At 29.7% G+C, this 57,671-nt stretch carries 59 protein-coding genes and 1 other annotated feature (2 of these 60 only partly in view); of the genes, 49 read left to right on the plus strand and 10 right to left on the minus strand.

The genetic code is table 11. The annotated features are described in order from the left end of the window. Nucleotides 1–199, plus strand: a binding site (T-box leader); it begins 37 nt to the left of the window's first position. A 132-nt stretch (nt 200–331) separates the two neighbouring features. The 15 genes from trpE (at nt 332) to ACSYT2_RS04045 (ending at nt 13,858) form a co-directional block, all read left to right on the plus strand. Further along, the gene (trpE, locus tag ACSYT2_RS03975) at nt 332–1,723 is read left to right on the plus strand and encodes an anthranilate synthase component I (RefSeq protein WP_430855883.1); all 1,392 of its coding nucleotides are present in this window, start codon (nt 332–334) and stop codon (nt 1,721–1,723) included. Continuing rightward, nucleotides 1,720–2,298 (plus strand): anthranilate synthase component II, encoded by a 579-nt coding sequence (locus ACSYT2_RS03980; protein WP_430855884.1) that lies wholly within the window; start codon nt 1,720–1,722, stop codon nt 2,296–2,298. The genes trpE and ACSYT2_RS03980 overlap by 4 nt, the downstream gene beginning before the upstream one ends. Continuing rightward, nucleotides 2,288–3,298 (plus strand): anthranilate phosphoribosyltransferase, encoded by a 1,011-nt coding sequence (trpD, locus tag ACSYT2_RS03985; RefSeq protein ID WP_438383625.1) that lies wholly within the window; start codon nt 2,288–2,290, stop codon nt 3,296–3,298. Before ACSYT2_RS03980 ends, trpD begins: the two co-directional genes overlap by 11 nt. 10 nt (nt 3,299–3,308) lie before the next feature. After that, a complete protein-coding gene (gene trpC, locus ACSYT2_RS03990) occupies nt 3,309–4,109 on the plus strand; it encodes an indole-3-glycerol phosphate synthase TrpC (protein ID WP_438383627.1) in 801 nt (266 codons plus the stop codon). Then, on the plus strand, nt 4,099–4,725 hold the full coding sequence (locus tag ACSYT2_RS03995; RefSeq protein ID WP_438383629.1) for a phosphoribosylanthranilate isomerase: 627 nt from the start codon (nt 4,099–4,101) through the stop codon (nt 4,723–4,725). Before trpC ends, ACSYT2_RS03995 begins: the two co-directional genes overlap by 11 nt. Beyond that, nucleotides 4,715–5,893: a tryptophan synthase subunit beta gene (gene trpB, locus ACSYT2_RS04000; RefSeq protein ID WP_438383631.1), complete on the plus strand. Its 1,179-nt coding sequence runs from the start codon at nt 4,715–4,717 to the stop codon at nt 5,891–5,893. Before ACSYT2_RS03995 ends, trpB begins: the two co-directional genes overlap by 11 nt. Next, nucleotides 5,886–6,671, plus strand: a complete 786-nt coding sequence (gene trpA / locus ACSYT2_RS04005; protein ID WP_430855889.1) for a tryptophan synthase subunit alpha — start codon at nt 5,886–5,888, stop codon at nt 6,669–6,671. The genes trpB and trpA overlap by 8 nt, the downstream gene beginning before the upstream one ends. Before the next feature lie 139 nt (nt 6,672–6,810). After that, on the plus strand, nt 6,811–7,275 hold the full coding sequence (locus ACSYT2_RS04010; protein ID WP_430855890.1) for a methylated-DNA--[protein]-cysteine S-methyltransferase: 465 nt from the start codon (nt 6,811–6,813) through the stop codon (nt 7,273–7,275). Between the two features lie 105 nt (nt 7,276–7,380). Next, complete coding sequence (locus ACSYT2_RS04015; RefSeq protein ID WP_430855891.1) at nt 7,381–8,019, plus strand: DedA family protein; 639 nt, start codon at nt 7,381–7,383, stop codon at nt 8,017–8,019. A gap of 74 nt (nt 8,020–8,093) precedes the next feature. Further along, nucleotides 8,094–8,474 (plus strand): VOC family protein, encoded by a 381-nt coding sequence (locus ACSYT2_RS04020; RefSeq protein WP_430855892.1) that lies wholly within the window; start codon nt 8,094–8,096, stop codon nt 8,472–8,474. A gap of 92 nt (nt 8,475–8,566) precedes the next feature. Continuing rightward, nucleotides 8,567–8,947 carry a VOC family protein gene (locus ACSYT2_RS04025; RefSeq protein WP_430855893.1) on the plus strand — a complete coding sequence of 127 codons (381 nt, stop codon included), beginning with the start codon at nt 8,567–8,569 and terminating at the stop codon, nt 8,945–8,947. A gap of 166 nt (nt 8,948–9,113) precedes the next feature. Then, a complete protein-coding gene (locus tag ACSYT2_RS04030; protein ID WP_438383634.1) occupies nt 9,114–9,416 on the plus strand; it encodes a hypothetical protein in 303 nt (100 codons plus the stop codon). 144 nt (nt 9,417–9,560) lie between these two features. Continuing rightward, the gene (locus ACSYT2_RS04035) at nt 9,561–10,502 is read left to right on the plus strand and encodes an AAA family ATPase (RefSeq protein ID WP_430855896.1); all 942 of its coding nucleotides are present in this window, start codon (nt 9,561–9,563) and stop codon (nt 10,500–10,502) included. Then, on the plus strand, nt 10,495–11,640 hold the full coding sequence (locus tag ACSYT2_RS04040; protein WP_438383637.1) for a DUF58 domain-containing protein: 1,146 nt from the start codon (nt 10,495–10,497) through the stop codon (nt 11,638–11,640). Before ACSYT2_RS04035 ends, ACSYT2_RS04040 begins: the two co-directional genes overlap by 8 nt. A 4-nt stretch (nt 11,641–11,644) precedes the next feature. After that, nucleotides 11,645–13,858, plus strand: coding sequence for a transglutaminase-like domain-containing protein (locus tag ACSYT2_RS04045; protein WP_438383639.1), 2,214 nt, complete (start codon nt 11,645–11,647; stop codon nt 13,856–13,858). A gap of 59 nt (nt 13,859–13,917) precedes the next feature. Here the strand turns inward: ACSYT2_RS04045 and ACSYT2_RS04050 are convergent, their stop codons facing one another. After that, nucleotides 13,918–14,526, minus strand: coding sequence for an RNA-binding protein (locus tag ACSYT2_RS04050; RefSeq protein WP_430855899.1), 609 nt, complete (start codon nt 14,524–14,526; stop codon nt 13,918–13,920). A 336-nt stretch (nt 14,527–14,862) separates the two neighbouring features. Here ACSYT2_RS04050 and ACSYT2_RS04055 point away from each other — a divergent pair, with 336 nt between their 5' ends. The 4 genes from ACSYT2_RS04055 to ACSYT2_RS04070 all read left to right on the plus strand — a co-directional run bounded on the left by ACSYT2_RS04055 (nt 14,863) and on the right by ACSYT2_RS04070 (nt 20,037). Further along, nucleotides 14,863–16,728 (plus strand): hypothetical protein, encoded by a 1,866-nt coding sequence (locus ACSYT2_RS04055; RefSeq protein WP_438383641.1) that lies wholly within the window; start codon nt 14,863–14,865, stop codon nt 16,726–16,728. Nucleotides 16,729–17,039: 311 nt separating this feature from the next. Further along, the gene (locus ACSYT2_RS04060) at nt 17,040–17,264 is read left to right on the plus strand and encodes a hypothetical protein (protein ID WP_438383643.1); all 225 of its coding nucleotides are present in this window, start codon (nt 17,040–17,042) and stop codon (nt 17,262–17,264) included. 138 nt (nt 17,265–17,402) lie between these two features. Next, nucleotides 17,403–18,569 (plus strand): iron-containing alcohol dehydrogenase, encoded by a 1,167-nt coding sequence (locus tag ACSYT2_RS04065; protein ID WP_438383645.1) that lies wholly within the window; start codon nt 17,403–17,405, stop codon nt 18,567–18,569. A gap of 706 nt (nt 18,570–19,275) precedes the next feature. After that, on the plus strand, nt 19,276–20,037 hold the full coding sequence (locus ACSYT2_RS04070) for an MBL fold metallo-hydrolase (RefSeq protein WP_438383646.1): 762 nt from the start codon (nt 19,276–19,278) through the stop codon (nt 20,035–20,037). 106 nt (nt 20,038–20,143) lie between these two features. Here the strand turns inward: ACSYT2_RS04070 and ACSYT2_RS04075 are convergent, their stop codons facing one another. Then, nucleotides 20,144–20,596, minus strand: a complete 453-nt coding sequence (locus ACSYT2_RS04075; protein ID WP_438383648.1) for a GNAT family N-acetyltransferase — start codon at nt 20,594–20,596, stop codon at nt 20,144–20,146. A gap of 176 nt (nt 20,597–20,772) precedes the next feature. Between ACSYT2_RS04075 and ACSYT2_RS04080 the strand changes: the two genes are divergently transcribed. The 13 genes from ACSYT2_RS04080 to ACSYT2_RS04140 all read left to right on the plus strand — a co-directional run bounded on the left by ACSYT2_RS04080 (nt 20,773) and on the right by ACSYT2_RS04140 (nt 31,311). Next, nucleotides 20,773–21,321, plus strand: coding sequence for a biotin transporter BioY (locus ACSYT2_RS04080; protein ID WP_430855911.1), 549 nt, complete (start codon nt 20,773–20,775; stop codon nt 21,319–21,321). Further along, entirely contained in the window at nt 21,308–21,718 is a 411-nt protein-coding gene (locus ACSYT2_RS04085; RefSeq protein ID WP_438383649.1) for a DUF1284 domain-containing protein, read from the plus strand. The genes ACSYT2_RS04080 and ACSYT2_RS04085 overlap by 14 nt, the downstream gene beginning before the upstream one ends. A 315-nt stretch (nt 21,719–22,033) precedes the next feature. Further along, complete coding sequence (locus ACSYT2_RS04090) at nt 22,034–22,768, plus strand: polysaccharide deacetylase family protein (RefSeq protein WP_438383650.1); 735 nt, start codon at nt 22,034–22,036, stop codon at nt 22,766–22,768. A 110-nt stretch (nt 22,769–22,878) separates the two neighbouring features. Beyond that, nucleotides 22,879–23,772 (plus strand): D-alanine--D-alanine ligase, encoded by an 894-nt coding sequence (locus ACSYT2_RS04095; protein WP_438383652.1) that lies wholly within the window; start codon nt 22,879–22,881, stop codon nt 23,770–23,772. Nucleotides 23,773–23,786: 14 nt separating this feature from the next. Then, nucleotides 23,787–25,232, plus strand: a complete 1,446-nt coding sequence (locus ACSYT2_RS04100; protein WP_438383654.1) for an aminotransferase-like domain-containing protein — start codon at nt 23,787–23,789, stop codon at nt 25,230–25,232. Nucleotides 25,233–25,518: 286 nt separating this feature from the next. Beyond that, nucleotides 25,519–26,223: an alpha/beta hydrolase gene (locus tag ACSYT2_RS04105; RefSeq protein ID WP_430855916.1), complete on the plus strand. Its 705-nt coding sequence runs from the start codon at nt 25,519–25,521 to the stop codon at nt 26,221–26,223. 277 nt (nt 26,224–26,500) lie between these two features. Next, the gene (locus tag ACSYT2_RS04110; protein WP_438384995.1) at nt 26,501–26,710 is read left to right on the plus strand and encodes a DUF5412 family protein; all 210 of its coding nucleotides are present in this window, start codon (nt 26,501–26,503) and stop codon (nt 26,708–26,710) included. 3 nt (nt 26,711–26,713) lie between these two features. Continuing rightward, nucleotides 26,714–27,475, plus strand: coding sequence for an epoxyqueuosine reductase (locus tag ACSYT2_RS04115; RefSeq protein WP_430855917.1), 762 nt, complete (start codon nt 26,714–26,716; stop codon nt 27,473–27,475). A 98-nt stretch (nt 27,476–27,573) separates the two neighbouring features. Beyond that, nucleotides 27,574–28,776 carry an alanyl-tRNA editing protein gene (locus ACSYT2_RS04120; RefSeq protein ID WP_430855918.1) on the plus strand — a complete coding sequence of 401 codons (1,203 nt, stop codon included), beginning with the start codon at nt 27,574–27,576 and terminating at the stop codon, nt 28,774–28,776. A 23-nt stretch (nt 28,777–28,799) separates the two neighbouring features. Continuing rightward, a complete protein-coding gene (locus ACSYT2_RS04125) occupies nt 28,800–29,102 on the plus strand; it encodes a hypothetical protein (RefSeq protein WP_430855919.1) in 303 nt (100 codons plus the stop codon). A 145-nt stretch (nt 29,103–29,247) separates the two neighbouring features. Then, entirely contained in the window at nt 29,248–30,216 is a 969-nt protein-coding gene (locus ACSYT2_RS04130; protein WP_430855920.1) for a polysaccharide deacetylase family protein, read from the plus strand. 270 nt (nt 30,217–30,486) lie between these two features. Further along, nucleotides 30,487–30,636 (plus strand): hypothetical protein, encoded by a 150-nt coding sequence (locus ACSYT2_RS04135; protein WP_438383657.1) that lies wholly within the window; start codon nt 30,487–30,489, stop codon nt 30,634–30,636. A gap of 474 nt (nt 30,637–31,110) precedes the next feature. Beyond that, a complete protein-coding gene (locus tag ACSYT2_RS04140) occupies nt 31,111–31,311 on the plus strand; it encodes a hypothetical protein (RefSeq protein WP_430855922.1) in 201 nt (66 codons plus the stop codon). Nucleotides 31,312–31,390: 79 nt separating this feature from the next. Here ACSYT2_RS04140 and ACSYT2_RS04145 read toward each other — a convergent pair whose 3' ends face one another. Next, nucleotides 31,391–31,726, minus strand: a complete 336-nt coding sequence (locus ACSYT2_RS04145; protein ID WP_438383659.1) for a PadR family transcriptional regulator — start codon at nt 31,724–31,726, stop codon at nt 31,391–31,393. A gap of 299 nt (nt 31,727–32,025) precedes the next feature. Between ACSYT2_RS04145 and ACSYT2_RS04150 the strand changes: the two genes are divergently transcribed. The 5 genes from ACSYT2_RS04150 to ACSYT2_RS04170 all read left to right on the plus strand — a co-directional run bounded on the left by ACSYT2_RS04150 (nt 32,026) and on the right by ACSYT2_RS04170 (nt 38,581). Further along, nucleotides 32,026–32,643, plus strand: a complete 618-nt coding sequence (locus tag ACSYT2_RS04150) for a hypothetical protein (protein WP_438383660.1) — start codon at nt 32,026–32,028, stop codon at nt 32,641–32,643. A gap of 54 nt (nt 32,644–32,697) precedes the next feature. Further along, entirely contained in the window at nt 32,698–34,572 is a 1,875-nt protein-coding gene (gene htpG, locus ACSYT2_RS04155; protein WP_430855925.1) for a molecular chaperone HtpG, read from the plus strand. Nucleotides 34,573–34,691: 119 nt separating this feature from the next. Next, nucleotides 34,692–35,732, plus strand: a complete 1,041-nt coding sequence (locus tag ACSYT2_RS04160; RefSeq protein ID WP_438383662.1) for a M42 family metallopeptidase — start codon at nt 34,692–34,694, stop codon at nt 35,730–35,732. 148 nt (nt 35,733–35,880) lie between these two features. Continuing rightward, nucleotides 35,881–37,797 carry an FUSC family protein gene (locus tag ACSYT2_RS04165; protein ID WP_438383663.1) on the plus strand — a complete coding sequence of 639 codons (1,917 nt, stop codon included), beginning with the start codon at nt 35,881–35,883 and terminating at the stop codon, nt 37,795–37,797. 106 nt (nt 37,798–37,903) lie between these two features. Next, nucleotides 37,904–38,581: a MerR family transcriptional regulator gene (locus tag ACSYT2_RS04170; protein ID WP_430855928.1), complete on the plus strand. Its 678-nt coding sequence runs from the start codon at nt 37,904–37,906 to the stop codon at nt 38,579–38,581. 86 nt (nt 38,582–38,667) lie between these two features. Here ACSYT2_RS04170 and ACSYT2_RS04175 read toward each other — a convergent pair whose 3' ends face one another. Beyond that, nucleotides 38,668–40,053 carry an NCS2 family permease gene (locus ACSYT2_RS04175; protein ID WP_430855929.1) on the minus strand — a complete coding sequence of 462 codons (1,386 nt, stop codon included), beginning with the start codon at nt 40,051–40,053 and terminating at the stop codon, nt 38,668–38,670. Nucleotides 40,054–40,609: 556 nt separating this feature from the next. Between ACSYT2_RS04175 and ACSYT2_RS04180 the strand changes: the two genes are divergently transcribed. From ACSYT2_RS04180 to truA, 3 genes are all read left to right on the plus strand, one after another. Next, nucleotides 40,610–42,511 carry an endonuclease MutS2 gene (locus ACSYT2_RS04180; RefSeq protein WP_438383665.1) on the plus strand — a complete coding sequence of 634 codons (1,902 nt, stop codon included), beginning with the start codon at nt 40,610–40,612 and terminating at the stop codon, nt 42,509–42,511. Further along, nucleotides 42,511–42,948, plus strand: a complete 438-nt coding sequence (locus ACSYT2_RS04185; protein WP_438383667.1) for a GNAT family N-acetyltransferase — start codon at nt 42,511–42,513, stop codon at nt 42,946–42,948. The genes ACSYT2_RS04180 and ACSYT2_RS04185 overlap by 1 nt, the downstream gene beginning before the upstream one ends. A 78-nt stretch (nt 42,949–43,026) precedes the next feature. Next, nucleotides 43,027–43,779 (plus strand): tRNA pseudouridine(38-40) synthase TruA, encoded by a 753-nt coding sequence (truA, locus tag ACSYT2_RS04190; RefSeq protein ID WP_430855932.1) that lies wholly within the window; start codon nt 43,027–43,029, stop codon nt 43,777–43,779. Nucleotides 43,780–43,841: 62 nt separating this feature from the next. On the opposite strand, the gene msrA is transcribed toward truA, so the two are convergent. Next, nucleotides 43,842–44,315: a peptide-methionine (S)-S-oxide reductase MsrA gene (msrA, locus tag ACSYT2_RS04195; protein ID WP_438383670.1), complete on the minus strand. Its 474-nt coding sequence runs from the start codon at nt 44,313–44,315 to the stop codon at nt 43,842–43,844. A gap of 104 nt (nt 44,316–44,419) precedes the next feature. Between msrA and ACSYT2_RS04200 the strand changes: the two genes are divergently transcribed. Continuing rightward, a complete protein-coding gene (locus tag ACSYT2_RS04200; protein ID WP_438383672.1) occupies nt 44,420–44,950 on the plus strand; it encodes a GNAT family N-acetyltransferase in 531 nt (176 codons plus the stop codon). Nucleotides 44,951–45,158: 208 nt separating this feature from the next. Beyond that, the gene (locus tag ACSYT2_RS04205) at nt 45,159–45,488 is read left to right on the plus strand and encodes a hypothetical protein (protein WP_430856679.1); all 330 of its coding nucleotides are present in this window, start codon (nt 45,159–45,161) and stop codon (nt 45,486–45,488) included. A 111-nt stretch (nt 45,489–45,599) separates the two neighbouring features. Here the strand turns inward: ACSYT2_RS04205 and ACSYT2_RS04210 are convergent, their stop codons facing one another. The 5 genes from ACSYT2_RS04210 to ACSYT2_RS04230 all read right to left on the minus strand — a co-directional run bounded on the left by ACSYT2_RS04210 (nt 45,600) and on the right by ACSYT2_RS04230 (nt 51,925). Then, on the minus strand, nt 45,600–46,319 hold the full coding sequence (locus ACSYT2_RS04210; RefSeq protein ID WP_438383673.1) for a flagellar motor protein MotB: 720 nt from the start codon (nt 46,317–46,319) through the stop codon (nt 45,600–45,602). A 21-nt stretch (nt 46,320–46,340) separates the two neighbouring features. Then, nucleotides 46,341–47,117 (minus strand): flagellar motor stator protein MotA, encoded by a 777-nt coding sequence (gene motA / locus ACSYT2_RS04215; protein ID WP_438383674.1) that lies wholly within the window; start codon nt 47,115–47,117, stop codon nt 46,341–46,343. Between the two features lie 487 nt (nt 47,118–47,604). Further along, nucleotides 47,605–50,223, minus strand: a complete 2,619-nt coding sequence (locus ACSYT2_RS04220) for a calcium-translocating P-type ATPase, PMCA-type (protein WP_438383676.1) — start codon at nt 50,221–50,223, stop codon at nt 47,605–47,607. A gap of 243 nt (nt 50,224–50,466) precedes the next feature. Next, nucleotides 50,467–50,673: a hypothetical protein gene (locus tag ACSYT2_RS04225; RefSeq protein ID WP_430855938.1), complete on the minus strand. Its 207-nt coding sequence runs from the start codon at nt 50,671–50,673 to the stop codon at nt 50,467–50,469. Nucleotides 50,674–50,791: 118 nt separating this feature from the next. Continuing rightward, nucleotides 50,792–51,925, minus strand: coding sequence for a DEAD/DEAH box helicase (locus ACSYT2_RS04230; RefSeq protein WP_438383677.1), 1,134 nt, complete (start codon nt 51,923–51,925; stop codon nt 50,792–50,794). A gap of 167 nt (nt 51,926–52,092) precedes the next feature. On the opposite strand from ACSYT2_RS04230, the gene ACSYT2_RS04235 reads away from it, so the two are divergent. The 7 genes from ACSYT2_RS04235 to ACSYT2_RS04265 all read left to right on the plus strand — a co-directional run. Beyond that, nucleotides 52,093–52,515, plus strand: a complete 423-nt coding sequence (locus ACSYT2_RS04235; protein WP_430855940.1) for a YaaR family protein — start codon at nt 52,093–52,095, stop codon at nt 52,513–52,515. A 78-nt stretch (nt 52,516–52,593) separates the two neighbouring features. After that, nucleotides 52,594–52,851, plus strand: coding sequence for a hypothetical protein (locus tag ACSYT2_RS04240; RefSeq protein ID WP_438383679.1), 258 nt, complete (start codon nt 52,594–52,596; stop codon nt 52,849–52,851). 150 nt (nt 52,852–53,001) lie between these two features. Next, a complete protein-coding gene (locus tag ACSYT2_RS04245; RefSeq protein WP_438383681.1) occupies nt 53,002–53,979 on the plus strand; it encodes an ABC transporter substrate-binding protein in 978 nt (325 codons plus the stop codon). After that, entirely contained in the window at nt 53,954–54,715 is a 762-nt protein-coding gene (locus ACSYT2_RS04250; RefSeq protein ID WP_438383683.1) for an ABC transporter permease, read from the plus strand. Before ACSYT2_RS04245 ends, ACSYT2_RS04250 begins: the two co-directional genes overlap by 26 nt. Next, nucleotides 54,711–55,379 (plus strand): ATP-binding cassette domain-containing protein, encoded by a 669-nt coding sequence (locus ACSYT2_RS04255; protein WP_438384996.1) that lies wholly within the window; start codon nt 54,711–54,713, stop codon nt 55,377–55,379. Before ACSYT2_RS04250 ends, ACSYT2_RS04255 begins: the two co-directional genes overlap by 5 nt. Before the next feature lie 35 nt (nt 55,380–55,414). Further along, entirely contained in the window at nt 55,415–57,121 is a 1,707-nt protein-coding gene (locus ACSYT2_RS04260; RefSeq protein ID WP_430855944.1) for an ABC transporter ATP-binding protein, read from the plus strand. Between the two features lie 147 nt (nt 57,122–57,268). Continuing rightward, a protein-coding gene (locus ACSYT2_RS04265) for a phosphohydrolase (protein WP_438383685.1) crosses the window boundary here: on the plus strand, nt 57,269–57,671 show its 5' portion. 137 nt of this gene lie beyond the right edge of the window; only the first 403 of its 540 coding nucleotides appear in the window; the start codon lies at nt 57,269–57,271; its stop codon lies off the right edge, out of view.

Consider the following 57,671-nt stretch of genomic DNA (forward strand, 5'->3'; position numbering starts at 1 on the left):
TAGTTCCAGAGAGCTTGGGGTGGTGAGATCCGAGTACTGTAGATATTATTGAATGGGTCTTTGAGACGACACTTGGAATTATAGTACAGGTGTACGGAGAGTCTACCGTTAAAAGGACAGGATATCGATTAATTTCTGTATCTGATAAATAGTATGTAACATAGGTGGCATAGCGAAATATAGGTATTTCGTCCTTAATGGATGGAATACCTTTTTTAATTTTACTTTGGCATAGTCTAGTTGGCGTACAGCAAAATGGGTGGCATGGAGCTACTTCGTCCCATTATAGGACGAGGTGGCTCCTTTTTTATTTAGAAAGGGGGCAAAATAAATGATTAATATTACAAAGCAAGAGTTTATAGAAAGAAAAGAGTCAAATAAGGTTTTTTCTTTGATTAGTGAATTCAGGGGGGATGAGATAACTCCAATTACTTTATTTAATGGTTTTAAAGGAAGTAGGAGATTTATCCTTGAAGGAGGTAGTAAGGATAATCATTTTGGTAGATATTCATATTTAAGTGAAAATCCTTATAAAGAAATTGTTGGAGAGACCATTAAGGAAATTGATGAAATAAAGAAGGAAGTACAGATAGATTTTAATCCTGGAAATAATAGTTTCACTTTTAAAGGGGGGGCTATTGGATACATGGGATATGACACAATAGCTTTATATGAAAAAAAACTAAAATTTAATAATGAAGATGAATTAAATGTTCCTACAATACGATTTAATTTTTATAAAAGATATCTTTGTTATGATCATTTTACTCATAAAGCCTATGTTATAGATAATATCTTTAAGGAAGATAAGAGGAGTTATGAGGAGGTTGCTAAAGACCAAAAGAATTACTTTAAAGAGCTTGTTACAGGATATATTCCTCCAATTGAAGTGGAAGAAAAGAAGGAAGTTAATATAAGATTTGGTACTAGCAAAGAAGAGTATATGAAAAAGGTTGAAAAAGCGCAGGAATATATTAAAGCAGGAGATATATTCCAAGTTGTTCCATCTCAAAGAATGTACTGCGAAACTACTAAAAGTCCTTTAGAAATATATAGAAGACTTAGGGAGAGCAACCCCTCACCCTATATGTTTTTTCTAGATTATGATGATTATCAAGTAATAGGATCTTCCCCAGAAAGTTTAGTAGCAGTTAGAGGAAAGGAGATAATAACAAATCCAATAGCAGGTACTAGAAAAAGAGGTAAGACAGAGGAGGAAGATAAAGCTTTAGAAGAGGAGTTAATAAATGATGAAAAGGAGAGAGCAGAACATGTAATGCTTGTGGATCTTGGACGTAATGATGTTGGGAGAGTTAGTAAAATTGGAACTGTAGAAGTAAGAGACTTTATGAAAGTAGAAAGATTCTCTCATGTAATGCACATTACAAGTAGGGTTGTAGGTGAACTTGCAGATGATAAAGATGCCTTTGATGCCTTAGCCTCATACTTACCTGCTGGGACATTGTCTGGAGCTCCTAAAATAAGAGCTATGGAAATTATAGAAGAACTTGAAGATACTAAACGTGGTATATATGCAGGAGCAGTGGGATATTTTGCTTATGATGGTGATATGGATGTATGTATAGCTATAAGGACTATGGTTTTAAAGAATGGAATTGCTTATCTTCAATCTGGTGCAGGAATAGTATATGATTCAAAACCAGAAGAAGAATTTTATGAAACACAAAATAAATTAATGGCATTAAAGGAGGCGTTGAGATGATTGCTTTAATTGATAATTATGATTCATTTACATTTAATCTATATCAATATCTAGGTGAGTTTTCCGAAATAAAGGTATTTAGAAATGATGAAATAACACCAGAGGAATTAAGAGATTTAAAGGTTCAAGGAATAGTAATTTCACCAGGGCCAGGAAGGCCAGAGGATGCTGGAATATCAATAGATGTAATTAAAGAATTAGGTGGAGATATACCAATCCTTGGAATATGTTTAGGACATCAAGCAATAGCTTCAGCCTTTGGTGGGAAGGTAGTAAGAGCAAAGGAAATATTCCATGGGAAAAGTTCGAAGATTCAAGTTAAAGGAAATGATATTTTTGAAGGAGTAAGTAGAAAGCTTGAAGTTATGAGATATCACTCACTTGTTGTAGATAATGCTACTTTGCCAGAAGAATTAGAGGTAATAGCTGAAACTATAGATAGTAATGTAATTATGGGAATTAGACATAAAAGTAAGAAGATTTATGGGTTGCAATTTCATCCGGAATCAGTATTTACACCTAAGGGTAAGAGAATGTTAAAGAATTTTGTGGAGGGGATTTGTTATGAAAATTAATGATGCAATGAAGAAATTAATAACAAGACAAAACTTAACAGAAGAGGAGTGTACTGAGGTAATTAAGGAAATTATGAGGGGAGAAACAACCTCTGCACAAAAAGGTGGTTTCTTAGTTGGACTAAAAGTTAAGGGTGAAACATCTGAAGAGTTATTAGGTGCAGTTAAGGCATTAAGAACTGAAATGATAACAGTAGATATTGAAAATAGAGAACATTTAGTTGATTGCTGTGGTACTGGTGGAGATGGTGGGAACACATTTAATATATCTACTGCTGTTGCAATAGTAATTGCAAGTGGTGGTGCAAAGGTAGCTAAACATGGTAATAGAGCAGTATCAAGTAAAAGTGGAAGCTTAGATGTTTTAAGGGAACTAGGAATAAGAGTTGATTATGATAGAGAAGAAAGTAAGAAAATTATAGAAGAAAAGGGGATGGCTTTTTTACTTGCACCAAACTATAACAAGGGAATGAAGAATGTTGCTAAGGAAAGATTAGAAATTGGAACAAGGACATTATTTAATATGGTGGGGCCACTATTAAATCCAGCACCTCTTACAGGACAACTTATGGGAATATATGATGGAAGTTTACTTGAAACAGTAGCAGATGTTTTATTAAATCTTGGTTTAGATAGAGCTATGGTAGTTCATGGGGATGATGGTTTAGATGAAATAACAATAACTACTACAACTACAGTATGTGAAATAAAAGATGGAAAGGTTACTAAGTATACTTTAGATCCATCAAAGTATGGAATAAAGAGATCTGAGCTTAAGGAAATAGCAGGAGGAACTCCTGAAGAAAATGCAAAAGTTATTATAGAAGTATTAAAGGGTGAAAAGAGTGCAAGAAGGGACATAGTTATTTTAAATAGCGGAGCAGCACTTTATGTAGCAAAGATTGTTGATTCACTAGAAGAGGGAATTAACATGGCAAAGGAATTAATTGATTCAGGAAAGGCATTTAGAAAATATCAAGAGTTAGCTGAATGTGTTTAGGAGGATAGAAGTGATATTAGATGATATAGTAGCTCAAAAGAAAATAAGAGTAAAAGAAAGAAAAGAAATAATTTCTCCAGAAGAAGTTTATCAAGGAGCAATAAGAGCAACAGGTGATGTGGACAATAATAGGTTTAAAGAAGTATTAGAGGGGGAGAGGTTATCTATTATTGGGGAGTATAAAAAAGCCTCCCCTTCTAAGGGAATTATAGCACCATATTTTAATATGGAGGAGATATTAAAGTTATACAAGGAACTAGAAATAGATGCATATTCAGTTTTAACAGAAGAGGATTTCTTTCATGGTAGTGATGATAATTTGAGATTTGTAAAAAGTAGAAGTAATACACCAATTTTAAGAAAAGATTTTATTATAGATTTCTATCAAATACATCAGGCAAGAATTCTAGGAGCATCAGGAATCTTACTAATTGCTTCAGTACTTGGAAAGAATTTAAAAAGTTTTTATGAGGAATGTATTACCTTTAAGCTTCAACCTTTAGTAGAGGTTCATAATAGAGAAGAGTTAGAACTAGCATTAGAATGTAATAGTGAAATTATCGGCATAAATAATAGGAATTTAAAGACTTTCCATACATCCTTGGAAGTAACTGAAAAACTCATTGAGTATATTCCAAAAAATAAAATTATAGTTTCAGAAAGTGGTATTCATAATATTGAAGATTTAAGAAGAGTGAAGGAGGCAGGTGCTAGTGCAGCTCTTATTGGAGAAATGTTTATGAGAAATATAAATAATGTAGACTTTAAAAGAGAATTTAAGTTATTTAAAGGTGAAGAAAATGCTTATTAAAGTCTGTGGAATAACAAGAGAACAGGAGATAAAGGCTTTAAATATTTTAAAGCCTGATTACATAGGCTTTGTATTTGCAGAAAGTAAAAGAAAGGTCACTAAAGAAGAAGTTAGACATTTATGTGAGGCATTAAATAAGGAGATTAAGGTGGTTGGTGTATTTAGAAATAATAGTATTGAGTATATAGAGGAAGTTTTAGAATACCTACCACTAAATGTTATTCAACTTCATGGAGATGAAGATAATAATTTTATAGAGAGATTGGTTGAAAAACATTCATGTGAGGTATGGAAAGCAGTAACAATTAAATCCAAAATGGATATATGCTTAGCAATTAATTATCATGTAGATACCTTAATTTTAGATGGAAGTAATCCTGGAAGTGGAGAAGTATTCCCCTGGGAATTTATTAGTGGGATAAAGAGTGATAAGAGAATTTTTCTAGCAGGAGGTATTAATGAAGGTAATGTATTAGAAGGGATAGGTTTAGTTAATCCAGATGGAATTGATGTTTCATCTGGAGTTGAAGTAATAGATGATGGAGGGAATAGGGTAAAAGACAAAAGTAAAATAGAAAGATTAATAAGAAAGGTGAGGAAGAAAAATGAAGGGTAGATTTAATGAATTTGGTGGTCAATATGTACCAGAAACACTTATGAATGCCTTAAAGGAATTAGAGGATGTATTTGAGGAAGCAATAAATGATAAGGAATTTATGGATGAATATAGATACTATCTTAAGGAGTATACAGGTAGACCAAGCTCTCTATATTATGCAGAAAATATGACTAAGGATTTAGGAGGAGCTAAGGTTTATCTAAAAAGGGAGGATTTAAATCACACAGGAGCACATAAAATAAATAACACTATAGGTCAAATACTTTTAGCTAAAAAAATGGGAAAGAAAAAGGTTATAGCTGAAACAGGAGCAGGTCAACATGGAGTTGCAACAGCTACTGTAGCTGCTAAGTTTAAGATGGAATGTAAGATATTTATGGGTGAAGAGGATATAAGAAGACAAGGTCTAAATGTTAAAAAGATGGAGCTACTAGGTGCAGAGGTTGTATCAGTTACAAGTGGTAATGGAACATTAAAGGACTCTGTAAATGAAGCTATAAGATACTGGGTTTCAAATGTTGAAGATACCTTTTATATTATGGGAACAGTAGCAGGACCACATCCATATCCAATTATGGTTAGAGATTTTCAAAGAGTTATAGGAGAGGAAGCAAGAGAACAGATTCTAGAACATGAAGGAAAATTACCTAACTATATTATTGCACCAGTTGGCGGTGGAAGTAATGCCATGGGAATCTTTTATCCATTTTTAGAGGATAAGGAAGTAAAGCTTATAGGAGTTGAAGGTGCAGGTCATGGAATAGAGTCAGGAGAACATGCAGCAGCACTTCAAGAAAAGAATACAGGAGTTTTACATGGAATGATGACTTATGTTTTAAAGGATAATGATGGACAAATAAAAGAAGCATATTCAATATCAGCAGGTCTAGATTATCCAGCAGTTGGGCCAGAACATGCCTATCTCTCTTCAATAAATAGAGCAGAATATGTAAGTGTAGTAGATAAGGAAGCAATAGATGCCTTCCTATATTTAACCAAAATCGAAGGGATAGTACCAGCGCTAGAATCATCTCATGGAGTAGCTTATGCTAGAAAGATTATAGGACAATTATCAAAGGATGATATTGTAATAATAAATATTTCTGGTAGAGGAGATAAGGATATGGATACAATTATTAAATACTTGGAGGATCACAATGAATAGAATAGAGTCAGTCTTTAATAAATTAAATGAAGAAAATAAGAAAGCATTAATACCTTTTATAACTTGTGGAGATCCGTCAGTAAAAGAAACTATTGATAATGTATTAAGATTAGAAAAAGCTGGAGCAACAGTAGTTGAACTAGGAGTTCCTTTTAGTGACCCTTTAGCAGATGGAGATGTTATACAAAATTCTTACTGCAGAGCTTTAAAAAATGGAGCTAAGGTGAAGGATGTATTTACTTGTGGAAGAAAGATTAGGGAAAAAAGTGAGATTCCTTTAGTTATAATGATTTATTATAATTTAATATATACTCGTGGAGTAGAGAGATTCTTAGATGAAGCAAGTGAAGCAGGCTTTGATGGATTAATTATTCCAGATATACCACTTGAGGAAAGAGGAGAACTTAAAGAAAAGTGTGAGAATAAAGGTATATATCTTATACCATTAGTAGCTCCAACTTCCCAAGAAAGAATAGCTAAAATAACTCAAGGAACTAAAGGTTTTGTTTATTGTGTATCATCTAATGGAACTACTGGTGAGAGAAGTACTTTAAATGAGGGGATAATCGATTATTTAAATACAGTTAGAAAAAATACATCAGCACCTATATGCTTAGGTTTTGGAATATCTTCAAGGGAAGTTGTGAATAAGGTAAAGAATTTCTGTGATGGAGTTATTATTGGAAGTGCTGTTGTGAGAAGACTAGGTCATAAGAAAGAAGAGGCTTTTGATTTTGTAAGTGATATTAGAGAAGAGTTAGATTTGAAATTATCATAATCTTAAGGGCCTTAAGATAAATTTTAATATTTATATTTTCTATGGTGACTATAAATATTGAAGAAATGATATACTTAATTTTAAGTAATATGCTAGTCAATAAAATTTAAAATATTAAGATAAAGAGCGAGGTACTTAAATGATAAATATAGGATATTATAAATCTCCAATTGGAATAATAAAAATTAAAGAAGAAGATGGATATATAGTAGCTGTAGATTTTGTGGAAAAGGCTGAAAAAGAGAATTTAAGTGAAACAATCCTTGAATGCAAAGGGCAGCTTGAAGAGTATTTTAAGGGTGAAAGAAATAGTTTTGATGTAAAAATAAAGTTTACTGTTGGCACAGAGTTTCAAAAAAGAGTGTGGAATGAACTTATTAATATTGATTATGGGAAAATTGCATCCTATAAAGATATTGCAGAAAAAGTAGGAAGCCCAAAAGGCTTTAGGGCAGTTGGTGGAGCAAACAATAAGAATCCTATATCAATTATAGTACCTTGTCATAGAGTTGTTGGAGCTAACGGAAAGATGGTTGGCTATGCTGGTGGAGTTGATAAGAAAGTCTATTTATTAGAGTTAGAAAAGAGTGGGAAGTTTAAATAGAATATGAATAAATAATTAAATATGGTTAAAGATAGGTTAAGTAGCTATTAGTTTTATCCAGAAGGTATATAATAATATATTATGTTAACTTAAAGGAGTAGAGGGATGGAGCTAATAAGTAATTTAATTGATATATTCTTACACTTAGATAAGTATTTAGGAAGTGTTATAAATGATTATGGTGCACTGACATATGTTATTTTATTTTTAATAGTTTTCTGTGAAACAGGATTAGTTATAACACCATTTTTACCAGGAGATTCATTGATTTTTGCGGCAGCAGCATTTGCAGCATTAGGATCTTTAAATATATTTATATTAATATTAGTACTTATAGTAGCAGCTATATTAGGGGATACATCTAATTATATGATAGGACGATATATTGGGCCTAAACTTATAAAAAAAGGTAAGTTTATTAAACAATCCCATTTAGATAAGACTAATAGTTTTTATGAAAAGTACGGTGGAAAAACTATTATAATAGCAAGGTTTGTACCTATAGTCCGTACCCTTGCACCTTTTGTTGCTGGTCTTGGAAATATGAGTTACGGGAAGTTTGAGTCTTTTAATGCTATAGGAGGCTTTCTATGGGTAACGATAGTTGCATCAGCAGGATATTTCTTTTCTAATATACCATTTGTACAAGAAAATTTTAGTACTGTAGTGTTGGCAATCATATTTATTTCATTATTACCAGCTGTAATTGAATTTTATAGAAGTAAGAAGAAGATAACAGAATAGTAATATAAGACATTAATAATATAAAAATTAATGTCTTTAATTTTTATATTATTAATATGTAAGGAGAAGTAAAAATGATTGAGAGGATAGAAAACATAACACTATACGTAAAGGATCAAGAAGAAGCAAAAAGATTTTGGATAGAAAAGATAGGCTTTGAGGTGAAGTTAGAACATTCATTGGGTCCAAACATGAAATACATTGAAGTTGGGCCTATTGGAACTGATACTACTTCCTTTGCCCTTTATGATAAAAAGCAAATGTCAAATAAGAATCCAATTTTAAATGTATCTCACCCAACATTATTATTTAAAGCAAAAGATATTGAAAAGACCTACAATGATTTTAAAGATAATGGTGTAAAAGTTGGTGCATTTATGGAAATGGAACTTGGCAAGATGTTTTCTTTTAAGGATATTGATGGTAATAGCTATATAGTAAGAGAAGAAAATTAATTAGGCGTAAAATTTTCTTTGATTTTTTATATCTGTGTAATATAATAAGTAAACAATAAAAAATAAATAATAAACAAATGAGGTGGAATAAATTGATAAATAAAATTGGTAAGATAACAATTTATGTTAAAGATCAAGAAGAAGCTAAAAAATTCTGGACTGAAAAGATAGGTTTTGTAATTAAGCTTGAACAAGAAATGGGACCAGGGATGAAATGGTTAGAAGTAGGTCCAAGTGAAGATGAATTTACTACTTTTATTCTATATAATAAGAGTATGATGGAAGCACAAAACCCATCTGCTAATGTTGGTCATCCATCAGTATTATTAAGTACTACTGATATAGATAAAGCTTATGGAGAAATGAGGGATAATGGGGTTGAGCTCGGAAAGCTAATGGAAATGCCATATGGCAAGATGTTCTCATTTAAAGACCAAGATGGAAATGATTATATATTAAGAGAAGATAAATAATATAATAGAAAAGATTTAGAGGGTAACTTAGCTAAGTTATCCTCTTTTTAGTTAAATAAAGAAATAAGTTAATATTTTTTTTATTAATATAAAGAAAGTTAATTGTATTTATACTAACTTAGATATATTATGTAGATATACAATACAAAAGATAGGAGAAATATAAATGGCAAAGAAAAATAGTAGTAATAATGATTTTTTATATAAAGCTAAGGACAGTACTTCACATAAAATATATCCATTACTTGTTGAATTAGTAAATGAAGATAGAGAAGAGCTTGCAGAGCAAGTTACTAAAATAGATTACTTATTAGAATATACAAGCACTTGCATAAAGCAAAAGGATTTTAGAGAAGCAAGAGATACTATAAAAAGAGTAGAGGATAGATTAAACATATTAAAGAAAGAAAAGGTAGATATGGGCTACCTTGAATATTTATATGAGGGAATAAAAAATAAAATAAAATAAAATAAATTAAAAAAATAAGAGGTAGATTTTACTTGAGTAAAATTCACCTCTTATTTTTTATTAATATTAAAAGATAAGTTGATAAAATTACAAAATATAATAAAATTTGGTATAATTAATAAAAAGAAAACTAAGGGGGACATTATGAGTAAAGTAACAGATATTATTGATAACATGGAAAAGATAATGGTAGGAAAGAGAAGAGTAGTAGAGAGAATTGTCATGGCATTATTAGTTAATGGACATGTTCTTATAGAGGATGTACCAGGGGTAGGTAAGACACAATGTGTAGGAGCATTAGCAAAGTCAGTTGATGGTAGCTATAAGAGAGTTCAGTTTACTCCAGATGTTATGGCTTCTGATATAACAGGATTTACTATGTATAATCCTTCAGTTGGAAAGTTTATGTATAGAGAAGGGGCAGCACACTGTAATTTTCTTTTAGGAGATGAAATAAACAGAGCAGCAGCAAAAACCCAATCAAGTTTACTAGAGGTTATGGAAGAAAGACAAGTTACTATAGATGGAATAACTAGAAAGGTACCAGAACCATTTATGGTACTAGCTACTCAAAATCCTATTGAAAGTAGAGGAACTAACAAATTACCAGAAGCACAAATGGATAGATTTTTATTTAAGCTTAGTATAGGTTACCCATCAAAACAAGGTGAAAAGGAAATTTTAAATAGATTTGGTATGGACAATCCTTTAAATTCATTACCAGCAGTAGCTAGCACAGATGATGTGAAAAAATTACAAAAAGAAGTTGATGAAGTAAGAGTAAGTGAAGAAATAAAAGATCTAATAATAAATATGGTGTCATTTACTAGAGGTAATCCAAAAATATCTTTGGGTGTTAGTCCTAGAGGAAGTCTTTATTTATTAAAAGCATCTAAGGCATTAGCATACTTAAAGGAGAGAGATTATGTACTTCCTGAGGATGTGGCTGAAATAGCAGCTGATGTATTAGCTCATAGAATAATTTTATCTTCAGCTGCAAAGGTAAAAGGGTTAACAGCATATGAGGTTATTACAGAATGCGCTAATAGAGCTATTAAAGAAACTAGTAAGGTATTAAATGTTTAATGCAATAACCTATATATCAATTGTAATTATTACTTTTATATTTACTTACATATTTGATATAAGGGAGAATTTCACATTACTTTATATGCTTTTAGTTGCACCTATTTTTGATTATTTAATTCTTATTTATTTGAAAAAACAAATAAATATACATCTAGATGATGTTAGCGAAAGTATAGAAAAAAGAAAGGATTTAATTTGTACTTTGTATATTGTAAATAAAGCTGTAATACCAGTCCCTTTTTTGGAATATGAGTTTAACTTTAGCAGTAAGTTTAATTGCTATGATGAAGAATTCTTTAGAGAGAGGATATCTTTAGGTGGAAAGAGTACTATCTGTGAAGAATATAGTCTTTTTGCAGCTCATAGAGGCCTTGGAAATGTTAATTTAAGTAGTGTACAAATGAGAAGTTTACTTGGATTATTTAAGGAATCAATAATTTTTGATGGAGCAGCGAAAGAGGTAATGGTTATTCCAGCCTTGGTTGAGGTAGAGGGAGTAGAGGACCTACTTGAGGGAGCTTTAGATGATGATGAGTATGATGACAATACAAACAATATGTTTATAGGTGATCCAAGTTATGAATTTAAGGAGTATGCTCCAGGGGATCCGTTAAATAGGGTTAATTGGAAGATATCATCAAAGCGAAATATATTAATGATTCGTAAAAGTGCCATGGAGGTAAAGCTTAATAAAACTATTATATTAGATCCAGCTATACTGGAAAGAGGAGATTTTGAGGATAGGGGAGATTTGTTAATAGAAGCAGTAATAGGGATGGCAAGAGAGTTTTTTGCACTTGATTATAGTGTAGATATTTTCTACTACAGAGATAGATATTGGGAAAAGTTTGGCTTTGATAATATGGATAGCATACCTAATATGCAAAAGTTCTTTAGCACTTATAATTTTATAAATATATCAAATTTCAACAAGAGATTTAATAAACTTGTTGATAAAATTGAAAAGACTAGTGATTATGTGCTATTTACAAACAATAAAGATATTGATGTGAGAGATTTTGCTATTATATTACAGGAATATGGTAATTCAGTTAATATAGTAAGTGATAATAGAAATAAGATTATAGATAATGAGTACTATTTACATGCTGATTATACTTTAGAGAGGATATAGTGATATGAAGAGTGTAGTTTCAAAGTTAATGGAAAATATAATATCCTTATTATTTACTATAATTGGTGCGGAAGTTTTATTTTATTCAATGTATAGAAGATTTAGTTTTATCTGTGCTATAGCTATTTTTATATTTGTAATATTATTATATACAGTTTTTGATATTGTGGTTGAGCAGGGGAAAAAGGGAATACTGATTTATTTAATAGTAGGTATTATAATGCTTGGTACATGTTATATATTCACTAATCAATCATCTAAAATTGCAAGTGTAGGATTTTATAGTTGGGTACTAGGTGGAGGCAAAGATATAGGAGATTACTTTGGATATGTAGTAGGAGCAGTATTATTTGTATCATTTATATACACATCATTAACCTACTATTTTTCTATAAACAATATGAGAATGCCTATGATGTTCTTATTGGGTTTCATAGTATTAGTCTTATATACAAAGAGTGTATATAAGACTAATAATGTATTTATAAGTATTTTCATTTTCTTACTATTTGCATTATTTTTATTAAGTTCAAAGAAAAAGGATTTGAAGTGGAAAACGAAGGTTAACATTCAAAGTAAGCACATACTAACTTCGGGGATTGGATTTGTTCTTATAGTGTTTTTAATAGGATCATTAATACCGAAGGTTAAGGAATTCCCAAAGATAAGTCCTTTGGAAGGAATAAAAGAACTAACTCAAGGATTTATGAAAAATAATTTATCTGGAATAAGGAAACCATTCAAAATGGATGGATCAAAGGAAAGAGACACCAATGTTTCGACTGTTCAAAATTCCAATAATATATTATATTCCTTTACAGGCGATAATCCAGGTTATTTAGTTGATCATAATATGGATGTTTATAAAGATAATAGATGGAGCCAAGATTATAATTATGCTTTTTATGATGGGTATAAAGGAAAAAACAAAGATAGTATTATAAGCGATTTTGAGGGAAGTACCCTAGTTGATGATACAAAGAGTATATTAAAAAATGGAAAAAAACTTAATGAAGAATTATCTAAAATAAAAGAGATACAAGAAGATAGCAATCTAAAGAAGAGTCTAGAAATCACAGTTGAAAATAGAGAGGGAATAGAAATAGCACATCCAATAAATACAGTTTTATTTAATAAGGAAGGGGATAGAAATTTAACTCTTTATACTGATAATTTTGATGTTATATATAAAGATAGGGATATTTTCACTAATCAAGAGGTATTAAGTGCTAAGTATATTAATGATAATCCATTAAGTAATTCCATTGAAGATAAATTAATGAGATATATGACTTCTGATAATTATAGAGATTTCCTAAGAAGTAATCAAGATTTAAATGATTATACTGATAAAAGAAATAAACTATTTATGTTAGAAGATAGATACACAGCTTTGGATTCAAGTACAACTGATAGAATCTTTGAATTATCTAAAGATTTAACAAAGGATGAGGATTCTATATATAATAAAGCTCAAAATATAGAAAGTTATTTTAGGAGTGGAGAATATATATATAATTTAACCCTACCAGAACAAAAGTCAGGAGATAATTATATTGATTTCTTTATATTTGAAGGAAAGGAAGGCTATTGTGTCCAATATGCAACTGCAATGACTCTTTTATGTAGAGCAAGTGGTATACCCTCAAGATATGTTGAAGGTTATTCAATAACAGAAGAGGATTTTGATGGTAGGAAGTATAATGTAAAAGAATCCAATGCTCATGCCTTTGTTCAAGTTTATATACCAGGATATGGTTGGAAGGTATTTGATCCAACCCCAGGTTTAAGTACACCAAAAGATGAAATTATAAATAAGGAATCTGGAGTTAAGAATAAGATTAATATTAATTTTAATGTAATTATAGTAGGGACATTAGCTATAATATTAATTGGAGCCGCTATAGTAATATATTTACACTTTACAAAAAGAAATAGATTTTTAAAGAAGATTCAAAAATATTCAAAGGAGGAAAGGTTAGAAGCTCTAATAAAAGATAGTATTAGATTATTAGAAGATGAAGGAATGACACCTTATGATGGAGAAACATTATTAAACTTTGCAAAGAGGGTAGATTATAGTATACAGATAGGTTTTAATGAGGTTATTGAAGAGTACTATGATTTCAAATATGCATTTAAAATATTAGAGGCAAGTACTTTAGAGAAGGCAAGTGAAGTTAATAATAATATTTATGAATACGGGAAGAAAAAATAAGGAATATTTATATGGCAATAGGAGTCTTAATTAATAAGACTCCTATTGCTATATACTCATTATCTTTTTCTTCTTGAATGTGAATGACCACTACGGTTACCATTGTTCATATTCATCATATTGGGATTCATTCCATTCATGTTATTCATACCCATACTGTTTGGACCTCCCATAAGCATGCTTAAAAGTGGATTCATACCGCCACCGTTCATACCACCCATATTATTCATGCCATTTTGAGGATTCATACTGTTTAGCATATCCATTAAAGGGTTTCCATTCATGTTATTTCCATTATTCATATTTCCACCTGAATTCATATTAAAATCTTGGTCCATGCCACCACCTTGGTTCATGTTTCCACCTGAATTCATATTTTGCATCATGCTGAATAGTTGATTCATACCGTTATTACCATTATTGGAATTCATGTTACTTGGGCCATTACCCATCATAGGATTCATTCCTCCGCCATTCATACCACCCATAAGCATATTAAGTAATGGATTTCCACCCATCATAGGATTTCCACCACCATTCATACCACCCATAAGCATACTTATAAGTGGATTCATACCACCCATACCGCCCATACCGCCAGAACCAGGATTCATACCGCCCATTCCACCCATCATATTACCAAATAACATGTTTAGTAAAGGATTCATTATATCACCTCAATACAGTTATTACTGTTGTTATATTCTATTTTAGAGAGTATTAAATTGATACAAATATAAATTTGTGTTTAATGATAGGCTATGAGCTGATGTTGAATAAATTATTGTGTTTTATAGTTAGTATTAAATAAATTTAAAATTACTAACTATAAATCCCAAGATAACTTTAAGAATAATTATACATATATGTATTTTAATGAGAAATATATATAAATTAATATAATATTGTAATATATTAGTATATAATGTATAATTATCAATTGTGGCAACTAATATATGTAAGTATTGGTTATTAAAGGTATATATTAAAAGGCGGAGGGGTAAATGATGAAAAAAATAAAAAAAGCTTTAGCTATTTTACTAGCATATGCATTATTAATTTCAGTTGCACCAATTGAATTAGTAGGAAAGATTGCTAGTGCAAAAGAAGGGGTACCACAATTTTTAGAGTACAGTGAGATAAATTTAAGTTCTTTATCTCAATACAAAGATAAGACTTTAGCTATTGTTGAGGATTCAGTTGATTCTAGTATTGGGACAATATGGGAGTTTAGGTTATCTTTATTTGAAAATGGTAAAGAAAAGGTTATTGCAAACTATGGTAATAATTATTGTGAAGTTATTGATTCTGATGATGGGAAAGCTATTATTATTGAAATGATAGATATGGAGTATAATAGTCAGAATAATTATTATGAATATGATTTTATTACAGGTGAATTAAAAAGTATAGAAAAACCTGAATTTAATAATAACACAAGTGATGAAGTTAAAAATAAGATTGCAGCTATCATTAATAAAAAGTATGATACAAACTACAAAAAAGATGATCTTAGGATGGTAGAGTATTTAAATAATTCAGTTGACATATTAGGTAACAAATACAAGTCTGGATATGTTGGCGTTAGCTTTGAAGGAAAGACATTCAACTATTTTATTGTATTAGGTGATAAGGTAGGGTATGCAACAGAAAATTTAAGTAGTGATATAAATACACGTTACATTCCTTATGGAAATAGTCTATACATTATAAAACAACAAGTAGATGGATTAGTTATAAGTAAGTATGAAAATGATCAAGAAGTTAGTTCAGGAAAATATATTGGTGCAATTGGTTCTATGGATAGGCCGATAGTATATCAAGGAGATATCTATATAAATATTAATAATGAGTTTGCTAAATTAAATTTAAAAGATGGCGAATACAAACCAGAAGAAATATTTAAAGTTAAGCAAAACTCGAATTCTATAGATGTAGATAGGAAACTGTGGATTATAGAGGAAGACAAAGAAAAATCATATGTAAGTATGGTTGATGGTGGAAAGTTAATAAGAAAGTATGAAATAAATCCAGAAATGACAACACTAAATGTATATGATGAGAATAATATAGTAGTTACGGATGGAGCTTGGAGAAATCAAAAGGTTACATTTATAAATAATGGTAAATCAGAAGGTAACAATGGTAGTAATCCAGGAGACAATAATGGTGGTAATACAGAAGGATCAGATACTGATAATAAGGTAGAAGTTGAAGTTCCAACTGTTAAGCCAGATGAAGATAACTTAGTTAAAGTTGAAGCTGATAAGAATAGTTCAAATACTAATGTAGTTATAAATGATATTGAATCTGTTAAGGGTGGAAAGGGTTCAATTACATTAGCATTGAAGGATGATTCAAAGATAAAGATACCTTTCTCAGCAATAGATATTAAACTTTTAGAAAATGCTAAGAATGTTGAGGTTAAGATGTCAGCTAAAGAAAATTCTGAAATTACTAAGGGCTTAAAGGCTGTTAATAAGGTATTCTCATTTGATTTAGTTGTAAATAAAAATGATGGATCAGAAGTTAAAATACATAACTTCGCAAATGGAGTTGCAGAAATTTCTTTAAATTTAACAGATGATGAATTAGCTGGTTTAAATAGAGACAAGCTTCTGGTATTTTACTATAATGAAGAAACAAAGAAATATGAAGCTATGGAAACAAAGGTTGATGGAAATGTAGTAACATTTAAGACACCTCATTTCTCAAGCTTTATAATTGCAGAAGCAGAAGGAAATGTACCTGTTAATAATAATCCTATATCAAAGACTAATGATAACAATAACTTAGTGATGTTATCAATAGTAGCTTTATTAAGTGGCATAGCAGTAATTTCTTTAAAAAAGACAAGAAAAACAATATAGGATAAAATGGTGAGTGGATGAGGGAAACCTCATCCACTTATTTGGTTATAATGGAATATTAGGAGTAATATTTTTTATTATAACTTAGGGACTGTATTACAATGCAAGAATCTATGGGGATATTGGATATGCTGAAAGGAATAATGATAAATATCTTTTTTAAAAGGATGAAGTAGATAGAAATTATTATGAAAGTTGAAAGAATTGAAACCAAGAGCTAAATATATGAAAAATCAGATAGAGAGATAAATTTATTATATAACATAAATGTAGTATAATTATGGTAAATTAACTACTGTAAGGATGTGATTGTGATAAAGAAATATAAGGGGATAATTTCTTCTATTATATTAGTAATAGCTATTTTAATAGTATCTCAAGTCACCTATACTATAGATAAAAGGTTAATTGAAGAGAATAAAGAGCCAAAGTTTGTAATTAAAACAGATATGGTTAAAGATGGAGGCACTACAATATACAAGGGATTAGGTTATCAAGTGGTAAGATGGAATAGATTCTTAGAAGATGGAATATAAAAAGGTTATGAAATAAGTAGATTCCAAAGTATTAGAGATATTAACGATGGGCCATCAAAAGAATTGACATTTGAGAAGAGATGAAGTTGTAGTAGTATCAAGATTCTATTAGATTAAATATGAATGGAGGATTCAGTTATGGAAAATTTTCATTATTCAATTAAAACAGAGGTTTACTTTGGTAAGGGGCAAATAATTAACTTAGCAAAGGCTATAAAAGATTATGGCAATAAGGTACTTTTAGTTTATGGTGGAGGAAGTATTAAAAGAATAGGTATCTATGATAATATACTAGAAATATTTAAGGAAAATGAAATCTCACATGTTGAGCTTTCAGGTGTAGAGCCTAATCCAAGAATTACAACAGTTAAAGAAGGTATTAAACTTTGTAGAGAAAATAATATAGAAGTAGTTTTAGCAGTAGGTGGAGGTAGTACAATAGACTGTGCTAAAGTTATTGCAGCTGGTGTAGATTATGAGGGAGACTCTTGGGATATAGTTGTAGATCCAAGTAAAATAAAAAGTGTATTACCTATAATTAGTATACTTACATTGTCAGCTACAGGATCTGAAATGGATTCATTTGCTGTAATTTCAGATATGGATTCAAATAATAAGATTGGTACAGGACATCCTGACATGAAACCAAAGGTATCAATTTTAGATCCTGAATATACATATTCAGTACCTAAAAATCAAACAGCAGCAGGTACAGCAGATATTATGAGTCATATTTTTGAAGAATATTTTAACGGCACAAAAGGTGTATTTATGCAGGATAGGATAGCAGAAGGCCTATTAAAGACTTGCATAAAGTATGGAAAGATTGCTATAGAAGAGCCAAATAACTATGAAGCAAGAGCAAATTTAATGTGGGCATCAAGCTGGGCAATTAATGGATTATTAGGATATGGTAGAGAAGGGGCATGGAGTGTTCACCCAATGGAGCATGAACTAAGTGCTTTCTATGATATTACTCATGGGGTAGGATTAGCTATACTAACACCACATTGGATGAAGTATGTATTAAATGATGAAACATTAGATAAGTTTGTTGAGTACGGTATTAATGTATGGGACATAGACAAGAATCTAGATAAATATGAAATTGCAAATAAAGCAATAGAAAAGACTAGAGAGTATTTTAATGAACTTGGAATTCCTTCAACTTTAAGAGAGGTAGGAATAGGAGAAGATAAGCTTGAAATTATGGCTAAACAAGCAACTAGATTTGGATTAAATGAGGGCTACAAAGCTTTAAGTTTTGAGGATGTTTTAAATATTTATAAGGCAGCACTAGAATAAATCAATTGCTTCGGAAAAGATTATATTTAAGATGAAAATTCAGGGAAATTTCATGTCACTCTCAATTTGACAGGGGCAGTTAAAATAATTAATAGACTATATTTTTAGGGGACTGTAGGTAGATTTGTGTAAATATAAATCTATCTACAGTCTTTTTTATGATTAGGTGGTAGATTTAAAATAATATACTTATAAACTTAAGGAGAATTCTAAATGAGTGTAATTGAAATACTAGATATTGATTACATAGGTCATGAAATATCAATTAATACAATTAATAAAAATGATAGAAAGGGTCATTCTAGAAAATATATTTAAATTAGCTACCTTAATTATTTTGCTACTATATTTCAATATATCACTATAAAAAGTAAAATAAATTTTAAATTTTATGAGTATAGAAATATTATTCTGTCGACTATAAATTAATTGAAAAAATATGTAAATTAACAAAAGTAGAAATATTTGACAAAAATAATACCGAAATATAATATTATTATGTCAAATTTAATTAATATATAAAAAGTGAACAGTAAATTTTCATGTAAGGAGTTGATACTAATTTATACATTACATGATGAGCATAAAAATATAATGGAAAGTACAAGCAAGATATTGAAACTTAACCATAAAAAAATATATATAAGGAGAGTAAGATAAAAAATATTTTCAATAGAACAATAGCTAGGCGTAGAGGAGTAATTAAATGCAGATAAGTTTTTTCTGGGTAGGAGCATCAACATTTATAGTAGAAATAGATAAGACTATAAGATTTGCTTGTGATCCAGTGTTAATGAAAGAAAATTCCATAGTTGAGTTTAGTTCATTTAGCAGTACAAGAGAAATCGGACCAATGTATAATAAAGAAGTATTTAATAATATTGATATGTGGTTATTGACTCACAATCATTTAGATCATATCGATAGTAAAGGTATGAAGGTTATTGATGAATCTTCATATATTTTTCTAGAGAGTAGTGTTAATGAAATAGTTGATGATAGTAATTATAAGAAAAAGATACAACTAAAATGGAGGGAAAGTCATTCAATTAATATAAATGATTATATTATTGAGGTGACAGCTATTCCTGCTTATCACGGAAATAATATTTTTATGAGAAATATTATAGGTAAAGTTAATGGATATCTTGTAAATGTAAGAAAAGGAAATAACTATAAGACGTTTTATATAACATCGGATACGATATATCATAAGGATATTATTAAGGCTTTAAAAAATACTAAAGTAGACTATTTGATTGCAAATTTAGGACAAGTAATGTCACAAAAATTTGGTGGTCCAATTACTATGTCAGTAGATATGTTAGGAAACTATTGTGAAATGATACGGCCTATGAAGGTAATACCAATTCACTATAATGATTTTAGTCATTATGAGACTAGTGAAATAGATATAATTAACAATGGATATGAAGTAATAGAACGTGGAAAATGGATGGAGATATAGTTAATAAGGAGTTATTATATAGTAGTTATTGGAATAGTAGGTAGCTTCATGTGAAAGCAAAATTATCTACTGTCCCAATAACGATAATTTATGATATTTAAATTGTTTATTTTGCCATGTACTCATACATATTGTATTTACATTCATACATTCCTAAAGATTCATATGTAGACTTAGCAGTTAAGTTTTCCTTTTCTACATATAATCTTAACCCAACAGTATTTTCATTACTCTCACAAATATCTTTTAAATGATTATATAAGGATTTAAATATTCCTGAACGTCTATGTTCTTTATCAACATATACACTTTGAATCCAAAGAACCATTCCATTTCTCCAGTCACTCCACTCATAGGTATGCATAATTTGTCCTACAACTTTATAATCTATAGTGTAAACATAATACTGCCCTTTTGATGAGTCTAATAACAATCCTTCTACACCCTTAGTAAGTATATCTAAATTAAGTTCTACATCTTCAGTTTCCTTTGCTAGATTATAGTTGAATTTAACTATTGTTTCTAAGTCCTCAATTTTAGCTTTTCTAATATTATTCATCTATATCCTCCTAGTAGTTTGTTGTTTATATTTTATCATATGAAGGAAATATATCGCAATTTATATAAAAACATCTAAGTACAAAAGAATTGTCAACCAAATATAAATAATAGGTTGACAATTAAGTTTACCATGTTTATACTATAGAGGAAGTGAAAGACTAGGGGGTTAGGAAGATGAAATTAAATTTATCAATAAAAGAAACGGTATTAGTTGGAATGTGTGCAGCTCTTATGGGAATATTTTCTCAGTTATCTATTCCATTACCTACAGTACCATTAACACTACAAGTATTTGGGGTAGTAGTAATAGCAGTAGTTGTAGAAGGGAAAATAGGGGGATTATCTATGATTATCTTTGCATTGTTAGGGGCAATAGGAATTCCTGTCTTTGCAAACTTTACAGCTGGTATTGGAGTTATAGCAGGTGGAACAGGTGGATTTATAACAGGATTTATTATTATGGCATTTATTATAGGATGGGCATCATCAAAGAATGATAAGAGGATTCTATTCCTTGGAGCATATATTGGACTAGCTATTGATTATATAATAGGAGTTCTACAACTTAAGGTAGTTATGGGATTATCTATGCAAGGCGCTTTAGCAGCAGGGTGTTATCCATTTATAGTGAAGGATATTATTATGGTCTCCCTTGGGGTAATTGTAGCATTAGCTATAAAAAATACTATACGAGGAGTTATTAGAATAGATGCTAGAGCTTAGACCACATCATATAAACTGTTTATTCTTTTATAGGGGCATGGGATATAGTGAGGATTTTGTAATGGCTATGAGTAGTATAGAGAATTTACTTATAGAAAATACTGATACTGAAATAGGCTTTATTCTTAATTGTGATATTCTTTGTACTAATTGCCCTAATAGATTAAAAGGAAATAGTTGTATAACAGAAGAAAGGATAAAAATACTTGATTTAAGAGCCATTAATGAATATGGATTAGACTTAAATAGAAAATATAAGTTTACAGAACTAAAGAATAGTATATATACAACTTTTGATAAGGAAAAATTCAAGAATATATGTAGTGATTGTGAGTGGTTTAAGAAGGGTATATGTAGTATTGAATTTATTAAAGAACAGGAATTAAAATGGATATAAATAAATCCCTACTAAGATTATAGTAGGGATTTTTCTTTGAAATTAGAAAATTAATAAAGGCATACACTATCAAGTGCATGCCCCATGAGTAGCAAGCATTAGTTAATTATTTTATCATCTTTTGTAATGATTTTATTTTAACTAGGCTATTTAATGAAAGAATGATCATGATGAAATCCATCCAATCAAGTTGAATAGTAATCATAATTTAACTCCTTTAATTACTCACATTAATATTTTCTCCAAAAGGATAGAATATATACTAGTCTTTTTAAATAAAATTTCTAGTGGAGCATAATTATTCGAGGGGATTAAATGAAAAAGATAATATTAGCAGCTGTAATGATTATATCAATTTTATTAATGTTAGCAGCTTACGGAAATGATTTAGAAATCGCAACAAAAAGAGAACCTAGAGCTCAAGATGATAACAAAGTAGAAAAATATAAAGTTATTAGTAAAAAGTATGAAAAAAAGATGATAAGAATAAGTTATCCAATGATTAGTGGTTTAGGTGATAAAGATAAAGAGTATAGGATAAATAAACTAATAGAAGATAATGCTTTAAAGATAATTGATTTTTATGGTAAGGAAAAGTCTATTGATATAAAAATTGCATATGAAGTAAAGTTACAGAATTCAGAGACTTTAAGTATTGTATATTCAGGTGTTGGAAATGTACCTAATACAGCTTATCCAACAAATCATTTTTATACAACAAATATAGATATAGTAAATGGAAGGGTTTTAAAACTTTCAGATTTAGTACAGGTTGATGAAAGTTTGGTGTCAATGCTTAAAAGTGATGCTTTTATACTCATAAGTGATGGTGGGATAACAAAGGAAGTAATTAATAATATGTATAATAACATTTTATTAGATTCATTAAAAAATGCAGATGAAATAGATAAAATAGGAACAATAGAACAGCCAGATACCTTTAGTTATTTAACAGAGGACTCATTAGGGATAAGTATAGGAGTGTCACATGCTGCTGGTGACCATCTTGAATTTGAGGTAGATTACAATAAGATAAAACTTCTTAGATAAGAGAAAATAATTACACCACAATAAGCTAAATTTCATAAAGCCGTGGTTCTTACAATTTTCAAGCTACAGTAATAAGATTATATAGAAGATAATTTTAAGGAGATGTAGTTATGAAAGTTGGAGTGCTAATGGGTGGAATTTCTTCAGAGAGAGAAGTATCAATCCTATCAGGGAAATCAATAGTTAATCATCTGGATAAAGAGAAATATGAGGTGAAACCAATTATTATAAATTCGAAGGAAGAGGTCATGGAAAAGGTTAAGGGAATTGATTTTGCTTTCTTAGCCTTTCATGGTGAGTTTGGAGAGGACGGTAGTATACAAGCTATTTTAGATGCTATAGGAATACCATACTCAGGAAGTAATCAACTAACTAGTGGAATCTGCATGAATAAGAAGCAAACTAAAAGAATACTTAGAGCTGAGTCTATAAGAGTAGCTAATGGTATTAGCTTATATAAAGATGAAGAGGTATCTTTTGCTAAAGTTGAGGATTTAGGCTATCCAATGGTAGTAAAACCAAATAGTGGAGGATCAAGTATAGGGGTATCTATAGTTAAAAATAGAGAAGATTTAGAAGAATCTATAAAAGAGGCCTATAAGTATGATAATGAAATTATAGTAGAAGAATATTTAAAGGGTGGAGAGTATACAGTTCCTATTTTAAATAAAGAGCCATTACCTGTATTATCTATAGTTTCAAAAGAAGACTTTTACAATTATCATTGTAAATATGCAGAAGGTGGTTCAGAAAAGTCATTGGCAAATCTTCCAAAGGAAATTGAAGAAGAAATTAAAGAAATAGGAAAGAAGTGCTATAGAATATTCGATTGTAAAGCTTACCTAAGAGTTGATATAATAGTAAGTAATGGAAAGCCTTATGTGTTAGAGTTAAACACTTTACCAGGAATGACTGAACACTCATTAGTTCCTAAAAGTGCAGAGGCTGCAGGTATAAATTATAGAGAACTTTTGGATAGGATTATTCAGTATTGTCTTCAATAAGAGGTGATTTTTAAGTGATTTTCTCAACTCTCAAAATTAGTAAGGATGAGACTATATATGTACAACTTGAAAGACATATCCTAGATGGAATTAAAAAAGGAGAGCTGAAAAAGGATAGTAAGCTACCGTCAACTAGGGAAGTAAGCAAATATCTAAATATAAGTAGAAATTCAGTTATTGCAGCATATGAAGAATTAGAAAGTAAAGGTGTTATCCTTACCAAAAGAGGTAAGGGAACCTTTATTGCAATAGACGGTGAAAGAGAAAGCTACGAATATAATATAAATTGGATATCTAGAACAAATAATTATGGGAAGTTCTTAAGAGAACAGGATGTTATGAAAACAGAGTTACCTTATAAAGGGGGAATGATTTCATTTAAATCTATTGCACCAGAAGATAGTCTATTTAACCTTGATGATTTCAAAAGAGCATTATTGGATGCATGGACATATGAGGAAGCAAATCTTTTGAATTATGGTTATGCCAAAGGATATAAGCCATTAATAGACTACTTTTTTGATTATATGAATGAAAAGGGAGTAAGTACAGAAAATAAAGATATTTTAATTACTAATGGATTTACAGAAGCCTTTGATATAATACTAGGATCATTAACAGAACCAGGGGATGTTATCCTTTGTGAAGAGCCAACTCATAATACAGCTTTAAAGATTATGAGAGCTCATGGATTAGAAGTTATACAGGTGCCAATGGATAGGAATGGGATTATATTAGAAGACCTTGAAAAAGCTTTAAGGGAATATTCCCCTAAGTTTGGATATTTGATACCATCCTATAATAATCCAACAGGAATTGTAACTAGGGGTGAAAGAAGGAAGGGTATAATAAAGTTATTTAGAGATTATTTAGTTCCTATTATTGAAGATGGCTTTAATGAAGAGCTACTATATTCAAGTTCACCAATAGAACCTCTAGCAGCATTGGCAGGAAAAAGTAATGGTGTAATTTATGTAGGAAGTTTATCCAAAATCTTATTTCCAGGTCTTAGAATAGGATGGATACTTGGAGATAAAGAACTAATAGATACATTGGAAAGTGTTAAAAGGGGTAGAACCATTAATTCATCTTTCTTAGATCAAAGCAGTTTCTATTATTACTTAAAAAGTGGAGCTTTTAGTAGATATGTAAAAAGCGTAAGGAAGTATTATAGGGATAAATATAACTTAGTAATGGAAATGATTGAAAAGTACATTCCCTATGAGCAGGTTACAGGAGAAGGTGGTTTACATGTCTTTATAAAGCTTAAAAATGGATTAGATGCAAGGGAACTTTTAAATTTATCTTATAAAGAAGGGGTTATTTTTATGCCAGGAGATATCTTTTATAGTGACTTTAAAGGTAAAGACACCTTAAGAATTGGATTTGGAAGAGTTAAGGATGAGGATATAAAAAAAGGTTTAAAAATAATAGGAGAGCAAATAAAATTATTATCATAGTATCTTTTAAGAACGTACTAAACTATAAATGTAATGTAATCTAGCACAATGGCTCTAATATTTATTTTCAGGTCTACTAGCTCTGCGAGAGGTAGACTTCAAAGTAATATTAGAGCCATCGTGCTTATTTTTAGTTACATCACATCCATAGTTAGTTCATCATTAGTATAAAGACAATGCAAATGTTTCTTTGTTAATAAAAAAATAGTAATTGGAATAATATGTTACAATAGATTCGTAATAGTAGTACTAATAATTTGAAATAGAAAACTTTTATGGAGGGAATATGTTTAAAAATAAATTTAAGATTAGCAATATTCCTACAGTTTTGTGGGGAGAAAAGAGTGAAAAACTTTTTATTGCAGTACATGGAAATATGTCAAATAAGGAAGATACAGTAATTCAAATTTTAGCAGAGGAAGCAGTTAAAAAAGGTTATCAAGTATTAAGCTTTGATTTACCAGAACATGGAGAGCGGAAAAGTGATAGTACACCTTGCAAACCTGAGTTTTGTGTTAATGAATTGTCTATAATTATGAATTATGCAAAAGAACATTGGATAGAAGTGAGCCTATTTGCATGTAGTATGGGGGCTTATTTTAGCCTTTTAGCATATCAAAGGGATATTATAAAAAAAGCATTACTACTATCACCAGTGGTTAATATGGAAAGAATAATAGATAATATGATGACCTGGTTTAATGTAACAACAGAGTCTTTACAAAAAGAAGAAATTATTGAAACCAATATTGGTGAAAAGTTATATTGGGATTATTACTGTTATGTAAAAGAACATCCTATTGATACATGGAGTATAGATACAAATATTTTGTATGGAGCAAAGGATACATTATGCGAATTTGAGACTATCAGCTATTTTGTTGAGAAATATTCTTGTAGATTAGAGGTTATGGATACAGGAGGGCATTATTTTAATAGGGAAGAAGAATTGAATGTATTTAGGAGTTGGTTAGGAAAACAGATTGATTAAGTTTACAGATTGATATGATTAATAAAGAGATACAAAAATCTAGTTAGAAGTATTACCAATTATTAAAATATGTTTATCATATTGCAATTCTTTCATATACCAGTTAGACCTCTTTATAGTTGATAGTACTATAATTTTAAATATCATACTCCAAGTTTATTTACATAACATCCATAGTAAGTTCGTACTTTGTAGAGATTATGATGTTGAATATATAGTAAAAATAGGGATTTATGGTATAATATTTATGTCGAAAATTGCTTTGTGAAATTATAAAATTCAAGTTTATACTATCAACAGTGCAGCTACAACAGAAGTAGGAATGAAGTGTTATCTTAAAGGAGATAGCAGTGAGGAAGATAAATTAATATATGATGATAATAAAGTTTCAAAAATGGATATTAAATGGGTTGATAAGGATACTGTTAACATAAATGGACATGAATTAGGTTTACCTGATGGTAAGTATGATTGGAAAGAAGAGTAGGATATGAAAGATAAAATAAGAGATATAATAGAGAACTTTGTAAAGGATTATCAAGATAGATATAATGCAGAAACTAGGTGGGGAGAGCCTTTAGTAGAATATGCAGACTCAAATGATACAATGTTTGGGGAGTTAAAGAGCATAGTAAGCCCTTCTCATGGGCTACCTAAAGATTTTTTAGGAGATGCTAAAACTGTAGTGGCTTATTTTATCCCTTTTCATGAAAGTGTGGTAAAAAGTAATATAAAAGATAGAGAAAGCTCAAGAATATGGGCTAAGGCATATGTAGAAACAAATAAACTGATATTAGATTTAAATACCTTTATTAAAGAGGAACTAGAAAAACTAGGGTATAAATCTAATATTATTCCAGCGACACATAACTTTGATGAGGAAAAATTAATTAGCCATTGGTCTCATAGACATGTAGCATATATAGCAGGACTAGGAAAGTTTGGATTAAATAATATGTTAATAACTGAAAAGGGATGCTGTGGAAGGGTTGGTACTTTTGTAACTAATTTAGAGATAGAGCCTACTAAACGAAAAGATAGTGAAAATTGTTTATATAAGAAGAGTAATATATGCAAAAGATGTGTAGATAGATGTGTAAATGATGCATTAAAAGTAGATTCATTCAATAGATATAAATGTTATGAGATGTGTTTACACAATGCGGAGGTTCATTCAGATATTTATTTATCAGATGTTTGTGGGAAGTGCCTTGTTGGATTACCTTGTTCAATGGTGAATCCAGTTAAATAGAATATTATACATATCAAAATACCATATTATTAAAAAACAATTTGGTATTTTTTTTATGTTATAATAACAAGTATTAATAAGTTTGTGAGGTGAATAGTATGACTGAAAAGTTATTTTATACAGATCAATATATAAAAGAATTTGAAGCGAATATAGTTAAGATTACAGAAAAAGATAATAAATACCTAATAGAACTAGATAGAACAGCATTCTTCCCAGGGGGAGGTGGGCAATGCTGTGATCTTGGATTCATAGATGGTAATAAGGTCATAGATATGATAGAGGAAAAGAATAGAATTTATCATATATTAGAGATAAAGCCTAAGTATTTAAATAATGTAAAGTGCTCAATAGATTGGAATAGAAGATTAGATGGGATGCAACAACATTTAGGTCAACATCTTTTATCAGGTTGTTTCTATGATTTATTTAATATAAATACTTGTGGTATCCATATTGGAGATGAGATAAGTACAGTAGATATAGTTGGCTATATTGAAGAAGAAAAAATAAGAGAAGTAGAGAAAATGGCTAATAAAGTAATTTCAGATAATCATAAAGTTACTTTTAGCTTTGCTAATAGAAAAGAAGCGAGATCTATGGGCCTAAGAAGAGATTTGGCAACGAATGATAGTGAAATTAGAATAGTAAAAATAGAAGATATAGATATAAATGCTTGCTGTGGAATACATCCAAGTAGTACTTTAGAATTGCAACTTATAAAGATAAAAAAGTGGGAAAAGCATAAGGGAAATACAAGAATTGAATATATAGTTGGAAGAAGAGCTATAGAGGATTATCTAAATAGAGATAAAATTTTAGATGATATTTGTAATGAATTAAGTACTGGTGCAGAAGAAGCAGTTAAAAGTTTAAAGAATTTAAAAGATAACTATAATTTAGTAAGATCAGAAAATAGTAAGATTAAGGTTAGCCTTTCTGAATTTGAAACAAAGGAACTAATATCAGAGGGAGAGAAGATAAAGGAAGTTGTTATTATAAAGAAGATTTATGATGATGAGGATATGAAATACCTTAATAAGTTAGCTAATAAGCTTGTGGAGGAAGACAATAGAATAGCTTTATTTGCAACTAAGGATAAGGAAAAAGCTAATTTACTATTTGCCTGTTCAAAAAATTTGAAATCTTTAAGTATGGGTAATTTACTAAAGGATGCAATAACATTAATTGATGGTAGAGGTGGCGGAAGTAACCTACTAGCCCAAGGTGGAGGAAAAAATATTTCTAATCTTGATAATGCAATAGATTATGCTATTAGAAGATTAAGAGATTCTATATAAAAAGAAAGGATTAATATTTAAGAATGAATATATTTCAATTATTACATAATGATACAGAGGGAATGAGTGAAGAAGAGTTAAAATATGCTACAGAATTCACTGAAAAGCTTAAAGAAAAAATAATAGATGAATTAGTTCAATATGAGGCAGAAAACTTAATAAAGAAATTAGATAGAGATAAAGATGACTTTATAGAAAGTCTAGGACAAATACTAACTAATGGAACTAAGGGATTTAATAAGATGCCTATGCAACTACTTGTTAACATTTATTTAGAGAAAAAGAATGAGGAGGAATTCACTAGATTAATAGACAGTATTTCCTAGTATACTACACTTAGTTTCAAAATCTCTAGTTAAATATTACTGGAGGTTAATTAATTGTAATAAAAATTAATAATTCTGTAACCAACATTTTGATGAAAAAGATTATAATTTGAATGAAGACAATAGAAAGTAGCGAGGGTGTAAAATGGGAACAGAAATTAACAGAGCCAAGAAAAGAAGAGAAAGAGAAAGAATAAGAAGAAAAAAGCTATTTATATTATGTACAAGTATTATTGTAGTCAGTATTGGAGTTACATTTGCAGTAGCTTCAAAGTTTGGTGACAAAAAGGACAAGCTTACAGTAAATGCTGGAACAAATGACATAAAAGAAAATCAATTTGAAGAAAAGAAAGAGCCAGAAAAGCCTAAAATAGATAATAGTGGATATTTATCTCTTGAAGAGGATCCAAATGCAGAAGATGCAACATTAGTATCTGAAAATACTAATGGATTACTTACTGGAACTAAAAAATATCCAGTAAGAACAGATGGAAAAAAAGTTGTATATTTAACCTTTGATGATGGACCATCAACAACAAATACTCCAGAAGTATTAAAGATTTTAGATAAATATAATGTTAAAGGAACTTTTTTTGTTATGGGAACATCAATTGATAAAAATGATGAAGCAAAGAAAATATTAAAAGACATTGCAAAAAATGGACATGCAATAGCTAATCATACCTATGGTCATGATTACAACTATCTATATCCAAATAGAGTAATAAATACAGAAAATTTTATGAGCGATATAGAAAAGAATAATAAATCAATGAAAAATGTTTTAGGAAAAGATTTTTCAACTAGAGTTATAAGATTTCCAGGAGGATACTGGAGTTGGAATGGTAGAACAGCGATGAAAGAGAAGATGGTTGCAAGTGGATATTTAAATATCGACTGGGATGCATTAAACAGAGATGCAGAAGGACCACATAAAAATGCAGATCAATTATTACAAGAAACTAAAAAAACTGTAGAGGCATTGGGACCTAATGCTGACAATATAGTATTATTAATGCATGATACCTATGGGAAAGAAGAAACAGTGAAGGCATTACCACAGATTATAGAGTATTTCCAAGGTAAGGGATTTGAATTTAAAACTATAAAATAATAAATAAAAACTTCTAAGAGAGTATTCTTAGAAGTTTTTATTTTAACTTAATATTATAAACTGAAGACATTTATAGTATACAGGTTAATACAGGTGGAGTATTAGCTTACTTTTTCTAGCTTGAAATTTTTTGTGGAATTAATTCTAATTATAAAGGTTACGGCGATAATAAATATAATTGAGACAAGGTTAGTATTTAATTCCGTTTTTGCTAAATTAATATGAAATGTATTCTGGATTATATAAATACCATCATAATTCATATACGCTGTGAATAGTACAATAAATAAAGATGAAAAAATGATTGTAGAAGGATTAAGTGCAATTTTAAATAGTATATTTGAGATTTTTTCAGAGGCTAGTAGTAGTATGCTTATAGAAGCAAGAAGCAGTCCAATTAATATAATTATAATATTATAATTAGTTAATCCTAAAAAATTGAAGGATGAACTAAGGATAATAGAGGATGAATCAATGACTGTTAATATAAAAGTGAAAATAAAGAATCCCGCTGAAAGATTTAGTATACCTATAGATTCACTTTGATTCGATGATGAAATCATTTTATAAAAAATTATTGTTAGCATTAGTAAGATTATTGGAAAGCTAATTAAAAGTGAGTCGTCATGTAGAATGTAGTTGTATCTTTTTGATAGGAAAACTGTTAGTAATGTGAATACAACCGAATAAATAAATGCGAAAATTGAAATAAGCCTAAATTTATTAGTATTATACTTCCTTAGTATCCTTAGTAACAGGTTAGATTTGAATAGGCAAAATAATATTACTATAGATATAACAGGTTTAATATATAGGTGGGAAGAAAAAAGTGAATATAAATTTTCAATCTTTAGTTTATAAATAAGTATTGTTACACAAGTACTAATCAAAGAAATGAGTTGTTGTATAAATGAAAATATTAAAAATCCAAATAGAAGAGCGGATATTTTATCTAGCCAAATGGATTTCCAGTTAACCTTTGCAAATTCAGAACTTATAATACTGTTAGAGCCAATTGATTCACAGGATAAGGAAAAGGATTCTTCATCACTATATCCTTTGTTTTTCAAATCAAGAATACTGTCTAAAAGATGAGATTCTAACTCATTAAGATCATCACTAGTTAGAGTATTATTTTCATTAAGATGAGACTTCCAATCTATAATAGCTTCTTTTAAATTAAACATAAAGCATACCCCCAAATATTTTTTAAAGTAGAGTTAACTATTTCCCATTGAGCTTTTTCTTCTTTTAGAGCCTTTAATCCAGCATCTGTGATTCTGTAATATTTTCTTTTACGTCCTTCAATAGTTTTCCATTCTGATTCTATTAAGTTATTTTCAGTAAGTTTCTTAAGTACTGGATATAAGGTCCCTTCTTTCCAAACTATCTCATTGTTAGAAATTGATTTTATGTTTTTAATAATTTCATATCCATAGCTTTCCTTTTTTGCTAAGAAAGATAGGATTAATGATTTTGATGAAGCAGCGATTAAATCTTTTGATATCATTTTTATTCCTCCTACATAGAACTTCTATGTAATAAGTATACTTAGATATTCTATGCATGTAAACCATAAATTATAATAAATGTTATAAAATGTAATAAAGTGATGTTAGAATAGAGTTAGATAATGAATAAATATATAGAGGTATAAAATGATCTGTAAAGGTTTAAATGGAATTCGTAGCAACATAGATAGATTAGATTAGATTGTAAATCTAATATGTAAAAGTATTTTGGAATATATTATGTAACCTTTAAATATATATAAATAAAAAGAATGATATTATTTGTGGGGGTATTTTTATGTATAATTTTAGTGAAAGTATTGCATTAGAAAACTATGAGGATTTTATAAAAATTATGGATGGAAAGAGACCTAACTATGGTGGGAATCAAAAGTGGTTTAGTAACGAAAAGTATAGAAAAGCAGGATGTGGAGCAGTAGCTGTTTCAAATATTACAGCATATTTTGGAAGACAATTATATAATTATGAAAACTTAGATAAAGGAAATTTCATAAAGCATATGGAGGAAGTTGTAGATTATGTATCTCCAATTGAGAAGATAGGAATAATAAATCCAAGAGATCTTATTAAAGGAACAATTGGATTTGCTGAAAGTAAAGGGGTAATTCTTAAAGAGCACTGGACAGGACTCCAAGTTAGTTATGATAAAATATGTAATTTCATAAAAGAAGGATTAAGAGGGAATACTCCTATTGCACTATTAATGCATAGAAATAGCAAGTTAAAAGAATTTGATTGGCATTGGATGACTATAACAAAATATTATGAAAATGACTTTGATGTGTATTTAAATATATCTACTTGGGGAGAGAGAAGGTTAATAAAGTTAAAGGATTTTTATAAGGACAGCAGTTATGGAGCCCTTATATATTTTACAGAAAAACAAAATGGATAAGGTTGACAATTAAATTTAAAGTGACTAGAATAATATTTTAGGGAGGGATAAAAAATGAGTAACGAAAAAGGTAATATTTCAATTCACACAGAGAATATATTCCCAATTATAAAAAAGTGGTTATATTCTGACAAAGATATCTTTATTAGGGAGCTTATTAGCAACGGTTGTGACGCTGTTAGTAAGTATAAGAGACTTGTATCCCTAGGGGAAGTAGAATCTGAAGGGGAAGAAAAATTTAAAGTAGTAGTTTCAGTAAACAAAGAAAAAGGAACCTTAACTTTCAGTGATAATGGTATAGGTATGACTGATGAAGAAGTTAAGAAGTATATAACACAAGTAGCCTTTTCAGGAGCAGAAGATTTTATTGAAAAATATAAGGATAAAATGGGAGAAGGAAATGATATAATAGGCCATTTCGGACTTGGATTTTATTCAGCATTTATGGTAGCTAAAACGGTTCAAATAGACACACTTTCATACAAAAAAGATGCAACAGCTGTTAGATGGACTTGTGAAGGTGGTACTGAGTATGAAATGAGTACTTCTGATTCTAGAAACACTAGAGGTACAACAATCACATTATTTATAGATGAGGATAGTAAGGACTTCCTTGAATACTATAAGGTTAGAGGAATTATTGAAAAATATTGTTCATTCCTACCTACTGAAATTTTCTGTGTAGATGAGAATGCAGAGAAGAAGGAAGGTGAAGAAGAAAAGGAAGAAGTAGCTTTAAATGATACAACTCCTTTATGGACTAAGAAACCAAGTGAATGTACAGATGATGAATATAAGGACTTCTATAAGAAAGTATTTAATGATTACCAAGATCCTTTATTCTGGATACATTTAAATGTAGATTATCCATTTAACTTAAAGGGTATTCTTTATTTCCCTAAGCTTAAAAATGAATTTGAGCTTGTAGAAGGTCAAGTTAAATTATTTAACAACCAAGTATTTGTTGCAGATAACATAAAGGAAGTTATTCCTGAGTTCTTGTTATTATTAAAGGGAGCAATAGATTGTCCAGATTTACCTCTTAATGTTTCAAGAAGCTTCTTACAAAACGATAGAGATGTTAGTAGAATATCTAAGCATATTGTTAAGAAGGTTGCAGATAAGCTTAATTCAATATTTAATACAGATAGAGATAAATTTAATGAGTTCTGGGATGATATTCAATTATTCATTAAGTTTGGTTGCTTAAAGGATGAAAGTTTCTATGATAAAATTAAGGATTCAATAGTATTTAAAAATATTGAAGGTAAACATATTACATTAAAGGACTACTTAGAAAATGCTAAAGATAAGCATGAAAATAAGGTATTCTATGTAAGTAATGAAGAGGAACAATCACAATATATTAAGTTATTTAAAGAGTATGGATTAGATGCAGTAATATTAAGTACTCCAATAGATAATAACTTCATATCATTCTTAGAATATAAAGATGGAAATGCTAAGTTTACAAGAGTAGACTCAGATATTTCTGATGTTCTTAAGGATAAGGATGAAAATACAGAAAATAAGGAAGACAAAGATAAGCTTATTGAAATATTCAAGAGTATAATTGGAGATAAGATGAAGGGATATTCAGTTGAAAGCTTGAAAAATGAATCTACTCCAGCAATGGTTTTAGTTTCAGAGTATTCAAGAAGAATGGCTGAAATGCAATCTCAATTTGGTGGTATGGGAATGCCTATGAACTTCCCGGAAGAAAAGACTCTTGTTATAAATGATAAGAATCCTATAATTAAGAAGTTAGTAGCTTTAAATGGTGATGATAGCAAGAAGGAAAAAGTTGATTTAATATGTAAGCAAGTTGTTGACTTAGCTTTAATAGGTAATAAATCACTTAATCCAGAGGAACTTGATTCATTTATTAAGAGAACTAATGAATTAATGATGATGGTAATAGAATTATAGTACTATTAGTCTATTTGTAGATTAAGGATATTTGGTTATATAAACCAAATATCCTTTGTTTTATATTACCAAATTTTGAGGTATAATAACTCTATAAGATTACAGGAGGGTGAAGGCTTATGAATATTAAAGTTAATAAAAAATATGTATTAGATACTGCAAAGACTATACTAAAATGTAACAGTCCTAGTGGATTTTGTCATGAAGTAATGGAGATAGTTAAGGACATAGCAGAGGGATTTGGAAATAAGTTTGAATACACAAATAAAGGTTGTGGAATCATTACAATAGAGGGGGAGTCAGATGAAAAGACTGTAGCATTGTCTGCTCATGTAGATACATTAGGAGCTATGGTTAGATCTATTACATCTGATGGGACTTTAAAGATTACTTTAGTAGGTGGCCCAAGTGTTCCAACCTTGGATAGTGAGTATTGTATTATAAGGACAAGAGAGGGTATAGAATACACAGGTACTATACTAAGTACTAGCCCATCAGTTCATGTATATAAAGATGCAAGCACAAAGGAAAGAAATGTAGATAATGTTGAAGTAAGAATTGATGAAGTTGTAAAGAACAAAGAAGATGTACAAAATCTTGGGATATGCCCTGGAGACTATATTTTCATTGATCCAAAAACTACAATAACTGAAAGTGGATTTATAAAATCTAGATTTATAGATGATAAGGGTAGCGTTGCAGCCTTAATGGGAGTATTAGAATTATTCCATAGAGAAAATATAAAGCCTAAGTTTAAGACTAAAATTATGTTTACAGTATATGAAGAGGTAGGACATGGAGCTTCTTACATACCAGAGGATATTACAGAAATGCTTGCCGTAGATATGGGATGTATAGGTGAAGATTTATCATGTACAGAGTATGATGTATCTATATGTGCTAAAGATTCAGGTGGACCTTATGATTATAACATGGTAACGAATTTAGTTAATTTAGCAAAAGCAGAAAATTTAGATTATGTTGTTGATATATATCCAATGTATGGCTCAGATGTAGGGGCAGCCCTTAGAGGTGGCAATAATATACGTGGGGCTTTAATTGGACCAGGGGTACATGCATCTCATGGTATGGAAAGAACACATTATAATGCAATGGAAAATACAATAAAGTTAATATATTTATATTTAACAAGGGTATAGCATAAGTAAAGATCCAATTATATTTGGGTCTTTATTTTTTTTATAAAGCTTATATTTACAAGTAAGAAAAATAACGTTATTGAAACAAGATTAAATTTATGATAAAATTCCCCTTATGCGAAAAAATAATAGAAGAGGAAGGGATAGTATGGACAGAAAAATTATTTTATCTAAAACTACATTATATATAAAAACTGTTGTTTTTATAATTGCATTCAAAATGATATTCGGGACAGAAAATACCCTTATCGGAGTTACTACAATAACAGCTATGATGATGTTTTTAGAGAAGGATTTTACTTTAAATCCTGTTAAATATACTATAAAATTAACTGTGTTCAATGTGGCTTTAGGGTGTATCGCATTTATAGCAAATACAAATATGTATATAGCAATACCACTAAATTTCATAACAATATTTGTAATAGGATTTACTATGTGCTACAACTTAAAAAGTCCTAGTTATCTACCCTTTACATTGCAATACTTATTTATGCTAGCAACACCAATACATATTGAAAAGTTGCCTATGAGATTGCTATCATTAGTAGTTGGTGCAATATCAATTATGGTTATGCAATTAGTTTCTAATAGAAATAGAGTATCAAAATATGGGAACGTAATCTTAAGTGGGGTATGTACATCGCTTCTTAATAAGATTAGATTAATTAGAGAGGGTAGAGATTATAGTGAAATTAATGAGGGTATTAATAAATCTATAGCTCAGTTTAGAAAAATTATCTATGATAAAAGGGAAGATAACTTTTATTTGACAGAGGAAAGCAGAATTAAATTAAATTTATCAGTTGCATTAAATAAGATTAATTATTTACTTAATGACATTAAAAGTCCTAATGAACTTTTAGAAATTGAAGAAGATCTTATTCTTACAATTGATAATCTTAAAATTTGCTTTGAAGATGAGTCTAATTTAGAAAAATTAGATTTACTATTCAGTGAATTATTTGATAAATATGAAGAAAATAATACAAATAACTTATTAATACTTAAGATTTTGAATACAAGTAGTTTCTTAAAGGATAATTTGTATGAATTAAATAAACTTGATAAGAAGCATTATGATTTAGTTAATAGGGTACATGATATACCATATAAATTTAAGGAATTATATGTTTATAAAAATAATTTAAGAGTAAATTCATTAAGATTTTCATATGCATTTCGCGTTGCAGCAGGAATAGCAATTGGTGGATTTATAATGGATTTCTTCCAATTAACAGAGGGAAGATGGATTTTATACACTATAAATTCCTTATCACAGCCACAATATGAGTTATCAAAACAAAAAAGTAAGGATAGAATTTCTGCAACAATAGTTGGAGCAATAATTGTTACAATCCTTTTCGCAATAATAAAAGACACTACTGTAAGGACCCTTGTAATGATGGCATCAGGTTATATTGGTAGTTACACAAAAGAATATAAACATAACATGATATGTGTTACAGTATCAGCAGTTGGCTCAGCAGCATTGCTAGGTAATACTAGTGTATTAAGCATTAATAGAATATTACTTGTTATATTAGGAGCAATAATTACTATATTATTAAGTAAATTTGTATTCCCTTACAAGGCAAAGGATGCAAATGAAGATCTTGTAAGAATGTATAAGGATATTGTAGTAAGTATGTTAAAAGAGATAGAGTCATTAATAAAGGGAAATAAATCTGGGGATGAAATGAAAAATTTAATTATAGTTTCTTCTTTGATTGAAGATAAATTAATAACTAATAATTCTAACAAAGAGAATGAGCAGTTAAATAGTTATCTTGAAGAACAAAGATTGTTAGTAATGAATTTATATGACTTATATCAATGGATATCGATTAATCATATAGAAGAAACAAATGCTAAGAATATAATTAATGATATAAGAGAGGTTACGAAACTTCAGGGGAATATGACGGAAACAGAAATACAGAAAATTGTTACTCAATTAAAGGATACACACGGAATTAAAGATAAGGTGCTACTAAGCAATGTAATAGAAATTATCTTGGGAATAAAGAGAGTAGAAAATATTAAATTGATGAGTAGGGCCTGATAAAGAGAATTATAAGTAAATAGGGGCTATAATTGAATATTGTCAGAAAAGTAATTGACATTATACTTTGTATAACCTTTAAGATGATGGTAAGGAGGTTGATTATATGACAATAAAAGAGGCAGAAGAAAGAACTGGAATATCAAAACAGAACATTCGCTTTTATGAGAAAGCAGGATTAATATCACCTTATCATAATAAAGATAATGGCTATAGGATATACTCAGAGGAGGATATTACTTTATTAAATGAAATTAAATTATTCAGAAAGTTAGGAGTTTCTATTGAGGATATTTTAAGGATGCAGAAAAATGAAATATCAATAGCAAGCTGCATGAAAAAATATTCACAGATAGCAGTTAGTAAGATTGATGAATTAAAAAAGCAAAAGAGCTATTTTGATAGAATAGGAGACTTAACCGCTGAAGGAAATGAAATTGATCTTACTAAGTATCTTAATGAACTTGAAGAGGAAGAAAAGAAGGGCACTAAATTCTTTAATATTGCATTTGACTTCATTACAAAAGCAAAAAACTATTTAGGTAAAGGAATAGGGGAGTTATTTGTGAAAAAAGGTTTTTTAATTGAATTAGACGAAGCTCTTACGTATCCATCAGCAGTAGAAGTTTGTAAGGCTATTAAGAAGGATTCTGATAGTAGTGGACAAGAACTTAAATTTGTAAGTGAGGAGAAGCCTGTTACTTTTTATTTAAATGGAGTATTATATAATACAGAAATTACTACAGCACGTGGAGGATATGTTTTGCATTGTAAGGAAGTGTGATTTCAGTGTTTTATAGGTAAAAATAAAAGCACAGACACTTGATTATTATATCAAATGCCTGTGCTTTTTTCTCTAAAATATTTCTACTATCTTAGAGCTGTTACTACAAAGTTTAGTACAAACAAGGCAGTAACAATATACATAATTGGATGAACTTCTTTAGCTTTTCCTTTTGAAATCTTTGTAACACAGAAGAAGAAGAAACCAACTGCGATACCATTAGATATACCATAAGATAATGGCATTAAAGCAACTGTAAAGAATGCAGGTACTGCAACTTCTAAATCACTCCAATCAATCTTACCTATAGATTCCATCATTAGTACACCAACAACAATTAATGCAGGTGCAGTAGCAGCAGCTGGTACTATACCAACAAAAGGAGCTATAAATATTGAAAGTAAGAATAATACAGCAACAGCTACAGAAGTAAGACCAGTTCTTCCTCCTTGGCTAATACCAGTTGCACTCTCAACATAAGTAGTTGTATTACTTGTACCAAGTAAAGCACCAATTGAAGTGGCAGTAGCATCCGCAAATAAAGCTCTTTCTAATTTTGAATCAAATGATCCTCCAGTTTGGAATTTTGCTTCATCAGATTCATCAAATATTCCAGCCTTTCTACCTGCTCCTAAGAATGTACCAATTGTATCAAAGGTATCAGATAATGAGAAAGCAAAAACAGTTGATATAACTAAGAAAGTCTTACTAGGATCTGCAAACAATCCAGCAAAGTCAAGCTTAAAGAATGTTGGTGATAAGCTTGGTATACCAAAAGAAATACTATTAAGATCAGGTAATGTTGTTACCTTCATAAATACAGCAAACACTGTAGTTGCAAGAATACCAATTAAAATAGCAGCGTTAACTTTTTTAACAAGTAAAACTATTGTTATTACTAATCCAACTAATGCAACTATTGTTACAGGGTCAGTAAAGTTTGCTAATGATGGGACTATATCTGAAAAAGTACCTGAAGTACCATTTATTATTCCGTTCTCTCCAGAGAATGAAAGGAAATGTCCTTGCTTTAGTCCTAAGTATGCAATGAATAATCCAATACCAGCAGATATTGCGTATTGAAGTGATACAGGTATAGCATTAATAATCATTTTTCTGATTTTAGTTACAGTTATAACTATATTAATAAGTCCGCAAATGAAAACCATAGCTAAAGCTTGTTGCCATGTGAATCCTAGTCCAAATACGACAGTAAATGTAAAGAATGCATTTAATCCCATTCCAGGTGCTTGTGCAAAAGGAACGTTAGCTACTAAGCCCATTACAAGTGTACCAATTACAGCAGCTAAAATTGTTGCCACAAATACTGCACCTTTGTCCATACCAGCTTGTGATAATATTACTGGATTTACAAACAATATGTATGCCATTGTTAAGAATGTTGTTAGTCCTGCAAACAGTTCAGTTTTAACTGTTGTGCCATTTTCTTTTAGTTTAAAAAACTTTTCCATAAAGATCCCCCTTAAAAATAATTACGAATAATACATTAATATTATAAGATTATGTTCGTACTAAATACAATAGACATTTTAAATTTAACAAATATGACATAAATATCTTAGGCAGATAGGAGCTTTCAGCATAAATGTGAACGAGTATTGAACTGATAAAAAGCCTATTGACTACATTAATATGCTATGATAGGATGTATATGAATTAAAATAATAAAAAGAGGTGTCTTGGTGAGTGTATAGTATCTAAATAGATTAATTGAATATTAAATAAATCTTGAAATTGGTAGTTATAGCTATCTTTATTTGCTATGGATTTATTTATATTTATCTAGGATGATACCTTACAGTAAAAGCACTTTTTATATTATATAGTTAAAGACTATAGGAGAGATTTTTAATCTTCTTAATTTAACTATGTATATTAATTGTTTATTAGGCTGTGGAGTTTATTCCATAGCCTTTATTTATAGAAAATATTAAAATAGCATATAAGCATTAGCTTTATGTATGGTATCTCCTATTAAAATAAAGAGAGATTAAAGGAGAACAGAAAATGAATAAAAGTACAATTGAAAAATTACAATATAATGATTTAAAAGAAAGAGTGAAGGGTTTTTGTGTTAGTGGACTTGGAAAAGCTTTGATTGATAAGTTAGAGCCAAGTTCAAATATTAAAGTTGTTAGAAATAGATTAAATGAAACAAAAGAAGGAAGAGCTTTATTAGAGGCATATAGTTATGTTCCATTAGAAGGTATATCAAATATTTCTGGGGTAATAAGCAATGTAGAAAAAGGTATGGTACTTGATCCAAGTGAACTAATAAGTATTTCTGATTTTTTAAGAGGTTGTAGAAAGATAAAGGAATTTATGAGTAGTAAAGAAGGATATGCTCCTACACTTGCTGCATATGGTAATTCAATTACAGAATTTTTATCATTAGAAGAGGAAATTAATTTTTCTATAAAGGGAAATAGGGTATCCTCAAGTGCAAGTAAAGAACTTAAAAAGATTAGAAGACTTATAGATGTTACAGAGGGAAAAATAGAAGAGAAATTAAATAAGTTCCTAAAAAGTGGAGCTAATAAAGAATATATACAGGAGTTCTTTATTAGTAAAAGAGGAGATAGATATACAATTCCTATAAAGATATCTCATAAAAACAAAGTATCAGGTACAATTGTTGAGACATCATCAAAGGGATCAACTGTATTTATAGAGCCTTCATCAGTAGGAAAGCTAAATTTAGAGTTAGTTACTTTAAAGGCAGAAGAGTCAGTTGAAGAATATCAAATATTAGCAACATTAACAGGTATGGTTTTTGAGAGAATAAGAGAAATAAAGATAAATCAAGATCTAATAGCTCAGTATGATATGGTATTTGCAAAAGCTAAATATAGTAGAGCAATAAATGGAATACAGCCTAAAATAAATAGTCATGGATATATAAAACTAGTTAAATGTAAACATCCTTTATTAGAAGGAAAAGTTGTACCATTAGATTTCGAGATAGGAAAGGATTATAGAAGTTTAATTATAACAGGTCCAAATGCAGGCGGAAAAACTGTAGTTTTAAAAACTATTGGAATGTTAACATTGGCAGTTCAATCAGGTTTTCATATAGTAGGAGAAGAAGGGACAGAAGTAGCAATATTTGATAATGTTTTTGTAGATATCGGAGATAATCAAAGTATAGAAAATGCTTTAAGCACATTTTCATCACATATGAAAAATTTATCGGAAATAATGAGTGCTTCAAATAAAAATACATTACTTTTATTTGATGAAATAGGTAGTGGAACAGAACCAAATGAGGGGGCAGCCTTAGCTATATCAATATTAGAAGAATTCTATCATATGGGATGCATTACTGTTGCAACTACACATTATGGAGAAATTAAGAAATTCTCAGAAGAACATAGTGACTTTGAAAATGCAGCGATGCAATTTAAAAGTGAAACCTTAGAACCTTTATATAAGCTTATAATAGGTAAAAGTGGTGATAGTAATGCTTTATGGATTTCTCGTAAGATGGGAATTAGAGAAAATATCCTTGAACGAGCAAAAAAATATATGGACAATGGAGAATATAACTTTGAAGTTATAAGGGAAAGTAAAATTACCAAGGAAACTGTTATAGAAGAAGTAGAAGAAGTAAAAGAAGTTCAGTATGAAAAAGGCGATAGAGTTATTCTTTTAGATAGTAATAATTCAGCTATAGTATATGAAGGGATAGATGACTATAACAATTTAAAGGTCCTTTATGAAAATGAGATTATAGAAATTAATTATAGAAGGGTAAAGATGGATATAAGGGGAGTAGAACTATATCCGGAGGGGTATGAATTAAATTCATTATTTACTAGTTTTAAGGAAAGAAAACTTGAGAGAGATATTGAAAGAGGATCAAAGAAAGCTCTTAAGAAATTACAAAAGGAAATGAGGGGAAGAAGCTAATGATATACAAGAATCTAACTAAAGAATATATAAAAGATGTATCAGAATTATTTATTAAGGCTTTTAATGCAGAACCTTGGAATGATAAATGGACTATGGAAACTGCATCAAAAAGGTTATTACAAATGATGAATTGTGATGGCTTTGATGGTCTAGTGGCATTTGAAGAGGATAAGTTAGTAGGGATGATATTAGGTAATCATGAGTACTATTATAGTGGAATGCAGTTTGTTATAAAGGAATTCTGTATTGATACAAGTCTAAGAGGAACAGGTAAGGGAAAGAAATTAATAGAGGATTTTGAAGAAAGATTAAGGGGGAAGGGTATTGATGAAGTTATCTTAATGACATCACGTGCAGATGAGACACAGGGCTTTTATAGTAAAAGAGGGTATAAGGAAATAAGTAGCCTTGTTATGATGATGAAAGAATTATAGTTTGTAGATAAACTAAATATGATATATAATGTCATAGTATAACAATAAGACTCTAAAGAGAGATAATAAGGTGGAAAAATGAGAAACGTAAAAATGATAATCCAATTTGACGGAACAAGATATAAGGGATGGCAAAAACAGAACCAAAAAGGAAACACTGTTTCAACTATCCAAGGGAAAATCGAAAATGTATTAAGTAAGATGACAGGAGAAACAATAGAAGTTGTTGGATGTGGAAGAACTGATAGTGGAGTACATGCAGATAACTATGTTGCTAATTTCTTAACTCATTCTGATCTTAAAGAAGATGAAATGTTAGAATACTTAACAGAGTACTTACCAGAAGATATTGCAATAAAGGAATTAAAGTTTGCAGCAGAAAGATTCCATTCAAGATATAATGCCTTAGGAAAAACATATATCTATAGAATTAACAATAACAAGTACAATAATGTATTTAATAAGAAGTATGCACACCATATACCTGAGGAATTAAATATTCAAGAAATGAGAAAAGCAGCTAAGAATCTTATAGGCACTCACGATTTTAAGAGCTTTACTAACCTAAAGGTAAAGAATGAAAAGAGATCAACTGTTAGAACAATTCATGAAATTAACATAACTAAAAATGGTGGATTAATTGAAATTGAAGTTAAGGGAAATAGTTTCTTATTAAACATGGTAAGAATAATAGCTGGAACACTAATTGAAGTTGGAGAAGGAAAGATGACTCCAGAGGATGTGGCATTTGCATTAGCTGCTATGAATAGAGATAAGGCAGGTCATAAAGCACCAGCTAAGGGGTTAACTTTAAGCTATATTGAGTATTAAAATATTAATTTTAATGAAAAAGTAGACTAACTATAATGTTAGCCTACTTTTTTTATTTCTTCCTAATCTAGTTTTATATGACAATATCCATTTGGATTCTTTTTTAGATAGGATTGATGATATTCTTCTGCTGGATAGTAATTCTTTAAGGGTTCTACCTCTACTACTATTTTAGAATCATATTTCTTTTGTTCTTCTTCAATAGTTTTGTGAATTACATTTATATCATTTAAATCATAATAGTAAATTCCTGTTCTGTATTGAGTACCACGATCGTTGCCTTGTTTATTAAGAGAAGTAGGATCTATAATAGCAAAGTATTTATCTAAGATAAACTTTAAAGATACTTCATTTTCATCATATTCAACATAAACAGCTTCTGCAAATCCGGTATTTGTTCTACATACAAGCTCATAGGTAGGATTATCTATATTACCATTAGCATATCCAACTTCTGTTTTAGTAACTCCATCAATTCGAGAAAAATATTCTTCAACACCCCAGAAGCAGCCACCTGCTAAAATTATTCTTTTCATATTTATACCTTCTTTCAATAATTATTATTTGTATATAGTATAGCAAAAGTTGGGAGGAAATATTATAATTAGATTAATATTTTAAATAATAGGAGGAAATAACTTTGAATTTTATAGTAACAAAAGAAAAGCAAGAAGAGTTTAGTGAAGTTGAAAAGGTAGTAGAAGAGGCATTTAAAGAGGCTGAGTTTACAGATCATAATGAACATAATCTAGTTAAAAAGCTAAGAAATAGTAGTGCATTTATTTCTGACCTATCCTTAGTTGCAAAAATTGATAATAAAATTATAGGTCATATTTTATATACTGAATTAAATATTATGGAAGGAGATAAAAGACGAAAGGCACTTGCTTTAGCACCTTTAGCTGTTTTACCAGAATTTCAGGGCAAAGCTGTAGGTAGTAAACTTGTGAGAGAGTCATTAGAAAAGGCAAAGGAGTTAGGATATGGTGGAGTAATAGTTTTAGGACATGAAAATTATTATCCTAAATTTGGATTTATACCTGCTTGGAAGTATGGAATAAAGGCTCCATTTGATGTACCAGAAGATGCCTTTATGGCTTTAGAATTAGAAAAGGATTATTTTAAAAATGTTAATGGTACTGTAGAGTATTCTAAGGAGTTTTTTGAGTAAAAGATAATAAATAAAATTCTTTTTTTCTAAAGAAATTGCTAAAGTATAGGCAAATCATATGTTGAACAAACTAGAGGAGCTTAGATTTCTTAAAAAAATATCTAAAGTAGTTATTCCTTTAAAGAATAGTACTACATATAATGCACATAATAAGCTTATCAAAGGACTATGTGCATTATATAGATTTACAGTAAGAGAGGATGATAATATGGCTAAGTATAAGGTAGGAGATGAATTAATAGTTGTTGAAGATGTAAACGAAGAAAGTAGCAAATTACAGGAGATGACTTGTTTAACCGTAAAAAATGAATATGCAAAAATATCTTGGGGTTTGAAGATTATAAAAGTTAATTATGAAAAGCCTAATGTAGAGTTAACTTATAGAAATGCAAATGGAGATATTAATAAGGTATTTGCAATATGTAATGATATTGCAAATTTCGATGAGGAAAAAGTATTAGAAAAAGCTTTGTTAAAAGCCTTTCAAAACGAAATTATAAATATTTCTGTATTTAAAAATCATAATTTAAAAAGATAGATTTTAAAATATATTACATAAGTAACAATTTGGAACTGAAGAAAGTAGCTACATCAGAATAAGGTTTAATACCTTGCTCTTATGTAGCTACTTTTCTTTAGGAATAAAAATTTATTCTTTATTTAAACTAACACGAATTAGAACTTCAATTCTTCGATTTTGGCTACGCCCTTCCTCTGTAGCATTTGAAGCTATAGGCTTATATTCTCCATAACCACTAGCACTAAAGTTAGCTGGATTAAGATTTTTATTTTTTAATACATTTCTCATAAAGTTTCCAGCTCTTTCAAAGCTTAAATCCCAGTTTGAACTGAACTCTGAATTATTGATAGGTATATTATCTGTATGACCTGCAAAGACTACTTCTAGGCCTTGTCCTTTATCTGCTAATAATTGACCTATCTTATTAGCTATCTCGATATTTTGAGGAGATAACTTAGCACTAGCAGATTCATAAAGTACATTATTTACTAATGTGATTTTTAGTTTATCTTCTTGAACTTCAGTATAAATCTGATTGTCTAAGTGATTAGTACTTATGTATTCGTCCATACCATTTTTGATATTTGTTATATTCTGCAATGGGGTTGATATCTCAGTAACTGGTTGAAGATCTTCTTGATTACTATTTTCACTACCATCTAATAGACCTGATCCACCAGACATTGTAATATTCTGAAATGCTTGTGACATTTGATTCATTTTACTCACATCAACTTTACTAGATGCAAATAACACTATAAAAACTGCTAATAATAATGTCATAAGATCAGAATAAGGTAACAACCATCCTTCATCAAAATGCTCTTCTTTCTTTTTCTTTTTAGCCATTATTTTCACCCCTAAAGTTTTTTAACCCTCTGTAAGAAGAAGTTCCTTTTCACTTTCTGTTAAAAAGGACATAAGTTTTTCTTGTACCATACTTGGTGCAGAACCTTTTTGTATAGCAAGAAGTCCTTCTATAATCATTCTTTTTTCGAGTATTTCATGCTTACTTTTAATTTTCAATTTATTTGCAAAGGGATTCCATAAAACATATCCTGTAAAAATACCTAATATTGTAGCAATAAAGGCAGCTGAGATTGCTTCAGCCATAGCAGCTGTATCATTTATATTAGCCATAGCTGCAATAAGACCAAAGACTGCCCCCATTACACCAAGGGTTGGTGCATAACCTCCAGCTTGAGAAAAAATAGAAGCATTTATAGCATGTCTCTCTTCGATTGCATCTATTTCTGTCTCTAAAACTTCTACAATGAAATCAGGATCTATACCATCTACTATCATTCGTAATCCTCTTTGCAAAAATTTATTTTCAATAGTATTAAGATCTTTTTCAAGAGATAGAATTCCCTCTTTTCTCACATGCTGTGTATATCTTATTAGATCATTAACGGATTTGATTTTTGATTCATTTCCATTAGAAGTAAATAAAACTTTAAATATCCTTCCAAGGTTTTTTAAGTCTCTCCCTGTATAGGCATTTAATATTGTTGCGATAGTTCCAACAAAAATAACCATAAATGCAGCAGGATTTAAAAGTACACCAAAAGAGATATGCTTAAATATCATTGCTCCCACCACTGCAATTATTCCAAAAATAATACCTAAAAGTGTTGTTAGTTCCATATATTTTCCCTCCTACAAAATAATGATAAAAGTAATTAATAATCACAATACTACAAGATGTTACATTAACTTGTCAATTAATCACATATTTTAACAAATTAATATAAATATCAAGATTATTTTAAATTAATTATATATATTACCAGATTATGATTACAAATTTATTAAATATGATAAGGATTTTGGAGAAAAAGAAAAAAATCCAGATTAAGATATTTCCAAATGAAAAAAGCTTAACATGAATTTAACAAATTTGAGAAAAATGATGTAAATAATAAATGAATATTATGAAGAGAATAAATAATATTTATAACAATTCTATTAAGTTACTACTTAGTATGAATTAAAAAGAAAAGACAAAAAATACTTCATAGTAAGAAATATATAATTAAGAGTATAAGTGATATATCATAAAATTATATTTTATAATAATATTAGAATGAGCTGTATCTGAACTACTATAAAACAATTCAGATACAGCTCCATTTTAATTTTTCTTGATTCTTAAGAAGATTTTTAGAATCTCATTAATTACTAATGGCATTATAGAAATTAATAATACTAATCCCCAGTCTCTAAAGCTTAACGGATAAACTTTAAATATTCCTGCAAGGAAAGGAATTGTAATTACAGCAAATTGAATTAGTATTCCAAAGACTATAGAACCAATTAGGTATTTATTCGAGAATAAACCAAGGCTGAAAATTGATTTTTTAGTATTTCTCATGTTAAGTGAGAAGAATAATTGGGATACACTTAAAACTACGAATGCCATAGTTTGTGCATGCATTAATGAATCAGGATATAGATGTTCACCAAGCTTGAAAGCAAATAGAGTAAGTGTACCAATAAGTATACCATTCACCGCTAAGTAGAGTCCCATATGTCCTGCAAATAAGCTTTCTTTTGGATTCCTTGGAGGATCATCCATAACACTTTCATCCATTGGATCAACACCTAATGAAAGGGCAGGAAAGCTATCAGTAATTAAGTTTACCCATAAAATATGAATTGGTAATAGTGGAGTAGCCCAGTTTAATAAGATAGCAACAAATAATGCTACAATTTCACCAAAGTTACATGAAAGTAGGAATATAATAGACTTCTTAATATTACTATAGATATTTCTACCTTCTTCAACTGCATTAACTATAGTTGAGAAGTTATCATCAGTTAATATCATATCAGCAGCACCTTTTGCCACATCAGTACCAGTTATACCCATTGCAACACCAATATCAGCAGCTTTTAAAGATGGAGCATCATTTACACCATCACCAGTCATAGATACTATATTACCATGAGATTTAAAGGCTTTAACGATTTTAACCTTATGTTCTGGCGAAACTCTTGCAAATATTTTATAATTATTTACTATAGCATTAAATTCATCCTGACTATAGTTATCTATTTCAGCACCAGACATAGATTGACCTAAATTATCGGCTATACCTAATTCTTTACCTATTGCAAAAGCAGTATTTTTATGGTCTCCAGTTATCATAATTGGTACAATTCCGGCCTTTTTACAGAGCTCAATTGATCCTTTAACTTCTTCACGAGGCGGATCAATCATTCCCATAAGACCTATGAAAATAAGACCTTCTTCAAGTTTGTCTAAGGAAATTTTTTGATTAGTAATATCCTTATATGAAGCACCTAAAACTCTAAGTGCATCATCACTCATTGCGTTAGAAGCATCTAATAATTCTTTCTTTTTTTCCTCTGTTAATGGTTGTATTTCACCATTTATTGAAATTCTATCACATATTTTAAATAATGAATCTATTGCACCCTTTGTAAATACTTTAAATCCATCTCCATAGGAATTTACAGTAGTCATAAGTTTTCTATCTGAATCAAAGGGAATTTCATCTACTCTTTTATGCTCTGTATTTAAATTGTCTTTAAAAATATTAAATTTAATACCTACATCCAATAAGGCTATTTCAGTAGGATCACCAGTTTTTGAACTTTCTGTAGAAGTGGCATCATTACAAAGAACCATGGCTTCTACTAACAGTTTACTTTCATGATTATTAATATCTAAAGTATCTAAAGATTCAAGTTTATTATTAACGAAGGTCTTTTTAACTGTCATCTTATTAATTGTTAAAGTTCCAGTTTTATCAGAACAGATAATACTTACTGAACCTAAAGTTTCAACAGCTGGCAATTTCTTAACTATAGCATTCTGCTTAATCATTCTTTGAACTCCAAGAGCAAGAACAATGGCAACTATAGCAGGAAGTCCCTCTGGAATTGCAGCAACAGCTAAACTGATAGCAGTAAGGAGCATTTCAAACCAGTCCCGACCTTGAAATATTGATATAACAAATATTAATACACAAATTCCAATTGCAGCAAAGCCTAAGGTTTTACCAAGCTGAGCTAGTCTTTTTTGTAGTGGAGTAGCTGATTCTTCTTCAGCATCTAGCATTTTAGCTATTTTTCCTATTTCAGTATTCATACCAGTTGCAACAACAATACCAGAGCCACGTCCATAGGTTGCTAAAGTAGACATGAATGCCATGTTATGTCTATCACCAATAGGGGCTTTTTCATCATGAACAATTACAGTTGCATCCTTGTCTGAAGGAAGAGATTCACCTGTAAAGGCTGATTCCTCCATTTTTAAGTTGGCACTTTCTATAAGTCGTAAGTCGGCAGGAATATATCTTCCAGCATCAATTATGACTATGTCTCCTATAACAACTTCTTCTGAGGGAATTTCCTTAAGCTCACCATCTCTTTTTACTAAAGCTTTTGGGGTACTTAGTTGCTTTAGGGCCTCTAGGGCTTTTTCTGCCTTTGACTCTTGTACAACACCAATAACTGCATTAATTAAAATTACAATTAAAATTATTATTGAGTCACTTATTTCTCCCATAATACCAGATATAATAGCGGCACCTATAAGAATGTATATCATAGCATCTTTTAGTTGTGCCAAGAAAAGAGATAGAATAGTCTTTTTCTTTTTGCCAGCAAGTTTGTTTTCCCCATCCCTCTCTAGACGCTTTTTAGCTTCCTCAGAGGATAATCCATTCAAGGGATCAGTTACAAACTCTTTTATAGCTTCTTCAGAGCTTTTACTAAACCACATATAATTTCACCTCGTTTTTAACATTAGCACTTTTCTGAAAATAATAGATTTAAAGATTAATTCATCATTTTTAGAAATGTGCCTGATAGAATATTCTATTATATAGTTAGGATAGTGATTTTATTCTTATTTAATACGTGGAAAGTAATGTTGATTAATTACATTAAAAAAGTAAATAAAACTACAGGGTAGAAACACCTGTAGTCCAACGTTTATGCATTTAATTAACTTTTAATTTTAATTCTAAATATTTTTATCCATGTCTTTAAGTTTTTCTTTTGCATCAAATTTAGAAAGTTTTTGATTAGCTTGTCTAAGTGATATTTTTAATTCGAAAAGTTCTTTATCCTGTGATTCAATCATAGATTTTAATTTGTTTATGCTAGAAGGTATACCAAAAGAAATGTTATAAATAATATAAAGCGCTAATACAATTAGAAGTATTACCATTATTACTCCCCCTTATTATGAGTAACTATTTTGTCGTTTATATACCAATTATGTAAGTATATAGAATAACCTCCTTATATTATATGATATAAGGAGGTTATGAGTAAAGTAATTAATTCTAAACTAATTCACCATGGCTTAAGTGTTTCTTTTCAATTTTTATCTTAAATTCTCTTTCATAAATTCTTACAACAGCTTTTTCTTTAGCTGTTACTAAAGATATTGCATAACCAGAGTTATTTCCTCTAGCTGTTCTTCCTGCTCTATGTAGGTACTCAAGGGCATGAGTTGGGAAGTCAAGATTTATTATATGAGTAACACCCTGGATATCAAGTCCTCTTGCTGATATATCAGATGAAACTAAAATATTTATCTTACCAGTCCTAAAACTTTCAAGGGCATTTTGTCTTTGTTCTTTAGTTAATTTATTATGCATAGCAAAAGAGGCTTTATTATGATAGTTTAATTTTTCTGCAACTAAGTTAGTATCAAAGGCTTTATTAACAAAAACTATAGCCTTTTCAGGGTTAGTAGCTGCAACTAACTTTCTTAATGTTTCAAACTTATCCCTAGGATCTACTTCAATATACATATGTTCAATATTTGGATTTAAAGATATTTTAGCTTCACTTTTAAAGATAACAGGTTCCTTCATTAAGTCTTTAGCAGTAGCCATAGTATTTTCATTAATTGTAGCGGAGAATATAAGAAGTTCTCTATCTCTCATTGTTTTCTTAATAATATCCTTAACAAAATCTGAACTAGTATTATCAAGAAGGTTATCTGCTTCATCAATAACTATTGTTTTTATAGTGTGAGCAGCGATTCTCTTTTTATTCATTAAATCTAGAACTCTTCCTGGTGTTCCAACAATTATATGAGGTTTAACATCCTTAAGTCTTTTAATTTGCTTCTCAATGTTAACATCTCCAATAATGGAAAGAGAAGTAGCAGGAATTGTTGAGTTAGTTGCAAGTAGCTTAATCTGAGCTTCAATTTGCATAACTAATTCATGAGTTGGTGCTAAGATTAGAGCTTGCATCTCTCTTTTTTCTGTATTGATCTTTTGGAATATAGGTGCTACAAAGGCAAGAGTTTTACCACTACCAGTATGAGCTTCTCCTATAACATCTTTATTCTCTAAAACTTCTGGAATAGCTAGAGCTTGAATTTCTGTTGGCTCAGTTATACCTTGAGCTTTTAATCCTTTAATAATATTTTCATTTAAACCTAATTCTTTGAATGATTTCATTTATTTCTCCTTTGATCTGTATTCGTAACTTATATTATAACATTTTTAAAGGAAATTAGCAGAAAAATCTTCATAAAGTAACATTTGAAATGGGTTAATCATATTATTTTGTAGTTGAACTCTTGCTTTTTTGATATAATAGTCTTATTAAAGAAAGGACTGATACTATGGAGATTGGAAGAGTAAGTAGGGGAACAATAGCTACTGATGATAGAAAAGTTGTATCTAATAGAAAAGATTTCTCACAAAGTTTTAATCAAGCTAGAGATAGAAAATCCCAAGAGCAGCTTAAGAGGATGATAGATGACATAAAGAAAAAGGGTAATAGATTAGTTATTACAAAAACCTATGCAGATGTTAGAATGTATAAAAAAATGATTAAGGAGTATTTAGAATCAGTACTACAATTTATGTATGATACTAAAAAAGATATAAGCTTTTGGCAAACGCAGTATTTTATAACTGTAGATACTGTAGATGCTAAACTTGAAGAGTTGACTCAAGTACTACTTGGGGATGAGAAGGATAATCTTAATATAGCAGCAACTATAGATGAGATTCAGGGCTTAATTGTTGATATATATAGATAATTTAAGAGCAATAAGAGTTGAAGACTAGTACTTAAGTATTAGTCTTTTATAATATTATTTAATTAGGGAGGCTATTGTATGTTGGGGTTTTGGAATAGAAAAGAGGTGTATTCAGGGAACTCTATGAAGAAGTCTACTAAAGTTCGTGATATCCTTGCAGAGAATGGGATAAATTATTCTTATAAGGTTGTAAATAGGAATACTGAATCTTCCTTTGACACAACAAGGGCACGAATGGGATCTTCTGGTGGTAGAAGTGACCTAGACTATGAATATTTAATATATGTACACAAGAATGATTACGATGCTGCAGTACAAATTATATATGAAGAATAAAGTGGGAAATAAAATATAATAAAATTGATAATCCTAAGACTAAAGAGAATATCTTTAGTCTTAATTAATAATAATTATCAACTAACTATGGGAATTTGTTATGAGATGTAGTATTATAGTATATAGGTAATTTTACAAGGAGGAATAATAATGAAGAAAAAATTTGCACTATTATTAGTTGGGTTATTGAGTCTTGGACTATTAGTAAGCTGTAGCGATGCTAATGAACCTAAAGTAACAAAAGAAATAAAAGTTGTAGTACCTGATGGATTACCAAGTATGGCAACAGCAAAGGTAATGAAAGAAAAACCAGAAATACTAAAGGGCTATAATCTTAGCTATTCTATAGAGAAAACACCTGAGAATATAGTTTCAGAAGTCCTTAAGGGGGAAGCTGATATTGCAGTAGTTCCATCGAATGTAGCTGCAACTCAGTACAATAAAGAGGCTGGTTATCAAATTGCAGGTACAGTAGGATGGGGTTCATTTTATTTAGTATCTACAGAGGGAGAAAAGAAAATTGATGACTTAAAGAGTCAGGAAGTTTATAACATAGGTAAAGGTCTAACACCTGATATAGTTACAAAATCAGTTTTAAAAGATAAGGGATTTGACCCAGAGAAGGATTTTAACTTCTCATATCTAAACGGAGTTACAGAACTTGCACCAACTATTTTAGCTGGGAAAGCAAAATATGCAGTACTTCCTGAACCAGCATTATCTCAGGTTTTATCAAAAAAATCTGATCTTAAAGTAGTAATGGATTTAAATGAAGAGTGGAAAAGTGCTAATGATTCAAAGTATGGTTTCCCTCAAGCAACTATAATTATAAAAAAGGAGCTTATTGCAAATGATAAGAAGTTTGTAGATAAGTTTTTAAAGGAAATAGAAGAGAGCTGTATTTTTGCAAATGAAAAAAAGGATGATTTAGCCACATATAGCGAAGAAATAGGAGTATCAGCAAATAAGGCAATTATTCCAGCTGCAATTGAAAAGGCTAATATCAAATATGTAGGAATTAAAGATTCATACAAGGAGTATGAAACATACTTTAATAAATTAAATGATTTTGATCCAAAGACAATAGGAGGAAAGATTCCAGATGAAGGAATTTTCATGGAAAAATAAAAGGCAGAGTATAGTTGCCATTTTAGTGTTATTAGTTCTTTGGGAGATTATAGCTATAAAAATTAATAATGATATATATCTTCCGAGAATAGAAGAAGTACTACTTTCCATGGGAGAGATATTTAAAGATTCAAATTTATTAAATAATATCTTAAGCAGCCTATACAGAACAGTAATAAGCTTTATTGGAGCCTTGTTATTGGCAGTTATTCTAGGGGTACTATCTTTAATGTACCCTTTCTTTAATAATTTTTTGAAGCCTTTAAATGCTATAGGAAAAACAATTCCAACAATGGTCTTAGTAGTTCTAGCTCTAATATGGTTTGACAAGGACAAGGCACCTTTAGTAGTAGGATTTGCTATAGTATTTCCAATACTATATGATGGGATTTTAAGCTCATTAAATGGAATAGACAAAAAGACTATTGATATGTGCTCTATATACAAAGTGTCAACTATTCAGAAGGTAAAGAAAATTTATATTCCAATTATTGTTTTTTATATTATGAATATACTAATATCTACTTTTTCCCTTGCTTTTAAAGTTGTTGTAGCTGGTGAAGTACATGGTCAACCTAAGTATGGAATAGGTTCAGCAATACAAATTGAAAAAATGAACTTTAATACAACAGCAATTTTTGGATGGATTCTTATTATAGCCATAATATCAGTAATTTTTGAGTGGATTAATAGAGTACTTTTAAAGAAAGTATATAGGTGGAAGAATGAAGATTAATTTACAGGTTAAAGATTTATGTAAGAGTTTTGGATATAAAGAAATATTTGATAAATTTAATTTAAATCTTAGTAATGAAAAAATTAACTGCATTATTGGAGAGTCAGGAGGGGGGAAAAGCACATTACTAAATATAATTGCTGGTATTCAGAAGTTAGATAATGGAGAGATATTAGGTGTAAATAAAGATGATATAAGCTATATATTTCAAGAAGATAGACTTATACCTTGGCTTACTGTTAAAGAAAATATAGAATTATTTATATATAATTATTACAGTAAGAGGGATGGAAATAAGAAAATAAAAAAGATTTTTAAACTAGTAAATATTGAGGGTACTGAAAATGAATATCCAGAAAAATTAAGTGGTGGCATGAAGCAAAGAGTTAATATTGCAAGAGCTCTTTTAAAACCATCTAAAGTAATTTTAATGGATGAGCCTTTTAAATCGCTAGACTATAAGACAAAATACTCAATAATAACTGAGTTAAAGGAAATATTTAAAAAAGAAAAAAGAATGGTTATTTTCGTTACACATGATGTTGATGAGGCCATATTCATGGATGGAACAATATATGTCTTAGGGGGAAGACCATTTAGAATAAAAGGAAAATTTCAAGAAAACTTGCTAGATGCAAAGGAAGAAATAATAAAATTAATATAAAATTGCGAAAGAAAAGTGATTTTAATGGAGGAAATATGTTAAAGAAATTTATAGAATTTTACAAGCCCTATAAAAAGCTATTTGCATTAGATTTAGTAGCTGCCTTTATAGCGGCGGGAATTGATTTGGTTTATCCAATGATGACAAGGGAGTTAATGAATAACTCTATTCCAAATAAGAATTTAAGAATGATAGGGGTATTTGGAGTAACTTTACTAATACTATTTATTATTAAAGCTGCTTGTGGATACTTTATGCAATATTGGGGACATGTTGTTGGTGTTAGAATGCAAGGAGATATGAGAAGAGACATATTCAAGCATATTCAGAGACTTCCAAATAAGTTCTTTGATGGTACTAAAACTGGTGATGTAATGTCTAGAATTATTAATGATTTAATGGATATTTCAGAGCTTGCCCATCATGGACCGGAAGATTTGTTTATATCTGCAGTAATGCTTGTTGGTTCATTTGCAATACTTTGTACAATTAATATTCCACTTACTCTTATAATTTTTGCTTTTATTCCTATAATAGTTTTATTCACAATGAAAAAAAGGAAGAAGATGCGTGATTCATTCCTTGAAACAAGAGTAGAGACTGGGGCAGTTAATGCAAATCTTGAAAATAGTATAGCAGGAATTAAAGTATCTAAGGCCTTTGTTAGCCATAGTTATGAAGAAGAAAAGTTTGAAGAAGGTAATCAAAGATTTATAAGAGCTCGTGAAAGAGCATATAAAGTAATGGCAGAATACTTTTCAGGAGCAAACTTCTCTTTAGATATACTTAATTATGTTGTCTTAATTGCAGGTGGAGCCTTTACTATTATTGGGAAGATTGATACAGGTGATTTTGTAGCTTATCTACTATATATAAAGATATTTATGGATCCAATAAAGAAGTTAATTAACTTTATGGAACAATTCCAAAGTGGTATGACAGGCTTCCAAAGATATATTGAACTTTTAGGGGAAGATAGAGAAAAGGAAAGAGAAGGAGCACTTCCTATAAAGGATGTTAAGGGAAAAATCACATTTAAGAATGCTAATTTTAGTTATGAAGATAATCAAATTTTAAATAATTTATCATTAGAAATAGAAGCAGGAAAAATGCTTGCTTTAGTTGGTCCTTCAGGTGGTGGTAAGACAACCTTCTGTAATCTTATTCCTAGATTCTATGATTTAGATAGTGGACATATATTGATTGATGATAAGAGTATCTATGATATAACTTTAGATTCATTAAGAGATAGTATAGGGATAGTACAACAAGAAGTATTCTTATTTACAGGAACTATTAAAGAAAACATTAAGTACGGTAAATTAGAGGCTACAGATGAAGAAATATATGAAGCAGCTAAGAGAGCTAATATTCATGATTTTATTATGGGCCTTGAAAATGGATATGACACTTATATAGGTGAAAGAGGTACTAAGCTTTCAGGAGGTCAAAAGCAAAGATTATCTATTGCTAGAGTCTTCTTAAAGAACCCACCTATATTAATACTTGATGAAGCTACATCAGCTTTAGATAATACTACTGAGTATTACATTAAGAAGTCATTGGACGAGCTATGTAAGGGTAGAACAACTATTGTAGTAGCACATAGACTGTCTACTATAAGGAATGCAGATGAGATTATAGTTCTATCTGATAAGGGAATAGAACAAAGAGGAACACATGAAGAACTTATGGCAGCAGGAGGGATATACAAGGATCTTCATAAGTATGTTGAAAACTAAATATATAAATTTAGCATAAATATAAAAAGGTAGCTTCTTAGTTGCCTTTTTATGTTTAATATTAAATAATAGAGTAAATAAAGATTTGACAATTAAGAGTAAATATAAGAAAATTAATATATTTTAAAAGGATAAAGGAGACAAAAGATGAGGCTAGGTGACTATATATTAACAGCTACAGGTATTGAGTTTTGGCCATTAGATCCAAGAGTTAAAGAGATTTCAATAAGGGATATTGGACATGCTTTATCATTAACTTGTAGAGCTAATGGACATTATAAAAACTTTTATAGTGTAGGGCAACATTCAATTTATTGTGCACAGGAAGCAAAGCTTAGAGGATATTCTAAAAGAGTACAATTAGCTTGTTTACTTCATGATGGATCAGAAGCATATATTTCAGATATAACAAGACCTGTTAAAAAACAGCTAGATAGCTATATTAAAATAGAAGAGAAGTTACAAAAAGCAGTTTATGAAGCTTTTAGATTAAGTGATTTAACTGATGAAGAGCTAGAGTTAGTTAAGATTATAGATGATGCAATGTTGA

It is taken from the genome of Clostridium zhoujianii (assembly GCF_051590805.1).
GTDB lineage: Bacteria > Bacillota > Clostridia > Clostridiales > Clostridiaceae > Clostridium.

What these genes read in the sequence shown, in the direction of transcription:
- ACSYT2_RS04020 (WP_430855892.1), top strand. Translation starts at nt 8,094, where the DNA reads ATGATTGAGAGGATAGAAAACATAACACTATACGTAAAGGATCAAGAA.
- ACSYT2_RS04240 (WP_438383679.1), top strand. Translation starts at nt 52,594, where the DNA reads ATGTTGGGGTTTTGGAATAGAAAAGAGGTGTATTCAGGGAACTCTATG.
- trpD (WP_438383625.1), top strand. Translation starts at nt 2,288, where the DNA reads ATGAAAATTAATGATGCAATGAAGAAATTAATAACAAGACAAAACTTA.
- ACSYT2_RS04055 (WP_438383641.1), top strand. Translation starts at nt 14,863, where the DNA reads ATGATGAAAAAAATAAAAAAAGCTTTAGCTATTTTACTAGCATATGCA.
- ACSYT2_RS04210 (WP_438383673.1), bottom strand. Translation starts at nt 46,319, where the DNA reads ATGGCTAAAAAGAAAAAGAAAGAAGAGCATTTTGATGAAGGATGGTTG.
- ACSYT2_RS04140 (WP_430855922.1), top strand. Translation starts at nt 31,111, where the DNA reads ATGAGTTGTTGTATAAATGAAAATATTAAAAATCCAAATAGAAGAGCG.
- ACSYT2_RS04050 (WP_430855899.1), bottom strand. Translation starts at nt 14,526, where the DNA reads ATGAATCCTTTACTAAACATGTTATTTGGTAATATGATGGGTGGAATG.
- ACSYT2_RS04030 (WP_438383634.1), top strand. Translation starts at nt 9,114, where the DNA reads ATGGCAAAGAAAAATAGTAGTAATAATGATTTTTTATATAAAGCTAAG.
- ACSYT2_RS04150 (WP_438383660.1), top strand. Translation starts at nt 32,026, where the DNA reads ATGTATAATTTTAGTGAAAGTATTGCATTAGAAAACTATGAGGATTTT.
- ACSYT2_RS04105 (WP_430855916.1), top strand. Translation starts at nt 25,519, where the DNA reads ATGTTTAAAAATAAATTTAAGATTAGCAATATTCCTACAGTTTTGTGG.
- ACSYT2_RS04035 (WP_430855896.1), top strand. Translation starts at nt 9,561, where the DNA reads ATGAGTAAAGTAACAGATATTATTGATAACATGGAAAAGATAATGGTA.
- ACSYT2_RS03980 (WP_430855884.1), top strand. Translation starts at nt 1,720, where the DNA reads ATGATTGCTTTAATTGATAATTATGATTCATTTACATTTAATCTATAT.
- truA (WP_430855932.1), top strand. Translation starts at nt 43,027, where the DNA reads ATGAGAAACGTAAAAATGATAATCCAATTTGACGGAACAAGATATAAG.
- ACSYT2_RS04120 (WP_430855918.1), top strand. Translation starts at nt 27,574, where the DNA reads ATGACTGAAAAGTTATTTTATACAGATCAATATATAAAAGAATTTGAA.
- trpE (WP_430855883.1), top strand. Translation starts at nt 332, where the DNA reads ATGATTAATATTACAAAGCAAGAGTTTATAGAAAGAAAAGAGTCAAAT.
- ACSYT2_RS04080 (WP_430855911.1), top strand. Translation starts at nt 20,773, where the DNA reads ATGAAATTAAATTTATCAATAAAAGAAACGGTATTAGTTGGAATGTGT.
- ACSYT2_RS04230 (WP_438383677.1), bottom strand. Translation starts at nt 51,925, where the DNA reads ATGAAATCATTCAAAGAATTAGGTTTAAATGAAAATATTATTAAAGGA.
- ACSYT2_RS04090 (WP_438383650.1), top strand. Translation starts at nt 22,034, where the DNA reads ATGAAAAAGATAATATTAGCAGCTGTAATGATTATATCAATTTTATTA.
- motA (WP_438383674.1), bottom strand. Translation starts at nt 47,117, where the DNA reads ATGGAACTAACAACACTTTTAGGTATTATTTTTGGAATAATTGCAGTG.
- trpB (WP_438383631.1), top strand. Translation starts at nt 4,715, where the DNA reads ATGAAGGGTAGATTTAATGAATTTGGTGGTCAATATGTACCAGAAACA.
- ACSYT2_RS04040 (WP_438383637.1), top strand. Translation starts at nt 10,495, where the DNA reads ATGTTTAATGCAATAACCTATATATCAATTGTAATTATTACTTTTATA.
- ACSYT2_RS04225 (WP_430855938.1), bottom strand. Translation starts at nt 50,673, where the DNA reads ATGGTAATACTTCTAATTGTATTAGCGCTTTATATTATTTATAACATT.
- ACSYT2_RS04130 (WP_430855920.1), top strand. Translation starts at nt 29,248, where the DNA reads ATGGGAACAGAAATTAACAGAGCCAAGAAAAGAAGAGAAAGAGAAAGA.
- ACSYT2_RS04125 (WP_430855919.1), top strand. Translation starts at nt 28,800, where the DNA reads ATGAATATATTTCAATTATTACATAATGATACAGAGGGAATGAGTGAA.
- ACSYT2_RS04015 (WP_430855891.1), top strand. Translation starts at nt 7,381, where the DNA reads ATGGAGCTAATAAGTAATTTAATTGATATATTCTTACACTTAGATAAG.
- ACSYT2_RS04145 (WP_438383659.1), bottom strand. Translation starts at nt 31,726, where the DNA reads ATGATATCAAAAGATTTAATCGCTGCTTCATCAAAATCATTAATCCTA.
- ACSYT2_RS04175 (WP_430855929.1), bottom strand. Translation starts at nt 40,053, where the DNA reads ATGGAAAAGTTTTTTAAACTAAAAGAAAATGGCACAACAGTTAAAACT.
- ACSYT2_RS04205 (WP_430856679.1), top strand. Translation starts at nt 45,159, where the DNA reads ATGGCTAAGTATAAGGTAGGAGATGAATTAATAGTTGTTGAAGATGTA.
- ACSYT2_RS04010 (WP_430855890.1), top strand. Translation starts at nt 6,811, where the DNA reads ATGATAAATATAGGATATTATAAATCTCCAATTGGAATAATAAAAATT.
- ACSYT2_RS03995 (WP_438383629.1), top strand. Translation starts at nt 4,099, where the DNA reads ATGCTTATTAAAGTCTGTGGAATAACAAGAGAACAGGAGATAAAGGCT.
- ACSYT2_RS04235 (WP_430855940.1), top strand. Translation starts at nt 52,093, where the DNA reads ATGGAGATTGGAAGAGTAAGTAGGGGAACAATAGCTACTGATGATAGA.
- ACSYT2_RS04070 (WP_438383646.1), top strand. Translation starts at nt 19,276, where the DNA reads ATGCAGATAAGTTTTTTCTGGGTAGGAGCATCAACATTTATAGTAGAA.
- msrA (WP_438383670.1), bottom strand. Translation starts at nt 44,315, where the DNA reads ATGAAAAGAATAATTTTAGCAGGTGGCTGCTTCTGGGGTGTTGAAGAA.
- ACSYT2_RS04160 (WP_438383662.1), top strand. Translation starts at nt 34,692, where the DNA reads ATGAATATTAAAGTTAATAAAAAATATGTATTAGATACTGCAAAGACT.
- ACSYT2_RS04185 (WP_438383667.1), top strand. Translation starts at nt 42,511, where the DNA reads ATGATATACAAGAATCTAACTAAAGAATATATAAAAGATGTATCAGAA.
- trpA (WP_430855889.1), top strand. Translation starts at nt 5,886, where the DNA reads ATGAATAGAATAGAGTCAGTCTTTAATAAATTAAATGAAGAAAATAAG.
- ACSYT2_RS04045 (WP_438383639.1), top strand. Translation starts at nt 11,645, where the DNA reads ATGAAGAGTGTAGTTTCAAAGTTAATGGAAAATATAATATCCTTATTA.
- ACSYT2_RS04095 (WP_438383652.1), top strand. Translation starts at nt 22,879, where the DNA reads ATGAAAGTTGGAGTGCTAATGGGTGGAATTTCTTCAGAGAGAGAAGTA.
- ACSYT2_RS04165 (WP_438383663.1), top strand. Translation starts at nt 35,881, where the DNA reads ATGGACAGAAAAATTATTTTATCTAAAACTACATTATATATAAAAACT.
- ACSYT2_RS04260 (WP_430855944.1), top strand. Translation starts at nt 55,415, where the DNA reads ATGTTAAAGAAATTTATAGAATTTTACAAGCCCTATAAAAAGCTATTT.
- ACSYT2_RS04180 (WP_438383665.1), top strand. Translation starts at nt 40,610, where the DNA reads ATGAATAAAAGTACAATTGAAAAATTACAATATAATGATTTAAAAGAA.
- ACSYT2_RS04245 (WP_438383681.1), top strand. Translation starts at nt 53,002, where the DNA reads ATGAAGAAAAAATTTGCACTATTATTAGTTGGGTTATTGAGTCTTGGA.
- ACSYT2_RS04085 (WP_438383649.1), top strand. Translation starts at nt 21,308, where the DNA reads ATGCTAGAGCTTAGACCACATCATATAAACTGTTTATTCTTTTATAGG.
- ACSYT2_RS04170 (WP_430855928.1), top strand. Translation starts at nt 37,904, where the DNA reads ATGACAATAAAAGAGGCAGAAGAAAGAACTGGAATATCAAAACAGAAC.
- ACSYT2_RS04115 (WP_430855917.1), top strand. Translation starts at nt 26,714, where the DNA reads ATGAAAGATAAAATAAGAGATATAATAGAGAACTTTGTAAAGGATTAT.
- htpG (WP_430855925.1), top strand. Translation starts at nt 32,698, where the DNA reads ATGAGTAACGAAAAAGGTAATATTTCAATTCACACAGAGAATATATTC.
- ACSYT2_RS04250 (WP_438383683.1), top strand. Translation starts at nt 53,954, where the DNA reads ATGAAGGAATTTTCATGGAAAAATAAAAGGCAGAGTATAGTTGCCATT.
- ACSYT2_RS04065 (WP_438383645.1), top strand. Translation starts at nt 17,403, where the DNA reads ATGGAAAATTTTCATTATTCAATTAAAACAGAGGTTTACTTTGGTAAG.
- ACSYT2_RS04075 (WP_438383648.1), bottom strand. Translation starts at nt 20,596, where the DNA reads ATGAATAATATTAGAAAAGCTAAAATTGAGGACTTAGAAACAATAGTT.
- ACSYT2_RS04220 (WP_438383676.1), bottom strand. Translation starts at nt 50,223, where the DNA reads ATGTGGTTTAGTAAAAGCTCTGAAGAAGCTATAAAAGAGTTTGTAACT.